70 protein-coding genes and 3 tRNA genes (2 of these 73 only partly in view) are annotated in these 51,312 nt (G+C 63.3%); 36 read left to right on the forward strand and 37 right to left on the reverse strand.

Translation table 11 applies throughout. The features are described 5' to 3' along the window. Positions 1-2,659: the 5' portion of an alpha-2-macroglobulin family protein gene (locus ABIB90_RS10075; protein WP_354160636.1), read on the reverse strand. It extends 2,546 nt beyond the left edge of the window; only the first 2,659 of its 5,205 coding nucleotides appear in the window; its start codon is at positions 2,657-2,659; its stop codon lies off the left edge, out of view. A 402-nt stretch (positions 2,660-3,061) separates the two neighbouring features. Between ABIB90_RS10075 and ABIB90_RS10080 the strand changes: the two genes are divergently transcribed. Both ABIB90_RS10080 and ABIB90_RS10085 read left to right on the forward strand, forming a co-directional pair. Beyond that, positions 3,062-3,138 (forward strand) — tRNA-Arg (locus tag ABIB90_RS10080). A 200-nt stretch (positions 3,139-3,338) separates the two neighbouring features. Further along, positions 3,339-3,581 (forward strand): hypothetical protein, encoded by a 243-nt coding sequence (locus ABIB90_RS10085; RefSeq protein WP_007591272.1) that lies wholly within the window; start codon positions 3,339-3,341, stop codon positions 3,579-3,581. A gap of 61 nt (positions 3,582-3,642) precedes the next feature. Here the strand turns inward: ABIB90_RS10085 and ABIB90_RS10090 are convergent, their stop codons facing one another. Together ABIB90_RS10090 and ABIB90_RS10095 are read right to left on the reverse strand one after the other, a co-directional pair. After that, complete coding sequence (locus tag ABIB90_RS10090) at positions 3,643-4,008, reverse strand: hypothetical protein (protein WP_354160634.1); 366 nt, start codon at positions 4,006-4,008, stop codon at positions 3,643-3,645. A 15-nt stretch (positions 4,009-4,023) separates the two neighbouring features. After that, positions 4,024-5,307 carry a hypothetical protein gene (locus ABIB90_RS10095; protein WP_354160632.1) on the reverse strand — a complete coding sequence of 428 codons (1,284 nt, stop codon included), beginning with the start codon at positions 5,305-5,307 and terminating at the stop codon, positions 4,024-4,026. Between the two features lie 140 nt (positions 5,308-5,447). Here ABIB90_RS10095 and ABIB90_RS10100 point away from each other — a divergent pair, with 140 nt between their 5' ends. Beyond that, a complete protein-coding gene (locus ABIB90_RS10100; RefSeq protein WP_354200674.1) occupies positions 5,448-5,675 on the forward strand; it encodes a DUF2171 domain-containing protein in 228 nt (75 codons plus the stop codon). Positions 5,676-5,801: 126 nt separating this feature from the next. Here ABIB90_RS10100 and ABIB90_RS10105 read toward each other — a convergent pair whose 3' ends face one another. Then, entirely contained in the window at positions 5,802-6,020 is a 219-nt protein-coding gene (locus ABIB90_RS10105) for a hypothetical protein (protein ID WP_354160630.1), read from the reverse strand. 237 nt (positions 6,021-6,257) lie between these two features. Continuing rightward, entirely contained in the window at positions 6,258-6,407 is a 150-nt protein-coding gene (locus tag ABIB90_RS10110) for a hypothetical protein (protein WP_167552267.1), read from the reverse strand. A gap of 227 nt (positions 6,408-6,634) precedes the next feature. Between ABIB90_RS10110 and ABIB90_RS10115 the strand changes: the two genes are divergently transcribed. Then, complete coding sequence (locus ABIB90_RS10115; protein ID WP_007591288.1) at positions 6,635-6,814, forward strand: hypothetical protein; 180 nt, start codon at positions 6,635-6,637, stop codon at positions 6,812-6,814. A 110-nt stretch (positions 6,815-6,924) separates the two neighbouring features. Here ABIB90_RS10115 and ABIB90_RS10120 read toward each other — a convergent pair whose 3' ends face one another. The 3 genes from ABIB90_RS10120 to ABIB90_RS10130 all read right to left on the reverse strand — a co-directional run bounded on the left by ABIB90_RS10120 (position 6,925) and on the right by ABIB90_RS10130 (position 8,434). Then, positions 6,925-7,701 (reverse strand): hypothetical protein, encoded by a 777-nt coding sequence (locus ABIB90_RS10120; protein WP_354160628.1) that lies wholly within the window; start codon positions 7,699-7,701, stop codon positions 6,925-6,927. A 184-nt stretch (positions 7,702-7,885) separates the two neighbouring features. Then, positions 7,886-8,122 carry a hypothetical protein gene (locus ABIB90_RS10125; protein WP_007591292.1) on the reverse strand — a complete coding sequence of 79 codons (237 nt, stop codon included), beginning with the start codon at positions 8,120-8,122 and terminating at the stop codon, positions 7,886-7,888. A gap of 75 nt (positions 8,123-8,197) precedes the next feature. After that, entirely contained in the window at positions 8,198-8,434 is a 237-nt protein-coding gene (locus tag ABIB90_RS10130; protein ID WP_354160626.1) for a hypothetical protein, read from the reverse strand. Positions 8,435-8,701: 267 nt separating this feature from the next. Here ABIB90_RS10130 and ABIB90_RS10135 point away from each other — a divergent pair, with 267 nt between their 5' ends. Then, complete coding sequence (locus ABIB90_RS10135) at positions 8,702-9,049, forward strand: DUF6481 family protein (protein ID WP_007591299.1); 348 nt, start codon at positions 8,702-8,704, stop codon at positions 9,047-9,049. Positions 9,050-9,172: 123 nt separating this feature from the next. Here the strand turns inward: ABIB90_RS10135 and ABIB90_RS10140 are convergent, their stop codons facing one another. Continuing rightward, positions 9,173-9,415, reverse strand: coding sequence for a pentapeptide MXKDX repeat protein (locus tag ABIB90_RS10140; RefSeq protein ID WP_007591301.1), 243 nt, complete (start codon positions 9,413-9,415; stop codon positions 9,173-9,175). Positions 9,416-9,733: 318 nt separating this feature from the next. Here ABIB90_RS10140 and ABIB90_RS10145 point away from each other — a divergent pair, with 318 nt between their 5' ends. The 3 genes from ABIB90_RS10145 to ABIB90_RS10155 are packed head-to-tail and all read left to right on the forward strand — an operon-like array spanning position 9,734 to position 12,662. Beyond that, positions 9,734-10,756 (forward strand): TRAP transporter substrate-binding protein, encoded by a 1,023-nt coding sequence (locus ABIB90_RS10145; RefSeq protein WP_007591303.1) that lies wholly within the window; start codon positions 9,734-9,736, stop codon positions 10,754-10,756. Then, positions 10,753-11,307 carry a TRAP transporter small permease gene (locus ABIB90_RS10150; RefSeq protein WP_007591315.1) on the forward strand — a complete coding sequence of 185 codons (555 nt, stop codon included), beginning with the start codon at positions 10,753-10,755 and terminating at the stop codon, positions 11,305-11,307. Before ABIB90_RS10145 ends, ABIB90_RS10150 begins: the two co-directional genes overlap by 4 nt. Beyond that, positions 11,304-12,662, forward strand: coding sequence for a TRAP transporter large permease (locus ABIB90_RS10155; protein ID WP_007591317.1), 1,359 nt, complete (start codon positions 11,304-11,306; stop codon positions 12,660-12,662). The genes ABIB90_RS10150 and ABIB90_RS10155 overlap by 4 nt, the downstream gene beginning before the upstream one ends. Before the next feature lie 119 nt (positions 12,663-12,781). Here the strand turns inward: ABIB90_RS10155 and ABIB90_RS10160 are convergent, their stop codons facing one another. Next, positions 12,782-13,474, reverse strand: a complete 693-nt coding sequence (locus ABIB90_RS10160; protein WP_354160622.1) for a GntR family transcriptional regulator — start codon at positions 13,472-13,474, stop codon at positions 12,782-12,784. Between the two features lie 204 nt (positions 13,475-13,678). Here ABIB90_RS10160 and ABIB90_RS10165 point away from each other — a divergent pair, with 204 nt between their 5' ends. The 4 genes from ABIB90_RS10165 (at position 13,679) to ABIB90_RS10180 (ending at position 17,562) form a co-directional block, all read left to right on the forward strand. Further along, a complete protein-coding gene (locus ABIB90_RS10165) occupies positions 13,679-14,287 on the forward strand; it encodes a TRAP transporter small permease (protein WP_354160955.1) in 609 nt (202 codons plus the stop codon). Next, complete coding sequence (locus ABIB90_RS10170) at positions 14,287-15,552, forward strand: TRAP transporter large permease (protein WP_007591322.1); 1,266 nt, start codon at positions 14,287-14,289, stop codon at positions 15,550-15,552. The genes ABIB90_RS10165 and ABIB90_RS10170 overlap by 1 nt, the downstream gene beginning before the upstream one ends. A 24-nt stretch (positions 15,553-15,576) precedes the next feature. Continuing rightward, positions 15,577-16,560: a TRAP transporter substrate-binding protein gene (locus tag ABIB90_RS10175; protein WP_354160620.1), complete on the forward strand. Its 984-nt coding sequence runs from the start codon at positions 15,577-15,579 to the stop codon at positions 16,558-16,560. Between the two features lie 75 nt (positions 16,561-16,635). After that, entirely contained in the window at positions 16,636-17,562 is a 927-nt protein-coding gene (locus ABIB90_RS10180) for a dihydrodipicolinate synthase family protein (RefSeq protein WP_007591326.1), read from the forward strand. A gap of 93 nt (positions 17,563-17,655) precedes the next feature. On the opposite strand, the gene ABIB90_RS10185 is transcribed toward ABIB90_RS10180, so the two are convergent. Genes ABIB90_RS10185 through ABIB90_RS10200 form a run of 4 tightly spaced genes read right to left on the reverse strand, consistent with a single transcriptional unit; the run spans position 17,656 to position 23,333 of the window. After that, complete coding sequence (locus tag ABIB90_RS10185) at positions 17,656-18,567, reverse strand: hydroxymethylglutaryl-CoA lyase (protein ID WP_354160618.1); 912 nt, start codon at positions 18,565-18,567, stop codon at positions 17,656-17,658. 1 nt (position 18,568) lies between these two features. Beyond that, entirely contained in the window at positions 18,569-20,572 is a 2,004-nt protein-coding gene (locus ABIB90_RS10190) for an acetyl/propionyl/methylcrotonyl-CoA carboxylase subunit alpha (RefSeq protein ID WP_354160616.1), read from the reverse strand. A 4-nt stretch (positions 20,573-20,576) separates the two neighbouring features. Further along, positions 20,577-22,181, reverse strand: coding sequence for a carboxyl transferase domain-containing protein (locus tag ABIB90_RS10195; RefSeq protein ID WP_354160614.1), 1,605 nt, complete (start codon positions 22,179-22,181; stop codon positions 20,577-20,579). Between the two features lie 24 nt (positions 22,182-22,205). Further along, the gene (locus ABIB90_RS10200) at positions 22,206-23,333 is read right to left on the reverse strand and encodes an isovaleryl-CoA dehydrogenase (RefSeq protein ID WP_502916958.1); all 1,128 of its coding nucleotides are present in this window, start codon (positions 23,331-23,333) and stop codon (positions 22,206-22,208) included. Positions 23,334-23,490: 157 nt separating this feature from the next. Between ABIB90_RS10200 and ABIB90_RS10205 the strand changes: the two genes are divergently transcribed. Beyond that, positions 23,491-24,519 carry an AraC family transcriptional regulator gene (locus tag ABIB90_RS10205; RefSeq protein ID WP_007591341.1) on the forward strand — a complete coding sequence of 343 codons (1,029 nt, stop codon included), beginning with the start codon at positions 23,491-23,493 and terminating at the stop codon, positions 24,517-24,519. A gap of 73 nt (positions 24,520-24,592) precedes the next feature. Here the strand turns inward: ABIB90_RS10205 and ABIB90_RS10210 are convergent, their stop codons facing one another. The 3 genes from ABIB90_RS10210 to ABIB90_RS10220 form a co-directional block, all read right to left on the reverse strand. Then, positions 24,593-24,892 carry a DUF3551 domain-containing protein gene (locus ABIB90_RS10210; RefSeq protein WP_354160610.1) on the reverse strand — a complete coding sequence of 100 codons (300 nt, stop codon included), beginning with the start codon at positions 24,890-24,892 and terminating at the stop codon, positions 24,593-24,595. 272 nt (positions 24,893-25,164) lie between these two features. Next, positions 25,165-25,650 (reverse strand): Lrp/AsnC family transcriptional regulator, encoded by a 486-nt coding sequence (locus ABIB90_RS10215; RefSeq protein ID WP_007591345.1) that lies wholly within the window; start codon positions 25,648-25,650, stop codon positions 25,165-25,167. 198 nt (positions 25,651-25,848) lie between these two features. Then, positions 25,849-26,154 (reverse strand): ETC complex I subunit, encoded by a 306-nt coding sequence (locus ABIB90_RS10220; protein ID WP_007591346.1) that lies wholly within the window; start codon positions 26,152-26,154, stop codon positions 25,849-25,851. Between the two features lie 259 nt (positions 26,155-26,413). Between ABIB90_RS10220 and ABIB90_RS10225 the strand changes: the two genes are divergently transcribed. Further along, entirely contained in the window at positions 26,414-27,583 is a 1,170-nt protein-coding gene (locus ABIB90_RS10225; RefSeq protein ID WP_007591348.1) for an OpgC domain-containing protein, read from the forward strand. 39 nt (positions 27,584-27,622) lie between these two features. On the opposite strand, the gene ABIB90_RS10230 is transcribed toward ABIB90_RS10225, so the two are convergent. Next, complete coding sequence (locus ABIB90_RS10230) at positions 27,623-27,817, reverse strand: hypothetical protein (RefSeq protein ID WP_354160607.1); 195 nt, start codon at positions 27,815-27,817, stop codon at positions 27,623-27,625. Positions 27,818-28,151: 334 nt separating this feature from the next. On the opposite strand from ABIB90_RS10230, the gene ABIB90_RS10235 reads away from it, so the two are divergent. After that, entirely contained in the window at positions 28,152-28,283 is a 132-nt protein-coding gene (locus ABIB90_RS10235) for a hypothetical protein (protein ID WP_256375792.1), read from the forward strand. Between the two features lie 344 nt (positions 28,284-28,627). Here the strand turns inward: ABIB90_RS10235 and ABIB90_RS10240 are convergent. The 4 genes from ABIB90_RS10240 to ABIB90_RS10255 all read right to left on the reverse strand — a co-directional run bounded on the left by ABIB90_RS10240 (position 28,628) and on the right by ABIB90_RS10255 (position 31,031). After that, positions 28,628-28,704: transfer RNA gene (locus tag ABIB90_RS10240), tRNA-Pro, on the reverse strand. 125 nt (positions 28,705-28,829) lie between these two features. Next, positions 28,830-29,315: a DUF192 domain-containing protein gene (locus tag ABIB90_RS10245; protein WP_007591354.1), complete on the reverse strand. Its 486-nt coding sequence runs from the start codon at positions 29,313-29,315 to the stop codon at positions 28,830-28,832. A gap of 111 nt (positions 29,316-29,426) precedes the next feature. Continuing rightward, complete coding sequence (locus ABIB90_RS10250) at positions 29,427-30,071, reverse strand: cold-shock protein (protein ID WP_354200675.1); 645 nt, start codon at positions 30,069-30,071, stop codon at positions 29,427-29,429. A 198-nt stretch (positions 30,072-30,269) separates the two neighbouring features. Then, positions 30,270-31,031 carry an SIR2 family NAD-dependent protein deacylase gene (locus tag ABIB90_RS10255; protein ID WP_354160604.1) on the reverse strand — a complete coding sequence of 254 codons (762 nt, stop codon included), beginning with the start codon at positions 31,029-31,031 and terminating at the stop codon, positions 30,270-30,272. Between the two features lie 305 nt (positions 31,032-31,336). Between ABIB90_RS10255 and ABIB90_RS10260 the strand changes: the two genes are divergently transcribed. Further along, a complete protein-coding gene (locus tag ABIB90_RS10260; protein ID WP_015686271.1) occupies positions 31,337-31,501 on the forward strand; it encodes a hypothetical protein in 165 nt (54 codons plus the stop codon). Positions 31,502-31,568: 67 nt separating this feature from the next. Here the strand turns inward: ABIB90_RS10260 and ABIB90_RS10265 are convergent, their stop codons facing one another. Beyond that, a complete protein-coding gene (locus ABIB90_RS10265) occupies positions 31,569-31,868 on the reverse strand; it encodes a hypothetical protein (RefSeq protein ID WP_035992730.1) in 300 nt (99 codons plus the stop codon). A gap of 282 nt (positions 31,869-32,150) precedes the next feature. Between ABIB90_RS10265 and ABIB90_RS10270 the strand changes: the two genes are divergently transcribed. After that, on the forward strand, positions 32,151-32,381 hold the full coding sequence (locus tag ABIB90_RS10270; RefSeq protein WP_007591360.1) for a hypothetical protein: 231 nt from the start codon (positions 32,151-32,153) through the stop codon (positions 32,379-32,381). A gap of 77 nt (positions 32,382-32,458) precedes the next feature. Further along, positions 32,459-32,584, forward strand: coding sequence for a hypothetical protein (locus ABIB90_RS10275; protein WP_007591362.1), 126 nt, complete (start codon positions 32,459-32,461; stop codon positions 32,582-32,584). Here ABIB90_RS10275 and ABIB90_RS10280 read toward each other — a convergent pair. After that, entirely contained in the window at positions 32,581-32,778 is a 198-nt protein-coding gene (locus ABIB90_RS10280; RefSeq protein WP_007591364.1) for a hypothetical protein, read from the reverse strand. The two genes, ABIB90_RS10275 and ABIB90_RS10280, sit on opposite strands and share 4 nt — an antisense overlap. A gap of 746 nt (positions 32,779-33,524) precedes the next feature. Further along, a complete protein-coding gene (locus ABIB90_RS10285) occupies positions 33,525-33,956 on the reverse strand; it encodes a hypothetical protein (RefSeq protein ID WP_354160967.1) in 432 nt (143 codons plus the stop codon). Between the two features lie 16 nt (positions 33,957-33,972). Between ABIB90_RS10285 and ABIB90_RS10290 the strand changes: the two genes are divergently transcribed. Beyond that, positions 33,973-34,200, forward strand: coding sequence for a hypothetical protein (locus tag ABIB90_RS10290; protein WP_007591369.1), 228 nt, complete (start codon positions 33,973-33,975; stop codon positions 34,198-34,200). A 215-nt stretch (positions 34,201-34,415) separates the two neighbouring features. Here ABIB90_RS10290 and ABIB90_RS10295 read toward each other — a convergent pair whose 3' ends face one another. Both ABIB90_RS10295 and ABIB90_RS10300 read right to left on the reverse strand, forming a co-directional pair. Continuing rightward, the gene (locus ABIB90_RS10295) at positions 34,416-34,592 is read right to left on the reverse strand and encodes a DUF2934 domain-containing protein (protein WP_106943511.1); all 177 of its coding nucleotides are present in this window, start codon (positions 34,590-34,592) and stop codon (positions 34,416-34,418) included. A 147-nt stretch (positions 34,593-34,739) separates the two neighbouring features. After that, positions 34,740-35,036 (reverse strand): HU family DNA-binding protein, encoded by a 297-nt coding sequence (locus ABIB90_RS10300; RefSeq protein ID WP_007591377.1) that lies wholly within the window; start codon positions 35,034-35,036, stop codon positions 34,740-34,742. Positions 35,037-35,444: 408 nt separating this feature from the next. Here ABIB90_RS10300 and ABIB90_RS10305 point away from each other — a divergent pair, with 408 nt between their 5' ends. The 6 genes from ABIB90_RS10305 to ABIB90_RS10330 all read left to right on the forward strand — a co-directional run bounded on the left by ABIB90_RS10305 (position 35,445) and on the right by ABIB90_RS10330 (position 38,719). Further along, positions 35,445-35,630 carry a hypothetical protein gene (locus ABIB90_RS10305; RefSeq protein WP_007591378.1) on the forward strand — a complete coding sequence of 62 codons (186 nt, stop codon included), beginning with the start codon at positions 35,445-35,447 and terminating at the stop codon, positions 35,628-35,630. A gap of 244 nt (positions 35,631-35,874) precedes the next feature. After that, entirely contained in the window at positions 35,875-36,177 is a 303-nt protein-coding gene (locus ABIB90_RS10310) for a hypothetical protein (protein ID WP_007591380.1), read from the forward strand. Positions 36,178-36,353: 176 nt separating this feature from the next. Next, positions 36,354-36,626, forward strand: a complete 273-nt coding sequence (locus ABIB90_RS10315; RefSeq protein ID WP_354160600.1) for a hypothetical protein — start codon at positions 36,354-36,356, stop codon at positions 36,624-36,626. Positions 36,627-36,802: 176 nt separating this feature from the next. Next, the gene (locus ABIB90_RS10320) at positions 36,803-36,979 is read left to right on the forward strand and encodes a hypothetical protein (RefSeq protein ID WP_007591393.1); all 177 of its coding nucleotides are present in this window, start codon (positions 36,803-36,805) and stop codon (positions 36,977-36,979) included. 382 nt (positions 36,980-37,361) lie between these two features. After that, the gene (locus ABIB90_RS10325) at positions 37,362-38,384 is read left to right on the forward strand and encodes an acyltransferase family protein (protein ID WP_354160598.1); all 1,023 of its coding nucleotides are present in this window, start codon (positions 37,362-37,364) and stop codon (positions 38,382-38,384) included. A 131-nt stretch (positions 38,385-38,515) separates the two neighbouring features. Further along, positions 38,516-38,719, forward strand: a complete 204-nt coding sequence (locus ABIB90_RS10330; protein ID WP_354160953.1) for a DUF3072 domain-containing protein — start codon at positions 38,516-38,518, stop codon at positions 38,717-38,719. A 27-nt stretch (positions 38,720-38,746) separates the two neighbouring features. Here the strand turns inward: ABIB90_RS10330 and ABIB90_RS10335 are convergent, their stop codons facing one another. The 5 genes from ABIB90_RS10335 to ABIB90_RS10355 form a co-directional block, all read right to left on the reverse strand. Then, entirely contained in the window at positions 38,747-39,016 is a 270-nt protein-coding gene (locus ABIB90_RS10335; protein WP_354160596.1) for a hypothetical protein, read from the reverse strand. Between the two features lie 5 nt (positions 39,017-39,021). Next, positions 39,022-39,264, reverse strand: coding sequence for a hypothetical protein (locus ABIB90_RS10340; protein WP_354160594.1), 243 nt, complete (start codon positions 39,262-39,264; stop codon positions 39,022-39,024). Between the two features lie 116 nt (positions 39,265-39,380). Then, the gene (locus ABIB90_RS10345; RefSeq protein WP_354160592.1) at positions 39,381-39,620 is read right to left on the reverse strand and encodes a hypothetical protein; all 240 of its coding nucleotides are present in this window, start codon (positions 39,618-39,620) and stop codon (positions 39,381-39,383) included. Between the two features lie 279 nt (positions 39,621-39,899). Then, on the reverse strand, positions 39,900-40,499 hold the full coding sequence (locus ABIB90_RS10350; protein WP_354160590.1) for a hypothetical protein: 600 nt from the start codon (positions 40,497-40,499) through the stop codon (positions 39,900-39,902). A gap of 207 nt (positions 40,500-40,706) precedes the next feature. Continuing rightward, positions 40,707-41,378: an REP-associated tyrosine transposase gene (locus ABIB90_RS10355; protein WP_354160588.1), complete on the reverse strand. Its 672-nt coding sequence runs from the start codon at positions 41,376-41,378 to the stop codon at positions 40,707-40,709. A 211-nt stretch (positions 41,379-41,589) separates the two neighbouring features. On the opposite strand from ABIB90_RS10355, the gene ABIB90_RS10360 reads away from it, so the two are divergent. The 4 genes from ABIB90_RS10360 to ABIB90_RS10375 all read left to right on the forward strand — a co-directional run bounded on the left by ABIB90_RS10360 (position 41,590) and on the right by ABIB90_RS10375 (position 43,823). Continuing rightward, positions 41,590-42,018, forward strand: a complete 429-nt coding sequence (locus ABIB90_RS10360; protein WP_354160586.1) for a hypothetical protein — start codon at positions 41,590-41,592, stop codon at positions 42,016-42,018. 323 nt (positions 42,019-42,341) lie between these two features. Continuing rightward, entirely contained in the window at positions 42,342-42,794 is a 453-nt protein-coding gene (locus tag ABIB90_RS10365; RefSeq protein ID WP_354160584.1) for a VOC family protein, read from the forward strand. After that, positions 42,761-42,943 carry a hypothetical protein gene (locus ABIB90_RS10370; RefSeq protein ID WP_354160582.1) on the forward strand — a complete coding sequence of 61 codons (183 nt, stop codon included), beginning with the start codon at positions 42,761-42,763 and terminating at the stop codon, positions 42,941-42,943. The genes ABIB90_RS10365 and ABIB90_RS10370 overlap by 34 nt, the downstream gene beginning before the upstream one ends. Before the next feature lie 241 nt (positions 42,944-43,184). Continuing rightward, positions 43,185-43,823, forward strand: a complete 639-nt coding sequence (locus tag ABIB90_RS10375; protein WP_354160580.1) for a glutathione S-transferase family protein — start codon at positions 43,185-43,187, stop codon at positions 43,821-43,823. A gap of 107 nt (positions 43,824-43,930) precedes the next feature. On the opposite strand, the gene ABIB90_RS10380 is transcribed toward ABIB90_RS10375, so the two are convergent. Genes ABIB90_RS10380 through ABIB90_RS10390 form a run of 3 tightly spaced genes read right to left on the reverse strand, consistent with a single transcriptional unit; the run spans position 43,931 to position 44,661 of the window. Next, positions 43,931-44,098, reverse strand: coding sequence for a hypothetical protein (locus ABIB90_RS10380; RefSeq protein WP_155809976.1), 168 nt, complete (start codon positions 44,096-44,098; stop codon positions 43,931-43,933). 5 nt (positions 44,099-44,103) lie between these two features. Continuing rightward, on the reverse strand, positions 44,104-44,349 hold the full coding sequence (locus tag ABIB90_RS10385; protein WP_354160578.1) for a hypothetical protein: 246 nt from the start codon (positions 44,347-44,349) through the stop codon (positions 44,104-44,106). Between the two features lie 57 nt (positions 44,350-44,406). Continuing rightward, positions 44,407-44,661: a PilZ domain-containing protein gene (locus tag ABIB90_RS10390; protein ID WP_007591415.1), complete on the reverse strand. Its 255-nt coding sequence runs from the start codon at positions 44,659-44,661 to the stop codon at positions 44,407-44,409. A 225-nt stretch (positions 44,662-44,886) separates the two neighbouring features. Here ABIB90_RS10390 and ABIB90_RS10395 point away from each other — a divergent pair. The 7 genes from ABIB90_RS10395 (at position 44,887) to ABIB90_RS10425 (ending at position 50,439) form a co-directional block, all read left to right on the forward strand. Then, a tRNA-Glu gene (locus ABIB90_RS10395) sits at positions 44,887-44,961 on the forward strand. Between the two features lie 103 nt (positions 44,962-45,064). After that, a complete protein-coding gene (locus ABIB90_RS10400) occupies positions 45,065-45,706 on the forward strand; it encodes a hypothetical protein (protein ID WP_354160575.1) in 642 nt (213 codons plus the stop codon). A gap of 165 nt (positions 45,707-45,871) precedes the next feature. Then, positions 45,872-46,498: a pilus assembly protein PilZ gene (locus ABIB90_RS10405; RefSeq protein WP_007591418.1), complete on the forward strand. Its 627-nt coding sequence runs from the start codon at positions 45,872-45,874 to the stop codon at positions 46,496-46,498. A gap of 104 nt (positions 46,499-46,602) precedes the next feature. After that, the gene (locus ABIB90_RS10410; RefSeq protein WP_354160573.1) at positions 46,603-46,860 is read left to right on the forward strand and encodes a hypothetical protein; all 258 of its coding nucleotides are present in this window, start codon (positions 46,603-46,605) and stop codon (positions 46,858-46,860) included. A 564-nt stretch (positions 46,861-47,424) separates the two neighbouring features. Further along, positions 47,425-48,465, forward strand: a complete 1,041-nt coding sequence (locus ABIB90_RS10415; protein WP_007591420.1) for a PrsW family glutamic-type intramembrane protease — start codon at positions 47,425-47,427, stop codon at positions 48,463-48,465. A 74-nt stretch (positions 48,466-48,539) separates the two neighbouring features. Beyond that, entirely contained in the window at positions 48,540-49,118 is a 579-nt protein-coding gene (locus ABIB90_RS10420) for an HdeD family acid-resistance protein (protein WP_354160570.1), read from the forward strand. A 235-nt stretch (positions 49,119-49,353) separates the two neighbouring features. Beyond that, entirely contained in the window at positions 49,354-50,439 is a 1,086-nt protein-coding gene (locus tag ABIB90_RS10425) for a 3-deoxy-7-phosphoheptulonate synthase (protein ID WP_354160568.1), read from the forward strand. A gap of 54 nt (positions 50,440-50,493) precedes the next feature. Here ABIB90_RS10425 and ABIB90_RS10430 read toward each other — a convergent pair whose 3' ends face one another. Both ABIB90_RS10430 and ABIB90_RS10435 read right to left on the reverse strand, forming a co-directional pair. Then, positions 50,494-50,748: a hypothetical protein gene (locus ABIB90_RS10430; RefSeq protein ID WP_007591425.1), complete on the reverse strand. Its 255-nt coding sequence runs from the start codon at positions 50,746-50,748 to the stop codon at positions 50,494-50,496. A gap of 44 nt (positions 50,749-50,792) precedes the next feature. Further along, positions 50,793-51,312, reverse strand: the final stretch of a protein-coding gene (locus ABIB90_RS10435; RefSeq protein ID WP_354160566.1) for a lysine-2,3-aminomutase-like protein. It continues 575 nt past the right edge of the window; only the last 520 of its 1,095 coding nucleotides appear in the window; its start codon lies beyond the right edge, outside the window — the gene reads right to left on this strand; the stop codon is at positions 50,793-50,795.

The raw sequence follows: 51,312 nt of genomic DNA on the forward strand, positions 1-51,312 counted from the left end.
CCGACACGGTCATCGTATCGCCCGAGGCGTATTGCGGCTTGTCGATCGAGGTCTCCAGGAGGTCCGGCGTGTCGGCGCTGCCGTCGGAATACCAGCCGACGTCGAACTGTACCGAGGTCACCGGGCCGTCGGCATCGTTCGACTTCACGTCCAGCCGGTAGCGGCCGGGCTTTGGGGTCAGCGAAATCCGCGACGGCTTGTCCGCGGCGACGGTCACGTCGCCGTCAGAGACGCGCGAGGTCGATTTGACCGGCTCGTACTCCCAGTAATTGCTCTGGCGATACCATTGGTAGCGCGACTCCATCTTCAGGAGCTCGTAGCGCAGGCCGTCGCGGCGTAGCCTCTCGCCCTCGGGCGAGACGAACACGACGTCGAACTCGGCCTTGTCGCCCTCGGCGACGTTCTTGTCGCCAAAGAGCGGCTTGATGCCGATCATGGCGGCAGCAGGCGCGACCGGCAGCACGATCTTGCGTTCAACGGCGCGGCCGCCGGTCTCGACCATGCGGACGAAGATCTGCGCCTCCTGCGGCCGCGTCGAGGCCGGCTGCTTGTCGAGCGTGACCGGGAAGGTCGCAACGCCGTTGGCGTCAGCTTCGGGCAGGTTTTCCAGCGGCGTGCGCTCGTTCGAGGTGGTCTCCTCGTCGGCGACGCCGAACTGGTAACCGGCGAAGCCCGGCCGCTCGGACGCGGGCGCGACCAGCATGTCGCCTTCGAGCGCCAGCCCCGAGGCCGGCGCGCCGTAGAGGAAATGACCGTCCGCCTTAAGCTCCACTGGAGCGTTAGCTTTGATCAGCTTGTCCTTGGCAGACAAGTCGAATTCGATCCGATCAGGGACGTAGTCCTCGACCATGAAAGTGGTCTCACCGACCGAAGAGCCCTTTGGATCGGTGAAGGCGCGCACCCGCCAGGTCCCGGTCGGGACGGCCGAGTTGAGCGGCACGGACAAGGTGCGCCCGCCGGCGCCCTGGTCGGACAGCACGGCGCGGCGATATTCGACGCCGTCGGGGCGCTCGATCACCAGGGTCATCGGCCCGCCGGTAACGGCGTTGCCCTGCCCGTCCCGCAACAGCGCGGTGAGATAGACGGTCTCGCTGGAGCGGTAGACGCCGCGCTCGGCATAGACGAAGGCGTCGGCGCCCACAGGCACGGCCCTGCCCGAAACGCCGCGGTCCGACAGGTCGAAGGCAGAGGATTTGAGGCTGAGGAAAGCATAGTCGGCCTTCTCACCGGTCACGGTGAGCATCGCCGGCGACAGGCCGCCCTCGCCGCGCGCAAGCCCCGCCTCGAACAGCAAATGGCCGCTCTCATCGGTCTTGCGGGTGGCCAGGATCTCGTTGTTGCGCGCGACCAGTCGCACCTCGGCTTTGCCGACGGGATCGGTCGAGGCCAGCGAATTCACGAAGACATGGATGCCGTCATTGCCGGAATAGGCCGTGACGCCGAGATCGGAGACGATGAACCATTGGGTGGCGAGCTGGTAGTCGTCGTCCGAGCCCGGCCCCTTGGCTGCGGCCGTCATCACATAGACGCCGGGCTGGAGCTCGCCCAGCGCCTGGTCGACCGGGAACGCCGTGGTGACGTCCTGGTTGAGCGTCATCGCGGTCGCGAGCTCGCCGGTCCAGACTTTGACGCCGCGCTCGCCACCGAGATCGCTGAGCTGGTATTTCGACAGAGTCTTCTGGAAATCGCTGTCGACCACCGTGTTGATCAGATTGCGGTCGCCGATCCGGAACACGTTGATGTTGACGGCTGGCGTGTTGACGCTGACGACGGGAATGCCGCGCTGGCCCGTCCTCGGCAGCACATAGGCGCGGCTGGTGAAGCGCACGAAGGGCTTGCGGTCGCGCACATAGACGTTGAACTCGGCCGATTTCGGCAGGCCTTCCTTCACGGTGGACGGCAGGCCGGCGCGCAGATTGATGTTGTAGCGCTCGCCGTGCTTGAGCCCATCGACGCAGAGCTGCTTGCCCTCGGCCGACAAAGCCGGCTTGTCCTGGCCCGCCAGCGCGAGGTACGGCGCGAAATCGGTGCGTTTTGCCAGCTCCTCCGAGAACTGGAAGCAGGCGCGCGGACTGGCGGAGTCCGAGTCCACGGTGTAGTCGAGCAACCGAAACCCGTGCTCGTCGCGCATCTTCTCGTACTGGCCCCGGACGTCGGCGACCTCGCGCATGTCGAGCGACAGCCGCAGTGCATCCAGCGCTGGCCGCCACAGCTTGCGTTCGGACAGCGACTTGCCGAGCACCGCGAGCGAATCGGCCTCCTCGCCCGCATTGCCGGCGCGCTGGTAGGCGATGTAGGCGGCAGTCGAGGCGCGCTCCACCAGAAACGTCTGCTCGCTCGAGCTCTTGGGCGTGATCTGGAAGATGACTTTCGCCAGGCGCAGCCAGTTGCCGGCGTCCTCCGGCGTGGTCGCCGCGATCTGGCCGAGCACCGACAGGCCGGTGCGATAGTCGTTGCGCCGGAAGGCAGCATCGGCGTCGGTGCGTAAGCTCGCGCCGCTCTTGGCGACCGGCCCCGCCTCGCCCTTGATCTGCGCCTCCAGTTTGATCGCGGAATCGGCGAGGTCGTCCCGCTTGAAGGCTTTGTCGGCGGCCTGCGCTACGCTAAGGCCGAACGCCAGCGTGGCGCAGAGTGTGACGGCGCGAACAAGACCGATCATGGATGGACTCCCGGAAATCGCGGACGAACGCCGCTTGTCGCATGAAATGCGCGGAAAGGTGACCGACTCAAGGCGATGGAACCAAAGGTGCAAACCGTCGCATTCGCCATGACAAGGCACGCCCAGAGGAGACCGATCAAGCTACCGCCGCGCACGCCGTCCTGATGGCGCAGCAATACCCGACCAGTCGTCCGGCGGCCGTGTCCCGGAAGCTGGCCAGCGTTCCCGGCGATGTGATCCATCGTCCAGTCCGCTGCCGCTCAACCCGGCACCCTGACACCCCACCGTTCCGCTTTGTCGCGGCTTCGAGGAAAACGGTTCGGTTCAGGCTTGGCGAAAGACGATATTTTTCATAATGGCATGGTAGATGAACAGCCGGCCCCAACCAGGGCGGCTCAAGACGGTCCCGTAGCTCAACTGGATAGAGCATCAGATTTCTACTCTGAGGGTTGCAGGTTCGATTCCTGCCGGGATCGCCATATTCAGTCTCATCGGACGGGGACATCGTCCGGCGCACGCTGACTCGATACACCGGCGCTCATCGTTAGCCCGGTCTACGACGCGCGCCTGCAGAATCCACCGTCCTTCACGAACGCGTGGGACGCCTCGGTCCGGGCTTTGATCCAGGCAAACGAGCCCTATCTATCCGCCGAGCGACGTACGCCCGATAAGGACTTTGATGCCACTATCCGACTTGACGAGAATGGCCATCGCATCTGCGGTGGCGGTTGTGGCAATATCGTTCCTGGCAGTTGACGCGGGAGTCGTGAACTCCGGGGTGATCACAAAGCCCATCGCGACGGCGCGGGCCTCCATCGCGGACGCGGCGGCGAGTCAGCACCAACTCGCCTTCGCCGTTCAGGCGTGGGCACGTCGCGGCCACCAGAAGCCGGCCGTGGAAGAATGCCTGGCGATCGATTGAAACAGCGCAGTTTGTCGCCGCTCGTCTCGCGGATGTATGCGCAATGTAACAATCATGTTTGTTACAGGCCATTATTCCCCCGGATGAAGATCGTCCAAATCCAGCCGAACAGTGCGCTCAAGGCGGCGACCGATGCGGCGATTGCCGCGGTCCGAGTCCACCAGATCTGCCGCTCGTGCCGTTCGATATCCGCCTCGGATTTTTGATTTTCTTTCCAGTTCAGCCATTCCTGGGCGAACCCGATCGTCATGACGGGCGCGGTTCCGATCGCAGTCGCTCCTGCGGATGCCGCGTCGGTCTGGGCTAGGCGCGCTCGGACGTTGGCTGCACCCGTCTTTTCAAGCACCGCAAGCCATTGCTGGGACTGTTCGTCTGAAACATGCCACGTGCATTCCCTGTAAGGAAACGCTTTCGGTCGCTCTGTCATGGCCTTGCACCGCACTCACTCTTCAGTGTCGCCCTGATGTCGCGCCCACCACCCGGCAATTGCCGCCGCGAGATCCTTCCACGACTCGGTCGGCAGATCCGGCACCGCCACCCGGACGCTGTACCGATCCGTAGTCGCGTCGTGAAACCACTCGGTCGCCGCGAAATCAAAACCAAAGCTGCCGGCGTGACGAATGGGGAAGCCTTTGCCGCTGAGGTCGCGGCTCATGTCTTCGGCGGCCTGCCGCGCGGTCGCCTCATCGAGGGCGCGCCTGCCGCGAAGCGTGACATAGAGGCCGTGGGTGAAATGCAGCTCGGCCGAGAGCGAACCGAGCTCGGCGGCGAAATATCGCGCCGTGTGGCGACCGTTGCGCAGGATCGCCGCGACGCGTTTTTTCGTCAGGGCCCAATAGCCCGCTGAGCCCACGAATGGCGGGAAGTGTGCCGGCAACGCCGCGCCACCGAGAAGCCGGACGGCATTGCCGGTTTCCGCCGCCAGGCTCTCGGACAGCAGCTGGCCTGCATTCAGGTCTTTCCGGCTCCAATGCACGAATACGGCAGAGCCGAGCCGGCCGTATTCCACCCCGAGCGAATCCAGCTTGTTGTGGCTTCGCACCAACACGACCGGAATGTCCCATCGCGCGGCCCATCTCAGAACGCGCCGGATGCGCCCCGATCTACCGGCGAAGCATGTCGTGTCGAAAATCAACAGATCGAGCCCCGAACCGTCGCAACACAAAGCCGCCTCGAACGCCCCGGCAGGGGCGCACGAATCCAGCAGGAGAAACCGTGGCGAGGCTGCCGCAGCGAACGCTTCGCCCAGCGGGAGTCTGGCGGTGACAAGCCGCAAATGGGGGACGAGGCTCTCGATCAGCTCCAGTGTCTCGCCGTAGGTGCCCGGCAGCACCACGACGTCTGCCTTGCCGATGATTCGTGCGGACGCGAGCAGCAGCGCGGAGATCGCGGCCATGCCGGATGCGGTATAGATCGCCTCGCTCCCGCAGCTCCGCTCGAGTTCGTAGAACGAGGGACCACGCACCTTGAGGTCCGCGCGCTGATAATCGTAGCTGAACACGAACGGACCGCTCCTGGGAGACGCCGCGTGCGACCAGGCGGTCTCCGTCGCCTTCCAGTCCTGGAGCGCATGCTCCGCGCGTAGCGCGGCGGCGAGCTGAAACTTGGAGACCACGACCTCGTCGACCGATTGCGGCCGAGCCAAATGCAGCGGGCTCCTCAGGCAATCGTTCAGCAGCCCGATTTCCCTGTGCTTTCGTTCGAGATAGGCCTCGGAGGTCTCCATGCGGATCTTGACGAAGGTGGTCTTGGCAATTGCGACGGCCTTTCAACGTTCGGCGAACGCATTGGCTCCAAACAGTCGGCCGCGCTCATCCTTGCAACGAAGACCGGTCCTCGCCGTTGACACTGCACAAGGAGAACATCATGAGCGAGATCAGAGAGCACATGAAGATCATCGGCAAGGACGGCGCACATGTCGGCACCGTCGACCGCGTCGAGGGCAACCGCATCAAGCTGACGCGGAAGGACAGCCCGGAAGGTCACAAGGACCATCATCATTACATCGACACGAAATATGTGGGTGCCGTCGAAGGCGGTGTCGTCAAGCTTTCGGTCAATGCCGACGCGGTGCCGAAGTCGGAAGCAGCCTGAGCCAGCAAGTCCCCTCGGGGACTTTTTGTTTGTTCACGGTCCTGCTCCGCTTCGTTCTCCGAAACGAATCGCGATCGGAAAATCGTCGCCCGAACGAGTCTTAACGTCGCGTTTCGACGGCTCGCGTCAGGCCTCGAGCGGCACGAGCACGGGCCGGAAGCGGTAGGCATCGATCGCGGCGTTGGACAGCAGCAATCGTCGCCTCTCGCCACCCAACATCATGCGGTCGATCCTGTTCAGGATGAACCGGGCCGCGTCCCTGCGCTCGCCGGTAAGCAGGCCGGATTGGTCGAGATACTTCCAGGCAATCTCGAAGGACTGTGCGCGCAACTCGGGATCGGTCATAGCGGCTCAACGTCGGCGGGGAACCGACGTTCCATCGGCAAGACGCCCTCCCCCGGTCGCCCTTCATGATCTTCGCGCGAAAAGAATTGAGGGGGCGCGGAACGAACCTGCGATCAGCGCGTTCGCTATCGAGTGGCGCCGATTTGCCAGCCCCGATCGGCTCTCGAGAACCCCGTGCTCGTCCCCCCGAGCACGGGGTTTTTCTTTGAATACGGATATTGTCGTAAGAGCGTGGGCTCAGTCCGTCCGCTCTTCGCGCCGGTCGCGGGCGAGTTGATGCCAGGCCAGGGCTAGCTCGATGAGACGTTGCCGGTCGGGGCCATCGGCCGCCACGGCGCGCTTCATCGCCGCCTCAGCTTCGTGCTGTGGATCGTACTTGGTACACATGAAGCAATTCTAGCCGGACGATCTGGACAAGCGCGTGGCAATTTCGTCCGTATGATTGCGGGGTTAATGCCTCCCGACACGGATTTGCGACGCGATCCAGCTCACGCATCTGTCGAACGATCCGCCCCGATTGTGGGCTTGGTGCGTACCGATCTGTGAAGTGCGTCACAGCCGGCGCCCGGCGCATCCGCTAAACAGTTCTCAGCGCTCCCAGAGAGGGAGAAGGCATGGGAGATATTCCCGTCATGACGCAAGAAGCCGCAGCCGAAATTGCCGTCCCGACGCGACGCGAAAGATCCGACCCGCTCGGCATCGCTTATCTTGCGACCATCGGCATCGTGATGCTGGCCTGGATCGCAGGCCTGGTCTGGGCCGCGATCGCGTTCTTCAGCTGGCTGGTGTCCTGACGCGCGGGCGATCCCCCTTGAATCAATTCCCGGCCAGCTGACGGCCAGCGCAAAACGAAAAGAGGCGGACTTTTCGCCCGCCTCATCGCTTCAGGTCTCGCCTGGAGTGCTCAGTAACACGCCCGGGGATCGGCCTGCACATACTGGCCGCTCGGATAGCGGTAGTAGCAGTTGCCCTGGGCCAGATAGTAGCCGGGGCGCGAAGCAGCCGTCGCGCCGGCGATCGCCCCGGTGGCACCGCCGATCACGGCGCCTGCGGCCGCGCCCGAGGCGTTGCCCGAGATCAGGCCCCCCAGCACGCCGCCGACGATAGCGCCGCCAAGCGCGCTCGCACCAGGATCCGCCGGCGGCGGCGGAGGCGGCGGTTCGTAGGCGACCGGCGGCGGGGCGTAGGCCACAGGCACGTCATCGTAATAATCCTCCGAGATGTAGGCCGGAGGCCCTTCCATGCGCTGCGGATAATAATACCGCGCGCCGCCCACATCCCACCACCAGCCGGAGCGGCCGTCGTGGACTTCGTGGCGCCAGCGTCCGCCATCCCAGGCGAGATGGCCGCGATAGGTGTGTCCGCCCCAATCGCGCGCCGGTGCGGGACCCCTGGCGTAATTGCGTCCGGGCGGCGGACCGCCGGCATTGCGCGGACCAGAACCTGCATAGCCCGGACCGCCCGCGTGAGGCTGGCCGCCGGGCTGTAGCACGGGCCGGGCAGCCTGCTGCGACGGCGGCCCCTTGCGCATGTTCTGCGGCGGCGCACCTGCGCTCGGCCCGGGCGATGGCTGGGCGGCGTCTCTCGGCGGCCGGGCGTCCTGAGCCTGCGCCGGGACGGCGAGCAATGACATGGCCGAAACCAAGGGAATGATGATCTTGATGCGACTGGACGCACTCATGCGTGCTTGCCCCCTACTCTCTCGATTGCCGTCGATGGCCGTGATGCCTGGCGCGATAGACGATTCGGCTCGCGCTGAGCTGATGCCGGCTGACATGACTGACCTGCTTTGGTCGGCCAAGTCCCGTTACAAATGATTAAGATCACGACATTTTTTCGTCCGCGCGGGCCGCTCTGGAGTGCCTCTAGCGGGCCGGCTCGATCACATTGCAGTTGCTTCGCCCGGACATCAGGCAGTCCTGCATCTTGCTCGCGGAGGTGAGATCGCGGGCGAGCCACCAGCCGACGCCGAGGATGACAATCGCGATGATCAAGCCGGCGATGGCGCCGCGGCGGTTGTCACCGGATTGAGGTTTTGGAGGGGATTTGAGCTTCGCGCCCGGTTTGGGCTTAGGCTCGGGCTTGGCTTCGGACTTGGACATGGCTGACCGATCACGGGGCGAGCGGGCTTTATCACCTCTGCGGCGTGGCGTCACATCCCGCCCAGCTTCTCCCGGTTAGCCCCGCGTCGGCCGGATCGCTTCCTTGCGCGAGGTTTCGGCGGCCGGGATCGCCTGCTGGGCCCGCGGTGCGCAGGTCGTGAGCACAAACGCAGTCTGGGTGCATTCCCAATCTGCACCCAGGACGGCACTTTCGATCGGCTGCGGGCTGGCGAAGAGCAGCGTGACACCAGCCAGGGCTGCCACCGCGACGGCGATTGCGAGCGCCTTCAGGCTCAGTCTTGAGATCGTCATGCCCGTGCTCCGCGTCTCATACCAGGCGGGACGCTAGGCGCCGCCCTGGTGCCCCTTATGAGGGGCATCACAATTCGGCAGTTTTTCGGGGCTACGAGAGATCGTCGGGGGCGGCGATTTTCGTCTACCTGATCGGCTGCGATTATAGGTGGCATCACGGCGCGCGCCGATGTACACGCATCTGCGTCGCGCGGCGCCCGCTATGCCCAGCCGACGTACCAACAGGCAGTGATGTAGGATCGAAAGCGAGGATGACAAGGTTCGCCGATGAGTGGATTTAGGGAACCAGGCTTCTCCGACCGGCAAAAGGCGGCACAGGAAGCACGCAAAAACCTTTTGAACAAATTCAAGTCGCAGCCGGGGCCGGATGATCCCGCGGTTGTGGCGAAGCGTGCGGAGCGCGAGGCCCTTGCGGCCAAGCGCGCCGAGGCAAAGGCTGCGCGCGAGACGGAAAAGGCCGAGCAGAAGCGCCTTCAAGAAGAGGCTGCCGCGCTCGAGGCCGCGCGGATCGCCCGCGAAGCCGAAGAAGCCGTCGCGAAGGCGGCCGAAGCCGAGGCCGATCAAAAGGCCAAGCGAGACGCCCGCTACGCCGCCCGCAAGGCGAAGCGCAAGTAACGTTCGCAAGTCACGTTCAATTGAATTTGGACTGAAACAATACTCCGGGGGCGGTCTACGTGACCGCCCCCGGATTTTTGGCGCGCGTCTGGCTGTCGCAAGCGCCGCCTCGACGATGGAAGATCAGTGCTTCTTCATCATCCCGTCGTCTTTCTTCATCCCGTCCTTCGACATCGTGTCCTTCTTCATGCCGTCGTCCTTGGACATGGTGTCCTTCTTCATGCCGTCCTTGGACATCGTGTCCTTTTTCATCATGCCGTCATCCTTGCCCATCTTGTCCTGGGCAAAGGCGGCCGGCGACAGCGCGAGGCCGAGCGAGAGAACGGCCGCCGAAACGCCGAGCGCGATGCGGGTACGAATGGTCATGACTGGTCTTCCCTTCGAGATGATGTTTGTCAGCGACGGACGCCGCTATCTGATCTCGACGGATTGCCACGGGGCGTTGTTACGCGACCGCTGATAAATTTCTGCGCCCCCGCCGCCCCTTCGTTGGACGGATGCAGAAACCCAGTGGTGTGCAACGCAGCATGGTCGACACTTGCCGCGGCATTCGGTCTCGAACTATCAGACTAGAGAACATTGTCTGAAAGACCGGCTAGGATGGGCCTCAGCACGGTCTCAAAGACCCGCCCAAAATCACAGCAAGCAAGAACCGTCCAAGAAACGTCCAAAGGGAATCACACCATGCTCACGCGCCGCCACTTGATCGCGACCGCCGTCGCCGCACCCGCCATTCTCCGTTTCAGCACCGGCACCGCGCATGCCGCGACCACGCTGAAGATCTCGCATCAATTCCCGGGCGGCACCGTTGACAAGGGCGATTTCCGCGACCGGCTCTGCCGCATGTTCGCCGCCGAAGTCGCCAAGCGCAGCAACGGCGACATCGCCGCCGAAATCTATCCGAACTCCTCCCTGATCAAGACCAACGCGCAGTTCTCCGCGATGCGCAAGGGCGCGCTCGACATCAGCCTCTACCCGATGCCCTACGCCGGCGGCGAATTGCCGGAAACCAATATCGGCCTGATGCCGGGCCTCGTCACCACCTACGACCAGGGCATGCGCTGGAAGAAGGAGCCGGTCGGCAAGGCGTTGACCGACTTCCTCGCCGACAAGGGCATCATCCTGCTCAGCTGGGTGTGGCAGGCCGGCGGCGTCGCCAGCCGCTCCAAGCCGATCGTGGCCCCCGAAGATGCCAAGGGTCTCAAGGTGCGCGGCGGCTCGCGCGAGATGGACATGGTGCTGCAGACCGCCGGCGCATCCGTGCTGTCGGTGCCCTCGAACGAAATCTACGCAGCGATGCAGACGGGGGCCTGCGATGCCGGCATCACCTCCTCAACCAGCCTGATCTCGTTCCGCCTCGAAGAGGTCGCGAAATCGCTGACCTCGGGCGCAGGCGCGTCCTACTGGTTCATGCTCGAGCCGCTGATGATGTCGAAGGCGATCTTCGACAAGCTGCCGAAGAACCAGCAGGACGTCCTGCTCGCGGTCGGCACCGAGCTCGAAGCCTTCGGCCGCAAGGGCGCGCAGGACGACGACGTCGAGGTCGCCAAGGTCTACGAGAAGGCCGGCGCCAAGGTCTCGGCGCTCGATGCCGCGACCGTCGGCAAGTGGCGCGACATCGCCCGCGACACCGCATGGAAAGACTACGGCGCCAAGACCGCGACCTCGGCCAACCTGCTCAAGCTCGCGACCGACGTCGCCGCATGAGCCACGGTCCGCTTCCGGATCGTGACGACCAGGCCAACGCTGCCGCAAGGACTGGCCTTGCGGCGGCGATCGATCGCGGTCTCGCCATCCTCAACAACATCATCGTCGTGTTCGCCGCGATTGCGCTGATCGCCGCCTGCGCCATCCTGAGCTACAGCGTGCTCAGCCGCGCCTTGTTCAAGGCCGCCAATTACTGGCAGGACGAGGCTGCGGTGTTCCTGCTGGTCGGCGCCACCTTCATGACCGCCGCCTACGTACAGCAGAACCGCGGTCACATCGGCATCGAGGCCTTCGTCGGCCTGCTCTCGCCGCTGGCGAACCGGATCAGGCTGTGGCTGGTCGACGCCGTGACGCTTCTGTTCTGCGCTTTCTTCGCCTGGAAGTCGTGGACGCTGGCGCATGAAGCCTATGTCGACGGCCAGGTCTCGAACTCGATGTGGTCGCCGCCGCTGGCCATCCCCTATTCGCTGATGGCGTTCGGCATGAGCCTGCTCTGCGTCCAGATCTTCGTGCAGCTTGCGCTGCCTTTCGCTGGAGCCAGGCGTTCATGAGCGTTTTCGGTATCGGCCTCGCATACGGAATTGCGACGCTGGTCGTGATGTTTTCGGGCATGCCGATTGCGTTCGCGCTCGGCGCGGTCGCGGTCGTGTTCATGGGCATCTACATGCCCGCCGCCTCTCTCGATACGGTGACGCAGAACGTCTACGAGGAAATGGCCTCGATCACGCTGCTGTCGATCCCGCTCTTCATCCTGAAGGGCGCCGCGATCGGCAAGTCTCGCGCGGGCCAGGATCTCTATTCGGCTCTGCACGCCTGGCTGCACCGCGTCCCCGGCGGCCTCGGCGTCGCCAATGTGTTTGCCTGCGCGCTGTTTGCGGCGATGGCGGGCTCCTCGCCCGCGACCTGCTCGGCAATCGGCTCGGCTGGCATCCCCGAGATGCGCAAGCGCGGCTATTCCGGTGGTTTTGCCGCGGGCATCATCGCCGCCGGCGGCACGCTCGGCATTCTGCTCCCGCCGTCGATCACCATGATCCTGTTTGCGGTCGCCGCCGAAAAATCGCTGGGACGGCTGTTCCTCGCCGGCATCGGGCCCGGCCTGCTGCTGGTCTCGCTGTTCGGCGTCTACGCCGTGATCCGCTTCCGCCAGGAATACGCCGCGGCCGAAGCGATCTACAAGAACGGCGGGCCGGAAGCTGCGATCCTCGCCCGCGACGAGTACACGCTTGCGGAACGCTTCAGCGTGCTGCCACGCGTAATCCCCTTCGTGCTGCTGCTCACCGGCGTCATGATCGCGCTCTATGGCGGCTACGCCACGCCGTCGGAGACTGCCGGCCTCGGCGGTCTCCTGGCGCTGGCGCTGATCGCGGCGATCTACAGCGTGTGGCGGCCGAGCGACCTCGCCCCGATCCTGAAATCGACGATCCGGGAATCGACCATGCTGATGATGATCATCGGCATGTCGCTGCTCTATTCCTACGTGATGAGCTATCTGCACATCTCGCAATCGGCCGCCGAATCCGTCGTCGCGATGCATCTGCCGCGCTGGGGCCTCTTGTTCGCGATCCTCGTCATGGTCGTCGTGCTCGGCTTCTTCCTGCCGCCGGTCTCGATTATTCTCATGACCGCGCCGATCATCCTGCCGCCGCTCCGTGCCGCCAATTTCGACATCATCTGGTTCGGCGTCGTCATGACCATCGTGATGGAGATGGGACTGATCCATCCACCCGTCGGGCTCAACATCTTCGTCATCCGCAACGTCGCGCCGGACATTCCCCTGCGCGAGGTGATCTGGGGCACGCTTCCTTTCGTGCTCTTGATGATGCTCGCGGTGCTGCTGCTGTGCTTTGTGCCGGGCATCTCGACCGCACTGCCGGACCTGGTGATGGGGCCGGACGGGAGCAGGTAGCGGCAATCGCAAGTGCTGTAGGGTGGGCAAAGGCGCGCAGCGCCGTGCCCACCACCTCTCTGTGCTTCCGCGAAAAGTGGTGGGCACGCTTCGCTTTGCCCACCCTACCAGCGCGTCGATTACGACTCGCGCTTCCGCCGCGACTTCGGCGCGATCGCGCCGCCACCCACCACCTGCAACAGATCCTTGCGCACGGCTTCGATGTGACGCTCCAAAAACCGGCAGGCCTCCTCGACCTTCTGCGCGCGGCAGAGCGCGATCAGATGGGCATGCTCCTTCTCCGCCGTGCCCATCGCCTTGGTGTTGGAGAGCTGAAGCCGCGTGTAGCGGTCGCTGGTCTGGAGCAGTGACAGCACGATCGCCCGGGTGCGGGGCTGCGGCGCGTGGATGTAGAGCGCCATGTGGAAGTCGGCATTGAGCTGCCCCCATTCGCTGACGTTGCGGGCCTTGATCGCCTTCTCGAAGCTTTTGTGGATGTCGTCGAGCCCTGCGAAATCCTCCGCCGTGAACCGGGGAGCCGAGTGCGCCAGCAGCCGCGGCTCCAGGATCCGGCGCAGGTCGAAGACGTCGTTGATCTCGTCCAGTGACAGCTCGGAGACGATGGCGCCCTTCTGCGGAACGATCCGCACCAGGCCTTCCGCTTCGAGCTGAAACAGCGCCTCGCGCACGGGGATACGGCTGACGCCATAGGCCTCGCCGAGCGCATCCTGGCGCAGTTGCGATCCGGCCGGATAGGTCCCGTCGAGGATTGCTTGCCGGAGCTGGTCGACGATCGCAGCCGACAGGGTGCGATGCTTCAGAGGCAGTTTCATCCGATCTTCCGTTCCTCTCCGACTCGGCCGGCCGGAACGGTCCCTGTCTTGCATGTTGAGGTCATCGCGTCCCCGCAAAAAGCGCGTGCACGCCTTCGACGCAATCCGCGATTCCATTTGACAGCCAAAATGTATAAATTATACATTCGGCCATCGCACGACAAATCTTGCGGGCAATGGGGCCTCTTCATGATCGAGCAGACGATGCCGGCCACGCGCGCGTTCAGCGTTCGACGCATGGTCGTCCGCGCCTCCTGCGCCCTGCTCGCCGTCGAGCGGATCGCATTGATGGGCCTGATGTACCTGCTCACCGCCCTGATCCTGGTCAACGTCGTCACCCGCTACTCGCATTTCCCGATCTACTGGATCGACGAATCCGCGGTCTATTGCGTGGTCTGGCTGACCTTCGTCGGCGCCTCCGCGATGACGCGGCTGCGGCTCGATTTCGCGGTGACGATGCTGACGGAACGTCTCTCGCCCCGCGCCCAGAAGATCGCGAAGGTGATCTCGACCGGCCTCGTCGTCGTGTTCGGCCTCGCCCTGATTGTCACCTGCGCGCTCTGGATGGACCCGATTGGCCTTGCCCGCGCCGGTTTCGACGGGCGCAAGCTGGCAGCCGAGACCTTCAATTTCCTCTACACGGAGCATACCCAGACGCTGAACTGGCCGACCTGGGTGCTCTATCTGACGCTGCCTATTTTCGCGGTCTCGATGACCGTGCATGGTCTCGCCAATTTGCTGGAAGATCTCGAACTGGTCCCGCGCACGCCACCGAAGGGCTTTGCGCTCTCCGAGCTCGACGGGGTCAACTGATGATCACGTCGGCAGCCTTCCTCGCGATCATGCTGGTCGGCGTGCCGATCGGTCTCTGCCTGTGTCTCGCCGGCCTGGTCTACATCGCGGCGTCCGGCAATCCGGTGCTGTTCCAGTCCTATCCGCTGCAGCTGTTCGGCGGCGTCGACAGCTACGGCCTGATCGCGATCCCGCTCTTCATCCTGATCGGCGAGATCATGAACGGCGGCGGCATCACGCGGCGCATCGTCGACATGGCGATGGCCTTCGTCGGCTCGCTCAAGGGCGGGCTCGCCTATGTCAACATCCTCGCCAACATGTTCATCTCCTCGATCCTGGGGTCAGCGACCGCACAGGTCGCGATCATGGCCCAGATCATGGTGCCGGAGATGGAGAAGAAGGGCTACGACAAGACCTTCGCGGCAGGCTTGACCGCTTATGGCGGCATGCTCGGTCCGATCATTCCGCCCTCGGTGATGTTCGTGGTCTACAGCGTGCTCGCGCAGGTCTCGGTCAGCGACATGCTGATCGCCGGCATCGTGCCCGGCGTGATCCTCACGGTGATGTTTTGTGTCGTCATTGCGCTGATGGGATACGTCTACAACTATCCGCGCGCCGACTATCAGACGCCGCGGCAGCGCGTGGCGACGATCCTGCGGACCTCGCCCACCCTGCTGATCCCGATCGTCATCGTCGGCACCATCCTCGGCGGCCTCGCTAACGCCACGGAATCCGCCGCCGTCGGCGCCGTTGCCGCAGCCCTGGTCGGAAAGTTCTGGACCAGGGAGTTCGAATTCTCGCAGTTGCCGCAGATGATGCTGCGCAGCGCGATCTATTCGGCGATCGTGCTGTTCCTGGTGGCCGCCGCGGCGGTGTTCTCCTGGGTGCTGATCTTCGGCAAGGTGCCGCAGGAAACCGCCGCCTGGATCCAGACGGCCGCCAAGGACCCGATCAGCTTCATGCTGATCTGCAATGTCATCCTGCTGGTGATCGGCACCGTCATCGACGGCATTCCCGGCCTGATCATGACGGTGCCGATCTTGCTGCCTGTTGCAACCGACGTCTATCACATCGATCCCAGGCATTTCGGCGTCGTGGTGGTGATCAACCTCGTGCTCGGCCTGTTGTCGCCGCCGGTCGGGCTCTGCTTCTTCGTCGCGGCCGCTGTCACCGGCGCCAAGCCCGGCAAGATGTTCATGGTGACGCTGCCGTTCTTCGTCATCTCCTGCGTCCTGCTGGTGCTGCTCTCGCTCTATCCGTCACTCTCGCTGATCCTGATCAAATAGGCCCGTCCAAAAGGAAGCCCGACCATGCCGCTTTCACGCCGCCGCTTTCTCGCTGCCAGCGCCGCCGCATCGGTGTTTGCGCCGTCGCTGGCGCTCGCCCAAGCCAAGGAATTCCGTCTCGGCCTGATTACGCCGAACGGCCATTCCTGGAACAAGGCTGCGCTCAAATTCGGTGAAGATCTCAAGGCGGCGACCAACGGCCGCCTGACCCTGACCGTGTTTCACTCCGGCCAGCTCGGCAACGAGCCCGCGATGATGCAACAGTTGCAGTCCGGCGCGCTCGACATGGGCTTCATCCAGGCCGCAGAGCTCGGCTCGCGCGTGCCGCACGTTGCAGCGATCAATGCGCCCTACATCGTCCGCTCGACGCCCGCAGTGGCGAAATTCGTACGGCATCCGGCGGCGGTGAAGCTGTTCGAGGTGCTGCCGCAGGAGACCGGAACGATCGGGCTCGGCTGGGGCATCACCGGCATGCGGGCGGTATTCTCCTCGAAGGACCTGACTTCGCTCGCCGACATCAAGGGCATGAAGCTGCGCATCAATCCGACCCCCGTCTATCGCGACTTCTATTCCTCGCTCGGCGCCGCGCCAACGCCGATCCCGACGCCGCAGGTGTTCGACGCGATGGCGAACGGCCAGGTCGACGGCCTCGAGGCCGATCTCGAATTCTCCTGGAACCAGCGCTTCGACAAGGTGTCGAAGGTGATCCTGCAGATGAACGCCGTCTTCATGCCGATGGCCGCAGTGGTCTCGGGCCGGGTCTGGCAGTCGCTCCCCGCCGCCGACCGCGAGCTGATCGCCAAGACCGTCAAGTCGACCCTGGACGCGCAGATCGACGAATTGGCCTCCAACGAGCCCGCGCTGATCGAGAATTTCCGCAATGCCCCGATCCCGATCCGCCAGGTGCCGGCCGGCGATACCGAAGCCGTCATTGCCGAGTTCGACAAGATCTGGCTGCCGAAGGCGCCCGTCCTCACCGAGCTGCGCAAGGTCGGCGCCACGCTCTGACCCCAACCGCCATCCCCTTCCAAGAACCCCGGCGGATCCAGCCCCCCGCCGGCCAAATCCACTCGGAGTCAAATCATGAGCCGCCGCGTTTCCTGGGAGGGCGTCTTCCCGGCCGTCACCACGCAATTCCACGACGATCTCTCGCTCGACATCGACGCGACCGCGAAGGTGATGGACGGACTGATCCGTGATGGCGTCTCCGGCCTGATCGTCTGCGGCTCGGTCGGCGAGAACACCTCGCTGGAGCGCAAGGAGAAGGTCGCTATCATGGAGACGGCGAAATCCGTTGCGGCCGGCCGCGTGCCCGTGCTGTGCGGCATCGCCGAATTCACCACGGCCTTCGCAGTCGAAACCGCGAAGGAGGCCGCGCGCGTCGGCATCGACGGCGTGATGGTGATGCCGGCCCTGGTCTATTCGTCCAAGCCGCACGAGACCGCCGCGCATTTCCGCGCCGTCGCCACCGCGACGGACCTGCCGGTGATGCTCTACAACAATCCGCCGATCTACAAGAACGACGTCACCCCCGACATCCTGGCCACGCTCGCCGACGTCGAGACCGTCGTCTGCTTCAAGGATTCCTCCGGCGACACAAGACGCTTCATCGACACCAGGAACATGGTCGGCGATCGCTTCGTGCTGTTCGCCGGCCTCGACGACGTCATCGTCGAGAGCATCGCCATGGGTGCCGTGGGGTGGGTGTCCGGCATGTCGAACGCCTTTCCGCGCGAGGGCGAGACGCTGTTTCGCCTGGCCAAGGCCGGACGCTATGCCGAGGCGATGCCGCTCTACGAATGGTTCATGCCGCTCTTGCATCTCGACGCACGCCCGGACCTCGTCCAGTGCATCAAGCTGTGCGAGCACATCATGGGCCGCGGCACCGCGCTGACCCGCCCGCCCCGCCTCGCGCTGCTGCCGCAGGAGAAGGCCGAGGTCGAGGCGATGATGGCCAAGGCGCTCAAGAGCCGGCCGCGCCTGCCCGATGTTGGGTTGAAGGCAGCCTGAGCGCACGTAGGGTGGGCAAAGCGAAGCGTGCCCACCACTGAGATCGAAATCGTGGAAAGATGGTGGGCACGGCGCTATGCGCCTTTGCCCACCCTACGAAGCTGCCCGCTTCTTCCTTGCATTCAGTGCGGACGCCACGCGGCTCACGGGCGGTTTGCCGAGCACGCGACTCATCTCGTTCGTGACAGCCAGCAGCTTCTCCATATCAACGCCGGTCCTGATTCCCATGCCCTCGAGCATGTAGACGACGTCCTCGGTCGCGACGTTGCCGGTCGCGCCCGGCGCGTAGGGGCAGCCGCCGAGGCCGCCCGCGGCGGCGTCGATGACGCGGACGCCCTCCTCCAGGCCGGCATACAGATTGGCGAGCGCCTGGCCGTAGGTGTCGTGGAAATGCATCGCGAGATTGGCGGGCGGGATGTTGGCGCTGACCGCGCGCAGCATTTCTTTCGCCTTATCAGGCGTGCCGACCCCGATGGTGTCGCCGAGCGAGATCTCGTAGCAGCCGAGCTCCCACAGCGAGGTGGCGAGATCGGCGACGGCTTTCGGCTTGATCTCGCCGTCGAAGGGGCAGCCGAGCACGCAGGAGATATAGCCGCGCACCTTGACACCATCAGCCTTGGCGCGCGCCAGCACCGGCTTGAACCGTTCGATGGACTCCGCGACCGTGCAATTGATGTTGGCCCGCGAAAAGCCTTCGGAAGCCGCGGCGAACACCGAGACGATCTTGGCGCCCGCGGCGCACGCGGCGTCATAGCCCTTTTCGTTCGGCACCAGCACGTGGAATTCGGCACCGGTCAAATGGCTGACGCCGCGCAGCACGGCATCCGAGCTCGCCATCTGCGGGATCGCCTTGGGCGAGACGAAGGCGCCGACCTCGACCGTATTGAGGCCAGCCGCGACCAGCGCCTCGATGAAGGCGATCCGGGCCTCGACGCTGACCGCCGTCTTCTCGTTCTGCAGGCCGTCGCGTGGCCCCATTTCGATGATGCGGACGGGGTCGCTCATCTCATTCTCCGGAAGGCTCGACCACGGCGAGCTCGATGCCCTCCTGGACGATGTCGCCGACCTTGCATCTGATCGACTTCAGCACGCCGGCATAGGGCGCGCGCAGCGTCTGCTCCATCTTCATCACTTCCAGCGTCAGGATCGGCGCGCCCTTCTCGAGCTTGGCCCCCTCCTCCGCCAGCACGGCGACGACGGTGCCCGGCAAGGGCGCTGCGATCTTGTCCGCGCCGGCCTGCTCCTCGGTCTCACCGCCGAACGGATCGACCCAATGCAGGTCGAAGCGGCCGTTGCGCGTGCGCAAATACAGCTCATGGCCGTCGATCACGGCCGCGACCGACGATTTGACGCCGTCGAGGGTCAGATCGAAGCCGCCGTCCCGCGGCGCAATCGCAAACGCAAGCTCGCGTTCGCCGATCACCAGTGTGGACGGGCCGCTGCCGTAGTTCAGCACAACCTTCTGCTCGGGTCCGTGGCCAACGCGGAACGTAAAGTTGCGCTGGCGGCGGCCGACCGGCATCCAGCCAAAGGTTTGCCAGGGCGAATTCGCGTCCGCCTGCGCAGCCTGCCGGTCGTTGTTGATCACAGCGGCCACCGCGGCGCAGAGCTCGAGCTCGCCGGGCGCCGGCGGTGCCTGCGTCAGGACCGCCAGCTCGCGCTCGATGAAGCCGGTGTCGATCGCGTTCGCCCTCACCTTCGGATGCGTCATCAGCGCCGACAGGAACGGGATGTTGCTGACGATGCCGCGAACGTCTGAGTCCTCAAGCCCGCGGTTCAGCCGCTCGATCGCGACATCACGCGTCGGCGCCCAGGCGATCATCTTCGCTAGCATCGCATCGTAGTACGGCGAGACGGCGTCGCCCTCGCGATAGCCAGCGTCGATGCGCAGGCCGCCGGTTTCCGCGGGCAACCGCCAGGTCGAGATCTTGCCGACCGAGGGCATGAAGTTCTTGGTCGGGTTCTCCGCGTAGACCCGAGCCTCAACCGCATGTCCGTTGAGCTTGATCTGATCTTGTTTGAGCGGCAGCGCCTCGCCGAAGGCGACCCGCAACTGCCACTCGACCAGATCGATCCCGGTGATCAGCTCGGTCACGGGATGCTCGACCTGAAGGCGCGTGTTCATCTCGATGAAGAACACGTCCTTGCCGTCGGAGACGAACTCGATGGTGCCGGCGCCGACATAGTTGACGGCTCCGGCCGCCTTTCGCGCAGCGGCGCAGACCGTCTCGCGCTGGGCCGCATTGAGCGTCGGCGACGGCGCCTCCTCGATCACCTTCTGGTGCCGCCGCTGCAACGTGCATTCGCGCTCGAACAGCGAGAGCAGATTGCCATGGCTATCGCCGATGATCTGCACCTCGATATGGCGGGGGTTATCGACGTATTTTTCGATCAGCATGCGGTCGTCGCCGAACGCGGCTTTTGCTTCCCGCTTCGCGCTGACGATTGCAGGCGCAAGTTCATCCACGGAGCGAACGATGCGCATGCCACGGCCGCCGCCGCCGGCGGACGCCTTTACCAGAATGGGGAAACCGACTTTCTCGGCCGCCTTCGCCAGCGTCGCATCGTCCTGGGCCTCGCCGTGATAGCCGGGCACCAGCGGTACGCCGGCCTTCTCCATCAGCGTCTTGGAGCCGGACTTCGAGCCCATCGCGGTCATCATCGCGGCGGTCGGGCCGACGAAGACCAGGCCGGCGTCGAAGCACGCCTGCGCAAACTCGGCGTTCTCAGATAGGAAGCCGTAGCCGGGATGGACCGCCTCCGCGCCGGTCTTTCGCGCGGCCCCGATCAGCCGCTCGACATTGAGATAGCTGTCGCGAGCGCGTGCGGGTCCGAGCAGTACGGCCTCGTCGGCGAGCGCGACATGCATCGCGTCGCGGTCGGCCTCGGAATAGACCGCGACGGTGCGCAGGCCCATGGCGCGCGCGGTGCGGATCACGCGGCAGGCGATCTCGCCGCGGTTGGCGATCAGGAGGGTGCGAAAACGGCGGTAGAGCTTTGAGCGGTCCATCGCATCACATCCTGAACAGGCCGAATTTCGTCGGCTCGATCGGCGCATTCGACGCCGCCGAGAGGCCAAGACCGAGCACAAGGCGGGTGTCGGCCGGATCGATCACGCCGTCGTCCCAAAGACGCGCGGTCGCATAATATGGATGACCCTGGCTCTCATATTGCGCGCGGATCGGCTCGCGGAATTTATCTTCGTCTTCTTTCGACCAGCTGTCGCCCTTGGCCTCGATATTGTCGCGGCGGACCTGGCTCAGCACCATCGAGGCCTGCTCGCCGCCCATCACCGAGATGCGGGCGTTCGGCCACATCCAGAGGAAGCGCGGTGAGTAGGCGCGACCGCACATGCCGTAATTGCCGGCGCCATAGGAGCCGCCGATCACGACGGTGAATTTCGGCACCGACGCCGTCGCGACCGCCGTCACCAGCTTGGCGCCGTCACGCGCGATGCCGCCGGCCTCGTATTTCTTGCCGACCATGAAGCCGGTGATGTTCTGCAAAAACACCAGCGGAATGCCGCGCTGGCAGCACAGCTCGATGAAATGCGCCCCCTTCAGCGAACTTTCACTGAAGAGAATGCCGTTATTGGCGATGATGCCGACCGGAAAACCCCAGATGTGAGCGAAGCCGCACACCAGCGTCGTGCCGTAGAGCTTCTTGAACTCGTCGAATTCGGAGCCATCAACCACGCGCGCAATGATGTCGCGCACGTCGAACGGCTTGCGCCCGTCGACGGGCACCACGCCGTAGATCTCCTCCGCCGCAAACAAGGGATCACGCGCCGGATGCATGTTGAGGTTCGGTCGCACGGATGGCTTCAGCGTGCCGACGATGCGGCGGGCAATGCCGATCGCGTGCGCGTCGTTCTGAGCGTAGTGATCGGTCACACCCGACTGCCGCGAATGCACGTCGGCGCCGCCGAGCTCTTCCGCGGTCACCACTTCACCCGTGGCCGCTTTCACCAGCGGCGGCCCGCCGAGGAAGATGGTGCCTTGATTGCGCACGATGATGCTCTCGTCCGACATCGCGGGGACATAGGCGCCGCCCGCCGTGCAGGAGCCCATCACGATCGCAATCTGCGGGATGCCTTGCGACGACATCTGCGCCTGGTTGTAGAAGATGCGGCCAAAGTGCCGCTCGTCGGGAAAGATCTCGTCCTGCAGCGGCAGGAAGGCGCCGCCGGAATCGACCATATAGACGCAGGGAAGACTGTTCTGCCGCGCCACGTCCTGCGCGCGCAGATGCTTCTTCACGGTCATGGGATAATAGGTGCCGCCCTTGATGGTGGCATCGTTGGCAACGATCACGCATTCGCGACCCGCGATGCGCCCGACCCCGGTGACAACGCTGGCCGAATGCACGTCGCCGCCATAGAGGCCATAGGCCGCGAGCGGCGACAGCTCCATGAACGCGGTGCCGGGATCGACCAAGAGGTCGACGCGCTCCCGCGCCAGCATCTTGCCGCGTGACGTGTGGCGGTTGCGCGAGACCTCGCCGCCGCCGCCGGCGACCTGGCTCAGCTTTTCGCGCAGATCCGCGACGAGGGTGCGCATGGCCTCGGAATTGCGCGCAAAGTCCGACGAAGACGTATCGATGCTGGAATGGAGCGGCATGTTGATTCCAATTGCGTGAAGGTTTTAAGCCGTCTCAGCCATCAATTCGCGGCCGATCAGCATGCGGCGGACCTCGGAAGTCCCCGCGCCGATCTCGTAGAGCTTGGCGTCGCGCCAGAGCCGTCCGACCGGAAATTCGGAGGTGTAGCCGACCCCGCCAAGCGCCTGGATCGCCTCGCCCGCCATCCACGTCGCCTTCTCCGCGGAATAGAGGATCGCAGCCGCCGCATCCTTGCGCAAGCTGCGTGCGTGATCGGCGCGGTCGCAGGCACGCCCCACCGCATAGACATAGGCGCGCGTGGCCTGCCAGGTCGCGTACATGTCGGCGAGCTTGCCCTGCATGAGCTGGAAGTCGCCGATCGGCTGGCCGAACTGCTTGCGCTCGTGCATGTAGGGCACCACCGCGTCCATGCAGGCCGCCATGATCCCGAGCGGGCCGCCGGAGAGGACCGTGCGCTCATAGTCGAGGCCGGACATCAGCACCCTGACGCCCTCGCCGACCTTGCCAAGGACGTTCTCCTCCGGCACCTCGCATTCGTCGAAGAACAGTGGATAGGTGTTGGAGCCGCGCATGCCGAGCTTGTCGAGATGCTGGCCGTGGGTGAAGCCCTTGGCCCCCTTCTCGACCAGGAAGGCGGTCATGCCGCGCGGGCCCGCTTCCGGATCGGTCTTGGCATAGACCACCAGCACGTCGGCATCGCCGCCATTGGTGATCCACATCTTCGAGCCGTTGAGCACGTAGCGGTCGCCGCGCTTGTCGGCGCGCAGTTTCATGGACACAACGTCGGAGCCGGCGCCGGGCTCGGACATCGCGAGCGCGCCGACATACTCGCCGGAGATCAACTTCGGCAGATAACGCTCGCGCTGCGCATCACTGCCGTTACGGCGGATCTGGTTGACGCAGAGATTGGAATGGGCACCGTAGGAGAGACCGACCGCGGCCGAGCCGCGCGAAATCTCCTCCATCGCGACGATATGGGCGAGATAGCCCATGTTGGAGCCGCCATATTGCTCCGGCGCGGTCATGCCGAGCAGGCCGAGGTCGCCGAGGCGCTTCCAGAGGTCCGCCGGGAACAGATTGGCTTTCTCGATATCGGCGGCACGTGGGGCAATCTCCGCCTCCACGAAGGCGCGCAGCGTGTCGCGCAGCATGCCGATATCTTCGCCCAGATCGAAATCGATGCTCGGAATATTCAAGGCGATTCCTCCGTCTTTTGGGGACCGAACCTAGCGGCATCGGGGCCCTTCTGCGGTCGAAAAGGTTGCATTTTCCGCCAAACTTGGCGAGGATTTTCCCAGAGGATTTCCGATGCCTTTTCAAGTCGCAACCGCGATCCCGCGCCGCGCCGTGACCCCAGCCGCCTTCGTCCGCGGGGTCGTTGCCGCTTACGAACGTTACGGCCGCGATCCGACCGAGGCGCTGAGCCGGGGTCAGGTAACGCCAGACCTTGTCAATTCTCCGGGTGGACGGGTCACGGCCGGCCAGTTCGAGGCGCTGGCGGGCCATGCCATGCGCGAGCTCGATGACGAGGCGCTCGGCTGGTTCTCGCGCCGGCTGCCCTTCGGCACCTACGGCATGCTGTGCCGCGCCTCGATCACCGCCCCGACGCTGGAGGTCGCGCTCAAGCGCTGGTGCCGGCACCATCGTCTGCTCACCGAGGACGTGCTGCTCGATCTCGCGGTCGGCAAGGAGACCGCAGTCGTGTCCATCCGTGAACTGCGCGACCTTGGATCTCTACGCGAATTCTGCCTGGTCACCCTGCTTCGCTATGTTCTTGGCTTTTCCTGCTGGGCCGTGGATTCCAGGATCGCGCTCCGCGCCGCGGAATTCCCGTACGCCGAGCCCGGCCATGTCTCGGTCTATCCCACCATCTTTTGCCGAAACATCCGCTTCGATGCGGACCGTGCTTCCATCACCTTCGACAAGCATTATCTGTCGCTACCGCTCACCCGTAGCGCGGCGGACCTCGACAACATGCTCAAGGGCGCGCTGCGGCTGACCGTGCTGCCCTATCGGCGCGACCGGCTGCTGGTCGAGCGCGTTCGCCGCGTGCTCCGCAATGCGCGCGGACGCAGTCTCGGAGCCGAGGATGTCGCAAGCGAGCTCGCGCTCTCCACCCGCACCATGCATCGGCGCCTGCGCGAGGAGGCGACCTCATTGCGCGATCTCAAGGAAGAGGCAAAATTCGAGCTCGCCAAGCAGGAGCTGATGCGCGGTCGCAGCCCGATCAAGCGGATCGCGGAGATCGCCGGATTCAGCAACGAAAAGAGCTTTTCCCGCGCCTTCCGCAGCTGGACCGGTACCTCGCCGCGCGAGTTCCGCGGCCGGTATCGCTGACGCGCGGGCTGTCGTGCCGTTGCGGCCTCCGAGATCCAACTCGGAGGCCGCAACATTTCGAAACCGGTCTCGATCAGTTCGAGTTGGTCTGCCCGCCCGGGCGCAGCTTGGTGCGCGAGTGCGTCTGCTTCGGCTGGAAGGCCAGCGCGTCTGTCGACGTCTTCGCGCCGCCGCTCTGCGAGCACGAGCCGCCGATGCCGCCGGCCGCCGCCCGGCAGGCCTCCATCGTCGGATAGCCGCAGCCATGCGCGGCCTGGGCGCCATTGGTGATGCAGTAGTCTTCTGCCTGGGTAGCCGGCGCGGTCATCATGAGAAACGCAGATGCAAAAAGCGTCGCAGCGGATGCGACGAACGTCTTCGAGATCGAGGTCATGTTGTCTTTTCCTGCTTCAGGGTCCCACAAAAGAGGCCTCGGCATGCGATGCAGGCTGAGGTTCACACCTCGCATGTAGGCCGGCGCCAGGAACCGGCAATCACGGCTCGGCGCATTGCAGGACTTCCCAAATCACATGTCACAGTTAGGTGAGTTACTTATCTTTTTATCCGCCTTATCCGAACTTCTATCCCGGCAAGGGAATAACCCCCGCGCCTTCAGACGTTTGGATGTCGTTGTGCGAGCTACGTTCTGGGACAGTTGCCGCCGAACTATCCTGCCGCCGCGATCTCCTGCAACGGCAGCGGCACGTCCTTCGCTACGCCCAGCACCGGGAAGCTGCGGACGTTCTTCACGTTCGGCATCGCGGCGAAATGCAGGAGCTGCTGGCGCATGCTCTCGACGCTCGGCGCCACGCATTTGAGAAGATAGTCGGTGTCGCCCGAAATCCGCCAGCACTGCTGGATGCGCGGGATCGCGGCGATCGAGCTCTCGAACGCCGCCAGCACCGGCTGGGCCTGGCTGCCGAGCTGGATCGAGACGAACGACACCACCTCGTAGCCGAGCAGCCGCTCGTCGATGACGGCGCGCACCGCCCGGATCACGCCGCGGCTGAACAGCGATTTCAACCGCCTGACGCAGTTGGGCCCGGACACCCCGACGCGCAGCGCCAGCTCATTGTTGCGAACCCGCCCGTCCTGCTGCAACTCGGAGAGTATTTTCAGATCGACGCCGTCGAGCTGGTCACGCCCGGCCATACCCCCACCTCGCCATGAGCCTGTCTTGCGCGGCAGCGAAGCACGGAGCGGAATGGCTGCCAAGGGCAGGACGATGGGAAGAACCCGCGTGGTTGCCCGGGCTTATTCCGGCCAGCCGCGGGCTTTTACGCGGGGGCTAAAAGAAGGGTGCCCGGGGCAAACCCGGGCATGGCGAGAGTCTCGACGCGTGGCCCGCCTTCAATGCGTCCAAGGCTCGCCGCGGCGGAACGAGAAATTGTCCGCATAGGCGACCGGACGGCGCACCGATTCCTTTGGCTCGATCACCTGGTAGGCGATGCCCTTGCGCTCGCAATAGGCGACCGCCTCTTCCTTGCTGTGGAAGTGCAGCGTGATCTGCTGCTTCATGTCGCCGGACGAGGTCCAGCCCATCAGCGGCTCGACCGCGCGCGGCTGCTCGGGCTCATAGTCGAGCTGCCATTCCTTGGTCTTGGACCGGCCGGATTGCATCGCGTTCTTGGCGGGCTTGAAAATGCGTGCGGTCATGGATGGTCCAGGCCTCTTGTTCGTCTTTTCGTTCGATTTCGATGCGTCACGGTAGCAGTTGGTGGAAACCGCGGGCATAGTATAGAGACATCTTTTGGGAACTGATCGGTGATTCCGGCCCCCGGGATGCCTCGCCGACGGGTATAATCATTATGCTGCATCGTGACAATTGCGTACCCGCCTTCCGCGCCGGGATCTCGCCCAGCGGCCCTGCTTCGTTGACGCCCACCTGTCCGTCCCCTCCGAAAGCTCCCGTCGCATGTCCTTCCTGAACATCAACGCCACGCTCCCCGAAAAGGGCCGTGACCTCAGGCTCGACCTGTTTCGCGGTATTGCGAACTGGGCCATCTTCCTCGACCATATCCCCGACAACGTGGTGAACTGGATCACCACCCGCAATTACGGCTTTTCCGACGCCGCCGATCTGTTCGTCTTCATCTCCGGCTACACCGCCTCCTTCGTCTATGCACGGATGATGCTCGAGCGCGGCTTCCTGGTCGGCGCCACGAGGCTGACCAAGCGGGTCTGGCAGCTCTACGTCGCCCACATCATCCTGTTCGTGATCTACATCGCCTCGATCAGCTATCTGGCGCTGCGCTTCGGCGATTCCGAGATGATCAACGAGTTCAACGTCGCGGGCCTGGTCGACAACGCCACCGAGACGCTGCGCCAGGGCCTGTTCCTGCGCTTCAAGCCGCTCAATCTCGACGTGCTGCCACTCTACATTGTGCTGATGGGGCTGTTTCCGCCGGTGCTGTGGTTCATGCTGCGCAAGCCGGACCTGACGATGGCATTGTCCATCGTGCTTTGGCTGACCGCGCGCCATTTCGGCTTGAACCTGAATGCCTATCCGGCCGGACAGTGGTACTTCAACCCGTATTGCTGGCAGGTGCTGTTCGTGTTCGGCGCCTGGTGCGCCATGGGCGGCGCGCGGCGCTCGATGGCGCTGATCAATGCGCCGGTCACGCTCTGGCTCTGTCTCGGTTACATGCTGTTTGCGCTGGTCATGACCATGGCTGGCCGTTTCCCGACCCTCGGCGGCATGTTCCCGGAATGGCTGTTCTCGGCGTTCAACCCGAACGACAAGACCAACCTTGCGCCCTACCGCTTCATCCACTTCGTCGTGATCGTGATCCTGGTGATCCGCTTCGTGCCGAAGGACTGGCCGGGCCTTGAATGGAAAGGGTTCGATCCCATCATCGTGTGCGGCCAGCAGTCGCTCGCCGTGTTCTGCGTCGGCGTGTTCCTGTCCTTCGTCGGTCATTTCGAGCTGTCGATGAGCTCGGGCTCGCTGTTCGCGCAGATCTTCGTCAGCGTCGCCGGCATCGCGATCATGACGACAGTGGCCTATTACATCTCCTGGTCGAAGAGGCAGGACAAGCCGCTGAAGCCGCCGCCGCCCAAGCCTGCCGCGGCAAAGGCCGCTTGAGGGGGCAGCGATACCGCGCCGGACGACAGCGACGCCGCTTCAGGCTGCCGCTTCGCTGTCGTACTCGGTGAATTTCTTGTAGATCCAGTCGCGGCCGTCGTGGCGGCGCCAGACCTTGCCGTAAACCAGCTGCCCGTTGATCGAGCGGCGCGGCACGAACACGGTCCAGAGATGCCAGATCTCGGTCCAGCTCGCCTGCGCACCGATGGTTCGGACGTTGCGATCGAAAGACATGATGCAGAACTCACAGGATACGAGCACTGCGACGAACTGTGATATCATGTGAGCACGAATTTCAGGCAGCCGTCGCGAGCCGGACCGATCTGATAACAGTCACGAAGACGGCCGCAACAACCGCTCGTCCTTAACCTAACCGATCAACCTTACTTCCTGTGCGCGCGCGGCAAGACCGGTTGAAAGCGGTCGCCGATTTTCCTAGACTGTGTGCGATTTGAGAATGAGCGCGTCGTTTTGAGGACGTGCGGTTATTTCCAGGCTGACGCAAATTTTTGAAAACTATTAATGGGCGGGGGCCACCACGATGAATTTGCAATGTGCATGTCTGCGCTTGGCGCTGCGTTCGACGCCGCCTGCTCTGCCCGCGAAGACGCCGGAGCAAGACCCGCGGAAGGCCGCCAACGACAATCAGCTGGCCTGGCCGTTCCTGCCGTTTCCGTTCGGCTGGTACGCGACGAACTGATGGTCGGAAAAGCGTAACGCCGCGCAAGCGGAATATCATCGCTTGGCGGCGCCCGTTAGGCATTGGGCGCTGAAATCCCCCAACACCTATATGTGCATGGCGACGACAAAAGGTTCGACAAAGTTTTACGATTTCCGCACCGCCCGATCTGCCCAATGGCTTGAAAAATCGTGCAGAAGTCGCGTTGGGCAGGGAATGAGCGCCGAGGGTTTGGAGGGCTTTGGCAGCTCCGGGCATCGGCACTGAACGCGCACCATGCTCGGCTGCTGCGCTCTCGCCTGGATCGCCTGGCGCCTCGCCGACGGGCTGTTGTTCTCTGGTGCGGTTCCGACCCACCTCCGGACTGGTCGGGGCAGCTGGATTCGAACCAACGACCTGCAGTACCCAAAACTGCCGCGCTACCAGGCTGCGCTATACCCCGAATGTCCGGCGAGCCCCGTCGATACACGCTTCCCAAAGCGCCAGCAAGCCTTCCAACGGCACCAGCAAGCTTCCCAAAAGACCTCAGGACGGGGGCAATAGCCCTGCCAATAGCCCCTTACCCGCCTACTTGCTGCCGAACAGCGGGTGGCCGACGCGGTCGCCGGCGCGGATGCCATATTTCTGCGCCGTCCCTGCCACCACCTCCAGAACAGCCCGCGCGGGCCCCCTGGATGAGATGATTTTTGTCGACATCGGCTCGGTATTTTCGGCGATGCGCAGGATTCGGCCATCGGCGCGAATGAAGATCATGTCGAGCGAGACATAGGTGTTCTTCATCCACATCGACACCTCCTGCTCAGGATTGAAGTCGAACAGCATGCCTTTGCCGTCCGCCAGTTCCTTGCGGTACATCAGGCCGGTCTGCTTCTCCTCCTCGGTCGTCGCGATCTCGACCGAGAACACCTGCACGCCGTTTTTGGTGACGATCTCGAGCGGCTGGAAACTGGCGGCGCGGACGGGGGCGCTCGCGACGGCACAGCCGGCGATGACGAGGATGGCGGCGAGCCAGCCCTTCGCAACGGCGAAGACGGCCTTTCGATCGAAATTCATGGATGGCTCTCGAGGCGTGGGACTGGACCAGTCCTTACGTGGCGATCGCCGGAAAAGCCAGAGGCGCGCCGGTCAGCCAGCGCGCCTCTGCTCACGATCGCTGGAATGGAATTAGTGGGACGAGACCGGCGATCCCGTCTCGGGATGGATCTCTGCCGCCATCATGCCCTTGGAGCCGGGCCCGAAGCGGACCAGCACATACTGGCCGGGCCGCAACTCGGTCATGCCGAAGCGGCGCAGCGTCTCCATGTGCACGAAGATGTCGGGCGTGCCCTCGCCGCAGGTCAGGAAGCCGAAACCGCGCAGCCGGTTGAACCATTTGACCTGGGCCCGCTCCAGCCCGCTGGTCGCCGTCACCGTGACATGGGTGCGCGGCGGCAGCATCTGCGCCGGATGGATCGCAGTCGACTCGTCCATCGAGACGACGCGGAACGCCTGGTAGCCCTTGGCCCGCTGGATGCACTCGACGACGATGCGGGCGCCCTCGTAGGCGGTCTGGAAGCCATCGCGCCTAAGCACGGTAACGTGCAGGAGCACGTCGGGCCAGCCATTGTCGGGAACGATGAAGCCGTAGCCCTTCGAGGCGTCGAACCATTTGATGACGCCGTGAACCTCGACGAGGTTGGCGCTGCTCTCACCAAGTCCGGTGAATGGACTGAGAGCGCTGTCGCGACCGCCACCGCCACCGCCACCGCCGTGTTCACCCACCGCGGGAACTCCGACCTTCTTGGACTCAAATCCGTCGGACGACCCCATAACCCCGGACCCCACACATGCCATGCAACCCGCCTGAATGGCGGCGCCGAATCACGCGTCTTTAGAGAATCTTCTCAACTCGACGCGACGCGAATCTTTCGACTCAAAAGATAACACTCCCGGTTGCGACGCATAGACAAAAAAGAGATTCGCCGGAACCTATGAACAGCTTGCACAGCCGCGAATCAAATTGCTGCCTCAATTACCGACAAAGGGCCCGAGCGTTTCGCCGATGTCGTGGCGGATCACGAGATCGGCGACGTCGTCCTGCTCGGTGGACTCGCGATTGATGATTACCAGGCGTGCACCTGCTTCCTTCGCCATCATCGGAAAGCCCGCGGCCGGCCATACCACCAGCGAGGAACCGATCGCGATGAAGAGGTCGCAGTCTTGCGACAGCGCGGTGGCGCGCTGCATTTCATCCTCGGGCATCGTCTGGCCGAAGGAGATCGTGGCGGTCTTCACCGGCTCGTCGCACACGGGACAGTTGGGCGCGGCGCCCTCCTCGTCGAAGCGGCGCTTCACCCAATCAAGCGGATAGGCCTGCCCGCATCCGATGCAGCGCGCATACGTGGTGTTGCCGTGAAGTTCAATGACGTGGTCGCTCGCGACGCCGGAGGCCTGGTGCAGATTGTCGATGTTCTGGGTGATGATCGCGAGAACCTTGCCGGCGCGGTAGAGTGAGGCGAGCGCGCGATGGCCGCGGCCGGGCCTGGCCGCCGCAAAGACCTCCTCCATCGCGAAGCGCCGGCGCCAGGATTCGTCGCGCGCCTCCTGGCTGGCGACGAACTCGTCGAACGGGATCGGGCGGTTGCGCGTCCAAATTCCGCCCGGCGAGCGGAAGTCGGGGATGCCGCATTCGGTCGAGATGCCGGCGCCGGTGAACGGCACGATCCGTTTGGCTTCGGCGATCATGTCGCCGAGACGCTCGACGCCGCTGCGAAGATCCGATGCAATCAACGCGGCCTCCCGTTTTGCTTTGCCGATTGGTTTGGCCGATTGGTTCTGCTGATCGGTTGGTGATTTGTTTTTGCGCTAGCTGCAACATGCGCAAGCGACAAGATTATTGACGCTGTTATCCACTGCCGCGCAAGGCACGGTCGGCAATTTTTTCCGACCCTCGCTTATCACAATCCTGCAATGCCTCCTCCCCATTGACGCCCCAATCAGAAGCGCCAATGCATGTGTTGACGCGACTCAACGTGATTGCGGCGGCAGTGCTTGAGTTCAGTAGGACACATACTCACGTGCAGAGGGGATTTGACATGACCGAGGACGAACAACGCAAAATCCGCGAACGCGAAGAGATCGCCGCCCGTGTCGCCGCCTTCCGTGCCACGCAGGAAAAATTCAAGCGCGAACGTGAAGAATATTTCGTGTCGACGCTCGACAACGCGCGCAAGGTGGAACGGCCCTCGCTCTGGCCGTAACGACACCAGATCACCGAGCATGAAAAAAGCCCGGAGCATTGCTCCGGGCTTTTCATTTGTTCAGGCGTTACCAGTGACGGTAATAATGGTGGCGGCGGTAGTACGGTCCATCGCCGTAATAGGCGTACGGACCGGGGCCGTAAGCATAGGCCGGGCCGCCATAGTAGCCATAACCCGGGCCGTAGCCGTAGCCATAGCCGTAAGGATGCGACGCGGCGACGGCGCCCGCGGTGATGGCGCCGGCGGCGAGGCCGAATGCGAGGCCCGGACCGATACCGCGGCCGCGCGCCTCGGCGGGCGCAGGCGCCGCAACCGCGGTCAGGCCGACGGCTGCAACGGTAGCCAGAACTGCCAGTGTCTTCCTCATCATGAATCTCCTCCTTCGTATCTCGGATGGACAACGCCGGCGCGTTGCGATGGTTGCGCGCAAGCTTGTGGAACCGAGCTCGGAATAAATCCGGCCACGCATGGAACAGGCGCGCGTTCCGCGAATTGTTTGTGCAAGTGCGGATGCCTCTGCCATCCGGTTGAGGCAACAGCACGAAGACCCCGTCAGCATCACCAATGCTGGCGGGGTTTTCAGTTTCACGGACAGCAAATTGGCAACGCAGCCCAATTGCTGCCAGCGGGGAGCGCCTAGGAGGCTAAAGTGCCGATATCCACGCTGCTGGCCCGTATCCGGAGGCTCGTTCCCAAATCCGGCGATCAGCATTACGACGAGATCGTCCGCAGTTTCGGTGTCGGCACGCTGCGCCCGCCATCGACGCCGATGAGCGACGGCGAACTGGCGCGGGCTATTGCCGAGTTCCTTAAGGAGCAGCCGTCGAGCGAGTCCGTAGGCGTCCTCGGCCGGCGGCTCGACCCCACCACCCCGCTTTGAGGCGCGGCGCCTTCTTGTCCGGGAACATGCGCTTCGCGCGCACGTTGGCGTAGCCTTCAGGGAGAAAAGAGGCCGACATGCCCGTTTGGCTCGAAGTCCTGCTCAACCTGTCCGGCTATGCCGGCTTCGTGGCGCTCGCCTCGCGGGGCACCGCCTGCCCAGGCAATTGCGCCGACCATCAGATCTCCGGCGAGGACCGTTAATTCGTGTGCGGTGGCTGGCCCGCCGTCCGCATCAGCCTGTCGGCTTTGACCGCGACACGCGTCTCCTCGAGCTGTGGCCGCAGCGAGACGCTGATCACCACGAAAGCCAGACAGAAGAGCGTGCCGACGATGGCAACGCGCCGATAGGTGTGGCGGTCGCCCTGATAAAAGCTCGGTTCTGAAAAAGGTGTCATAAATTCGTTCTTGGCAAAATTGCTTGTTGGCAAAGTCGTTTCCAGACGTCGCCAGACACACCTATCCCAAGCAGCGGCAAGCGCAACGCGATCGCGCTTTTAACCTAACCGAATAGGGTTATCGGCTTCGCGGCAAGCTTCCGTTAGGAGTTCGCGAAGCGTCTCCAGAAGTCGGCGAGCCGCCTCAAGCCGCGCGAAAGCCGAGGCTGCGGAGCTTCTGGCGATCCGCCATCCGGCATTGTTCCAGCTTCGCCCGCCTTTCGTTCTCGAAGAACGAATCGGAATCGCAGAAATCGACGCTAAGCAAGTCTCAACATTTCGTTTGCACACAAACGAGCGCAGTCGCCAACGATCGCGCACTCACATCGCGTCTTCGGATTTCGACCGCGGCGACACCTGCGGCACCGACGGCCTGCCTTTGCGCAAGCGCGGATGCCGATCATACCAAAACACTTTCGCGATCTCGGCGAACATCTCAAGAAACCAGCACGCATCCATGTCGTGTCTCCCTCGCCTCATCTCATCTCGTAGCGAGGACACGCGGGAGGGACCGTGCGAAGCATCACGCTGGCTTGGTTAGGAAGCGCGTGTCCCGCATCGACACAGAAGGCACGGCTTGTTCTGCATCCGATTCCATTTCGTTCGCAAGGAACGAATCGGAGTCGAGAAATCAGCGCAAAACGATTCCTAACGATCGGTGAAGGTGGGGAAGATGGCCCGTTATCATCAACGTAGTGCGACGCTCATCACGCCGCTCGCTTCGCCGTGTCCTTCCCCGACAGATCCTTCTCCGAAAAGCATTCCAGGATCTGGATGCGGAGTTCTTCCGCGGCCGGGCCGTCGAGTTTCCTGAGTTGATTCCAGAGCCTGATCACTTCGCGTTGTTTCTCGACAGTCATGGACACCTCCAAATCAATGTCGCTGCCAAACCAAAAGAGATGCCCCACTAGAACAAAATAAGAACAAAAAGTCCAGCCCTCCCCCCGAAATTCATTGGGCACATCGCCTCGAGCCTTCCGCGCGCCGGCGCGGTTGCTTTTTGGGTTTTCAACCTTAAGTTCGAGAACGCGGCCGGCGGCCAGGCGCTGAAATCCCATTGCCGCCAGCCAAGAAGACCCCGCGCGAAAGCGCGGGGTTTTTCTTTTGGGGAACGCGCCATCGCCCTCCCCGTTAGTCATTCCGGAGCGAGGGACCGTGACCAGAAAATTCTACGCCGTCGAGGTGGTGCGTCAGATCGAGGAGACCGTGGAGATCATGGTCGAAGCGCCGGACCGGACCGCCGCACATGATGCAGCGCTCGCGCACCTGAAGGCGCGCGGCTCCGAATATCAGTGGCTCAATCCCAAATGCGATCTCGTCGTCTGGCGCGAGCGCCAGGTCGATACGCCGGCAATCATCGACGTGTCCGTGTCGCCGGACTAGCGGCCGGAACGAATTTTCCCGGTCTGCGTTGTCAGGTCGAATTCAGTGGTGCTGGCGGCGCGTCGCGACGCGGCCGGCCAGCTTGAAGAACCCCGGTCCCTAAGCCCGGGGTTTTTCTTTGAGAGCGGTGGCCCGAACAGCAAAGCAGCCACCCGGGCGTTACGCCGGGTGGCTGCTTTGAGAACTGTCGACGCTCGCCTCTTAGACCAGCGCAGTCAGACCGGCAGATTGTCGGTCATGCCGGGCGGCACTTCGCCTTGCTTGGTCCGCTCGGCGAGAAGCTCCTTTTCGGCCTCGTACCAGAAGGTGTCCATCGTGCCCGCAGGCTCGCCGGCCTCCTTCCAGAGGTGATAGGCCCGATTTCGAATCTCTACTTCGCTGAGACCGGTCATGTGATTTCTCCCTCTCGGAAGCAAAGCCTGACGATCGCCCAGAGTTCCTTATTGGTTCAGCACAAGCAAGCGGTCATTGCAGCGCTCCGCGGCAGCACTCCGCGAAAAGGAGCCGCCGCAACGAAAATGCGAACCCTTAGCGAGCCCTTAGACGGAGTCCTTGGCCACCTTCAGCGGCGAGGCCTTCACCGACTTGCTCGCCGGTTTCGCCGCGAACTGCATCGGCTCCTTGGTGAAGGGATTGACGCCCATGCGGGCTTCTGTCGCCGGCTTGTTCACCACCGACATCTTCACGAAGCCGGGAATGACGAACTCGCCGGACTCGTTGAGCTCCTTGTAGCCAACGGTCGCCATGTACTCGATGACCGACTTCACGTCGTTCTTCGACAGCTGCGTGCCCTCGGCAATTGCATCAATCAACTGAGTCTTGGTCATCTTCGCCATGTCTGAATTTCCTTCTGTGCGCGCGAGCAGGCTTTGCTCAGGACGCGGTCCAACCGCGCAACGCGCTTCTGATTCATGCCAACTTTCATGAAGTGACGGGGCTTAGAACCCATCGACGCCCAAAACGCAAGCAGGGGTTCTGCGGGGGGCCGGACGCCGTGGGAAAGATGCCGCAGCCTTCGCCGTTTTCGCGTTGAACCATTTTCTCCCGGAGGCGTCTAACTCTTTGAAGTCCCCAAGCTTCACCCCCATCAGAGAGCCCCGCTTCCCCCAGGCGGGGCTTTCGCCTTTTCGGGGACCTGGCCGCGCAAAGCCGATCAGGCTGGCCCCCGAGGTCTGCGCCCGGGCCACGCCGGTGACCGTCACAAGGCAGGTTCTCTTTTCCGGCCATCTCCTGCATAATGCGGCATGGCAAAAACAAAAGTGACCTTCAAAACCGTCCGCATTGCAGACAACGACTGGAAAATCCTGGCGGATTACCCGGACAGCGAACAGCGCGAAATCAAGGGCTTCACCAGCAAGGCAGACGCCGACGACTGGATCAACGGCGACCGCAAGATCGCGTGGCTCCGCTCCCAGGGATACGCCAAGTAAAGCGCGCATAAGTCACGCGTGTATCGCGTGACGCCCGTATGGGTACGAGGCGCGCTTCGTCCCTCCCCGCTCCAGATGTCCTTCCCGTGCCGGCGCATCGCCGAGCAGGCGGCAACGCCCGCGCGTCTATCGGCCTGACGGGGGCGCCTGGTCGATAAACCTGTGGCTGGGCATAGGCCGTTGAGACTTCAGTAACCTAACGCCTCCAAGCTCCTCTCAGTATCGTTGCGTTGGAGTACCCACAGTGCTGGATTTTAACGAGCTGCGTGAACTCGCGGCCGATGTTCGCGTGTTCGTCGAAATTGCCGAAGACAAGGCCGAAGCGCTTCGCGCCGTCATCACGGCTTATGACGTGGTGCTCGCGATCTTCCCGTCCGGAGAGGGCATGGGCCTCCACGTCATCAAGGGCGGCGAGATCCTGGACCAGATTGCAAAATCACGAACCCATGCGAGCTACAGCCACACGGCCATCGCGGTTCCCGATCTGGAGCATGCGGAAGTGCTCAAGCACCTGACGGGCCCGACCGACCAGCGGCTTGCGGCGTAGGGCGTTTTCAAGTTCGCGCGAAGAAAACGCGTCACAACAATCTGGAGCGGTTCTGAGTCAATCAGAACCGAAAGTATCCTCGTTGCAGACGAGAATTTTTGCACTCCGGAACACCTTGTTTTAGGAACACGGTTTCTGCGCTCCCGTTGGCCCACACAACCAACCAGGAGTTTGAGATGAAGAAGCTCATCATTGCGACCGCCGCCCTCGGCCTCATGTGCGGCTCCGCCTTTGCGCAGAACCAGACCGGCCCCGCCGCGCAGACCGACAACATTCAGAAGCCCGGTATGACCAACACGGACAAGGGCACGATGAGGAGCGGCACCACCGGCATGAGCCATGACGGCATGAGCAAGGGCGGAATGGTGAGGCCCGACGCCTCCGGCCAAGGCGGCTCCGGCCCCGGCAGCGACCAGGGCGGCACCAGGACCCGCAGCAACATGAAGTAAGCCGGTTTCCTGTACGGCTTGCTTCCCGGCCGCGTCGCTTCCCACAAGGCGGCGCGGCCATTTCATGACGCGGATCTTTTTGGAACCTGTCGCGAATGCACGCCTCACAATCGTGCGCGCACCGGAACGGTCAGGTCTCGCCGCGAGTTGCCCCATCTCCAGCAAGGGAGATCGTCATGAGCGTTGAAGGTAAAGTGAAGGAAGGCGCCGGATTCATCAAAGAGGAGATGAACGAACACGGCAAATCCCGCGAGAGCCAGAAGAAGGCTCAGGAAGGTCGTGACTTGCGCAACGAAGGCCGGATCGAAGACGGCAAGCCGCCAAAGACGACCAAGCCCGGCACCGGTCACTAGGGCGTTTCGCGCGAAGTGAATATCGGTTCGCGATAATTCCCTGGCCAGATTTTCGAGAACCGCCTCCGGCAATCGGGGGCGGTTTTTCGATTCACGCGCCGTCGCGTGCGGAGTATCGCATATGAACAAACATGTGGCTGGAAGCTCGACTGCGGCCATCCTTCGAGACGCCCGCCTGCGGCAGGCCCTCAGGACGAGGGATGAGTATGCGCCAGCATTTCAACGCGGATGGATGCAGCTGAGCCTCATCCTGAGGAGGCCGCGAAGCGGTCGCCTCGAAGGATGGGGCGCTCGCTCCAGCAGCCTTTCTATCGCATCAGCGCAACTGTTCCTTAATGGGTTTCTCGCCTAGATTGCGTATCAATAAGCGTGGCGGGGCTTTGTGCGGATCTTCGCGGGTGTACAGGCGATGCGCGGGGTCGCTGCGCTGTCGGTGGTCTGTGGACACGCAATCAGTGCGCGACCCGATATGGTCGGGCCGGAGCTCGCCGAGGGCGCGCTGACGATTCTCGCGAGCGGCGTCGACATCTTCTTCGTGATCTCCGGCTTCATCATCGCGACCACGGCGACGGCACAACACAACCCGCTGGATTTCGCTTTCAGACGGGCCCTCCGAATTTTTCCGCTCTATTGGCTGGTGTTGCTGGCGGCGTTTGTCAGCTCTTCCTGGATCGCGCTTGCGCCGGGCGACCGCCCCGCTCTCGACCTCGGAACCATCTTCGCATGGACATATCCGAATTGGTACCTCGGGCCGGCGTGGTCGCTGGCTTTCGAACTGCACTTCTATGTCGCCGTCGCGGTCGTCTTGGCGATCAAGCCGGACCGGCTGTTCGAGATCTTGTTCGCCGGATTCGGCCTGGTCATTCTTGCTCTCGTCTTCGGCCTTGAGTTCGGGATCTACTTTCATCCGCTGGTGCTGGAATTCGGTGCCGGCGTTGTCATCGCCTATCTCCAGAGAAGCGGACGATTGCGCTTTTCGCGCCACTTCCCAGCCGTTTCCGCGGGCCTGTTCGTGGCCGGCTGGTACTGGATTTTCGTGCACGGCGCGATCGACGCACAGTTCGCGCGCGTCCTGACCTATGGCGTAGGTGCGGGATTGCTGATCCATGCTGTGATCGCTGCCGAGACCGAAGGACGATCCTTCTCACCGGTCCTGCAATGGCTCGGCAAGATTTCGTACGCGCTGTATATCGTCCATTATCTGGTGGTGAAATGGATCGCCAGCTTTGACGGACTGTGGCGTCTGTCGATCGTCGGGACAATCATCGCCGGCATCCTGCTCTCCATCGGTCTCGCCGCCGCCTTGCACGTCGCCGTTGAGACACCGATCCTCGATTGGGGACGCAAGGCAAGTCGCAAGATAAGTGTGATGCGCAGACGCCGATCGCTGCCGGCCGTTCCTTGATCACTCCCGACGCTGAATCCGGGCAAGTGCGACCCTTGCTGCGTCATGAGCGAGTCACGAACAAATAAGGAACAAAAGGCGTCAGCCGGCATTGAACCTGAAAAGGAGAGATCGCCGTGACTGACAACAAGATGGCTGACAACACCGCGGACAACACCCAAAAGGATCCGAAGGATTGGGTCTCCGGCGACGACCCGATGACCGGTGCCCAGGAATCTTACCTCAAGACCCTCGCCGAGCAGGCCCACAAGGAGCTGCCCAAGAAGGATCTGACCAAGGCAGAGGCCTCAGAGCTAATCGATACGATGCGGCAGAAGGCCGGGCTCGAGAAGTAAATATCTGGCATCACCGTCATTGTCAGGTCACTTCGGCGAACCGCGAATTGCCAGCTTGAAGACCGTAAGGACGACGAAGGCGGGCGCCCCGTAAACGATGGCATTCACGGCCCAAGTGATGGCGACGCCCAGGAAAACGGAACTGCCGACAGCTCCCCAGAAAAGGTAAGCTGCGGATATGCCCGGCATCTCCCATGCCATCACGGCGATGGAGTAGTCGGTGAGCTGCTCCATGACGAGCAGCACCGTCGAAACGAGCGCCCCGATTGCCAAGGCGACGATGAGAACGGATTTCATGGTCTTCAAAGGCCCAACAGCCCAATCAGTATCGGAATCATGAAAAAGGCTGCCAGGCCGAGGAGACCTCCTACGGCAACCTTCACCCAACGCCGTTGGATCCTCGGCTCGAGCCATGTCGCCAGTTTGACCCAGAGCGCATACGCCCATCCAGCAACAATCGAGCGGATCAGTGCGAACAGAAGCTCGCCTAGAATATTGGCCATGGCGGTTAGTCGCGTCATCTCCGCGAGGAGTTCATCTGCCAACGGCTAAACAAGCCTGTCCACCCGTGAGTGAGGTGGCCAAATTCCGCGGTTTTGGATCACCGTTCTGAGGGCCCGGTTAGCGCTGTGGAGGTGCTTCGCGTGAAGGGGCTCGTCTTCTAGCGCTTGATCTTCTGCGCACTCCCGCTCTTGCACATAGCAAGACTATTCCAGCGGCGCGCAGTGGCATCGGCACCGTCACCGTTGAAACCGCCCTTCGCTTCCTCGGCTTTGCAGCAGGCTTGCGAGAAGCCAGCCTGCAGGCAGAGCGTCATGCTGCCCGCAGCCCTTGCCGTGTCCGGAGCCGCACACCACGGCGCCACGAGTGAAGCAACCAAAAGTGCCGTTCTAAAACGCATTGAATCCCCCAAGGTCGGACCGGGCGAGCAAAGAGGCCTCGCGCTCAGGTAATGCACAATCTTTGGGCGCGCCAAATTGAGCCGATTGTCACCGCAGTCTCCTCAAGCTCGCGTCTCCTCGCGTCCTTCGCCGCTTAGTCCTCATGTTGCGGAGCAAGGAAAGAGATTTAGAATCGCTTACGATTCTTGATGCCATGCGCCCGCCTCCGTGAAAGGCAGCCTAGCTTTTGCAAGCTGCCGTTCAATAGAGGTTCGAGGGCATGACAGGCGCTAGCGCTCCTACTTTGGCGGCGCTGCTACAGCCATGTCGTACCCAGCTGTATCTCCATAGGAGCCACTCGGTCCGAATTCCACTGGCCCCCAAACAGGGATCTTGGCACTACCACTGATCTTTTTCACTAGCGATATTTTATAGTGGCAGCCTACTGAGCCAGCCTTGTTTTCGAGCGCGTAGGCAAAGGTTGCGTATTTTTGCTCGCCGATACAATGATAGACGCCAACGCCTTCCGGAATAATCCGCTTCTTGAATCCTGTACATACAGCGTAGTTGTCGGGGTGAAGGTTAAACGTAATTCCATCAGAGCTGGTCTCGTTCAGCTCTTCTCTTGTCAGATCCCCCGAGAGGCCGATATCGAATATCGGAATTTTGAATCCCGCACCGAAAATACCGTTATTGGTCTGGCTGTCCTTCCAAGTGACAGCCATCTTTTTGTCGAGCGGCAGGTTCGCAGCTTGCAATTTCCTGCCGATCTTTCCTGCCTCACAACGCAGGGAATTGATCATGATGTCATCAGGAACGCCCTTGCCATTCTGCGCGAACACCGAACTGGCAAACGCAACCGAAAGCCCTCCTGAGAGTACCAAAATCCTCAAACCCATTGCCCCCTCCAATCAAAAAGAAGCACAATTTAGCGACACAGCCAACGGTTGTACAGAAGGTTTTAGACGTTCTTTTGAAGCAAATGCCTCTCGCTTCTGCTTCAGCGCCTTCATCTCCTCCCACATCCGACGAGGTACCGAGCCTCCAAAGCCTCTTGTATTACGGTGACAGTGTATTACGGTGACAGTGCACTCAAATAGCTGAGCTCATCCGTCCTCTGCCGCGGATGGCTTCGGCCCGCGCTTGGCTGGCTTGAGCACCCGCCCGGTCTGGCGCTCGACTCGGGCCATAAAGCGGTCGTCGCCGAGCGGGCGGCCGATGCTCTCCGCCGACCGCAGCGCGCCGAACAGATCCGCCTCCGGCTCGGCTGCCAGTAAATCGGCAAAGTTCGGGAAGCGATCGCGGACCGGCGCGAGCGCGGTGAGGCCATCGTCCCGCCCGCGCAAATGGGCGCGCGCACTCGACCACCGCCAATCCTGCGCCCGCTTCACCAGGCGCGCGCGCACAGGGTTGAGCGAGACATAGCGCAGCGCGGCCGCAAGATGATGCTCGTCCATCGCGACGGCGCCAAACCGGCCCTGCCAGAAATGGCCGGTGCGCTTGCGACGCGCCTGAACGGTGCCGGCATAGCTTCGATGCACGCGGGCCATCGCGCGGCGCAGACCGTCAGGATCGGACGGCACCAGCACCAGATGGACGTGGTTCGGCATCAGGCACCAGGCCCACACCTCGACATCGGCCGCCTGGCAATTCGCCGCGAGCAGATCGCGATAGAGCGCATAGTCGGCGTCGTCGAAGAACGTGCGCGCCCGGCCATTGCCGCGCTGGGTGACATGGTGGGGGTGACCGGGGATGACGACACGAGCAAGACGAGCCATGCCGCAATATGTGCTGAAAATCGCGCTACGTCAATTTAGTGCACTGTCACCGTAATTCCAAGGGAAATTCTCGCACAGCGATGATTTCTGGCATGACTGGAGACCGTATAGCCGCCAAACCCAAGAAATCTTAGCTTTTGCAACTCTGACTAAGTCGGCTAAAATCGGAAAGAGAGATAGCCCTCTTTGAAACCTGTAAGACTGCTCCAAAATGACTCGCTGGGAAGCTCTTGTTCGCTTCGACGACGAAATCCGAGATGCTGCGACGAAGCTCATGCCATTTGGCTCATTTTGGGTCGATAGACTCGGGCAGGCATTTTTTGCGTTGAACGAAGATCGAGCATATCTTGCCAACATCGTCAGCCGTTTGGTTGAAGAGGCCGCGTTTGAAGCGCGCGAAGCCGAAGAGGCAGCAGCGCTTAGTTGGCTAGCTGCCGTCACGCCGCTGCCCGACGGCCACGAGATCAGTAAGGATTGCCTCGCCGTTCTGATCGAACTGCGAGCTCGAGGCTACCAAATCGAGAGGCAGAGTATTGACATTGCGATTAGTCGCAGGGGCAGAGGCACGTCGTACGTTCGCTCGAACGACGAAATTCTTCGGCTCGGAGGCATTTTGCTCCGTGTGCCTCGAAACGGATGATCTGCTTGTTCTTTTTTCCCGGCGCCGTCCTTAACCGCCCTTTGAAGCTGGATGGCCTCTCGGACGTGCGCTCGCGTAGAACGCGTCGTCATACCGGCGTGGGGCTGCCATAGTGCATTGAATTTATTCGCCACCGTCGTCCTGCTAGCTGCGCTGGCTTCGGTTCACGCTCGGCTTGTTTTTACTTCAGAAACCGTTCCGCCCCTCACGCAGCCGTGCACCCGCCGGTGGCTTTGGCCCTGCCCCTCCCTCCACTTTCCTGCTATCCCCTCCCCGCCGTTCCGGCCCAAAGCAAAACCCCATCCGCCCAGGGAGCAACAACCATGCGATACCTCCACACCATGCTGCGCGTGCGCAATCTCGATGTCGCGTTGAAGTTTTACCAGGATGCGCTGGGGCTGAAGGAGGTGCGGCGGATCGAGAACGACAAGGGGCGTTTCACGCTGGTGTTCCTATGCTCGTCGGACGATCTCGAGGCGCTCAAGAAGCAGCCCTCGAGCCGCGGCGCGCCGCTGGTCGAGCTCACCTGGAATTGGGACGAGGAAAAATACGGCGAGGATCGCTTCTTCGGCCATCTCGCCTATGAGGTCGACGACATCTACGCCACCTGCGAGAAGCTGATGAAGGCCGGCGTCACCATCAACCGTCCGCCGCGCGACGGCAACATGGCCTTCGTCCGCTCGCCGGATCTGCACTCGATCGAGATCTTGCAGAAGGGCGACCCAAAGCCGCCGCAGGAGCCGTGGTCGTCGATGCCCAACACCGGCCATTGGTAGGCTCGCCGCTGGAACAAGCCCGTGCCGCCAGCGTTCTCTCTTCGACAATGCAATTGGAGGAGGACGCGATGGGACGCGGAATTTTGTTATGGATGCTCGGTGTGCCGATCCCGGTGATCATCTTGTTGTGGCTGTTCTTCGGCCGCTGATCGCCTGACCAGCTTGACCTTGCAATGAAAGCTCCGCCTCAGGCGGAGCTTTTTGCGTGCGGACCTTTTTGCATGAGAGGATCGGCGCAATCGCGCGTCGCTCGCCGCAGTGGATTCCGCTATCACCCGCGCTTGTCGGATGGAGCGCACGCGTCATCCGGGATTGATGCTGCCGAAGCACCCCGGATTGCGCTTCGCTCCATCCGGGCTACGACACCAAGAAAACCCCGGGGAGGATGATGTGCCGGACCAAAAGCTGACGATCTGGGGCCGCGCCAATTCGGTCAACGTGCAGAAAGTGCTGTGGTGCCTCACCGAGCTCGGCCTGGCTTACGAGCGCATCGACGCCGGCATGGCTTTCGGCAAGACCCGCGAGGCCGACTATCTCGCGATGAACCCCAATGCGCGGATCCCGACGCTGGTCGAGGGCGACTTCACGCTGTGGGAATCCAATTCGATCATGCGCTATCTCTGCCTTGCGCACGGGCGCTGCACGCAAATCTATCCCGAGGCGCCGAAGCTGCGCGCCAGCGTCGACCGCTGGCTCGACTGGACGCTGTCGATGGTGCAGCCGGTCGACCGTCCGGTGTTCTGGGGCCTCGTGCGCACGCCGCCCGCCGAGCGCGACATGATCCAGCTGCAGAAGAATGCCGATGCCGCCGCCGAGGTCTGGGCCATCGCCGACCGCCTGCTCTCCACGCGCCCGTTCATGGACGGCGATGCGTTCACGCTCGCCGACATCGCAGTTGGCGCCTATGCGCGGCGCTGGCTCGGCGTCGAAGGCATCACCCGGCCCGCGCAGCCGCATCTGACGCGCTGGCTCGCCGAACTCGGCAAACGGCCCGGTTTTGCGCAATTTGTGGCACCGCCGATGTCGTGAGCGGTGACGCGGCTTAAACTCCGTTGAGAGCACGATGAATCGGCACTTCGCCGCGCGCCGCCGGGAGGTGGCGGCTACTGTGCATGGGGTTGTTTTCGCGTTTTTTGTTAAGGCCAGCCGCGCTCGAACAGCAGCACGCAGAAAATCAGCACGAGCGTCACGGCCGCGGTGGCCAGCCGCGCGGTCCAACTCAGGCCGCGGCCGATCCACCACAGCAGCGCGCAATACATCACGAACGGGACGATGATCTCGGGCCGCATGATATCCGGCGGCATGAACGTCAGCGCCTGACCGTGGTCTCGATGCTGATCGAGCCGCCGATCTTCACGCAAGTGCCGGTGCTCTCGACCAGATGGAAGCCGCGGCCATAGGCGGCGCAGGAGCCCGCTTTCGCGCTCCCGCCGGCACCCTTGAGCGGCAAGGCCTTGCCGGCCTGTGGACGCTCCGCAGGCGGCAGACGCAAGGCTTCCGCCGCGGCCGCGGACATGGTCAGCAACGAGATCAGGATGAGGAGCGGCGCACGCATGCGGGCCGTTCTAGCCCGGACAGGCGCCGCGCGCCATCGGGGTCGATTCCCCGGGGATCAGATGAACTTGATGCCGGCCGATTTGCCGCGGCGCCACACCACCTGACAGCTCCGCCCGGTCCGCGCATCGCGTGCGAATGCCATCCGGATCACGCCCGGGAGCTGGCTCGCATCCTCGTCCAGCGTGATCTTGGCGCCCGTGGCGGAGATGTCCTGGACCAGGCATTGCCGCGCCGCGAACCCGCCGTCGAGTGTGATCCAGGCATGCTGCGACAGCGACTTGCGGGCTGCGCGCTTCTTGGGCGGTGGCATCGGCTCAAATTCTCCCAGTCCAGCGCTAGCTCAGGGAACCTAAGAAACCGTTGAATTCGCCCCCGACCGATCCGGGGTGGGAGGCTATCCACCGGTGCCAAAAGACCGTTCCCGAACGGCTTGCCCAGGGCGCCAAAGGCCATTATAGGTTCGCCCGCTGCAGCCGCAGGGCATGACTCGGGCGGCCAGCGGCCGTGCCGCGAAAAGCGGCGGGGCCCTGGGTTTGCTCCCTTCGTCTATCGGTTAGGACGCCACCCTTTCACGGTGGAGAGAGCGGTTCGATTCCGCTAGGGAGCGCCATCATCCGGCCGTTTGGATGACGCGGCGAAATCTGCCGCCCCGCATGAACCTGCCTGCCCCTCGCCTCCGACCAATGTCCTGACGGAACCGGATATGCAGGCCCATGGCGCAGCAGAAATCTCCCTCGGACGACCAGGCCGGGATTGCCTCGCCGGCGCCGCCGCCATGGATCCACCGCACGGCAGCCTACGCGCCGGAACGCCGCGCCAGAATGCTGGAGCACATGGCGCGCGCCAGATCGCTGCCTCGGGCCACGGCTGCGCCGTCGCATACGGCCGGCACGAACATTCTCGGTGACGCGTACGGCTACGCCGTGCTGTTCGGCATCATCGCGCTCCTGTTTCAATCGCGCGTTCCGCTCTACCTCGGCGCCTTCCTCTTCTTCAGCGATGGCGAGCGCATCGAACTCGCGCTTGGAAAGATCGGCATCCGCCTCGAGCCCGGCACGATCGGGCCCGACATCATCAAGGGCTTCGTGTCCCTGTTCGGATGGTTCGCGCTGCTGGCATCGTTGAAAGCGTCCGTCCCCGCGTCGCTCTCGACATGGATGCTGCCGGACGCATCATGGTCCTTCCTCGCCGGAATCGCTCTTTTGTTCGCCGTCATCGAAGCAGTCGCAACGCGCGCGATGCAGCATGCATTGCCGTGGTTCGGATTTGAGAGGAGACCGAGCAGCCTGGCCTGCGCGACGATCAAGCTCATCATGGCCATTGGCGTGCTGGCTCTGCTGGTGCTCCTCGGATGACGCGATCGTGAGGTCGCAGGCCTGATAATCGCGGCGCTATGCCGCCCGTTCCGATCGGCATGTTTACCAAAAATTTACCCCTGCTCGTGAGCGCCGGTATCATTTGCTTAGAATTTGATTGCTACCGTGGAACTACGGAAACCCTCCGAACCACGATTGGCGCCCATGTCCGTCGCAGAATTCCTCAGACAGCGTGCCGTGCAAGTCACCGTGAGTGGCAGCTACTCGCTGCCGCGTTGGTACGATTGCGAGGGCAAGCTCCGGACCTTCGCCTGCCGCACCAGCCGCGTCTCGCCGTTCCGCATGATGGTCGACGTTCCCGTGGTCGGCAAAGTCGGCGAGCGCGTGACCTCCTACTTCCAGGACTTTGGCGAATTCCAATGCACCATCAGCGCGACGCTGAAATCGGGCTTCCTGATGGAGCTCGACATGACGCGAGCCCGGCGCGCCTGGATGTCGGAAAAGCTGACCTGGCTCGAGAAGAAGCAGAAGGACGCCAGTGTCCAGGAGCTGCGGAATGACGCGCGCTTCGTTCCGCAGGTCGCGCACACCTTCCTGACGCTCGCCGACGGCAACACCCATGCCTGCTTCATCATCGACGTCTCCACGGCCGGAGTCGCCATATCCTGCGAATACGATCCGCCAGTGGGAACTCCGCTTGCGGTCGGCGCTTGTGTCGGGCGCGTGATTCGCAAATTCGAAAACGGCTTTGCTGTCAAATTCGCGGAAAAGCAGTCGCGGGACGACGTCGTCCGGCTGATCGTCCGCTCGCCCATGCTGCAATCGGCCTGATCCGCCGGCCTCGCCGCCCTATCGCAGCCCTATTTCGAGATAAGCTTTTGAAGGTCCGCGCCTCGTGCCGGGCATCATTTGCAGACTTGCGATCGGGGGACCGAATGGCAGTCGACAAGATCACGGTCGATAAGATCACCTGGGACAAGGTCGGCCGGGTCACCGAGCCGGGTCGCTACATGTACACCTTCGGCTGGCTCACCATCACCGCCGGCGATCTCGATATCTGGAAGCAATACCCGCAGGCAGCGTTCACGCTGATGGTGCAGCAATCCGAGCGGGACGCGTCCATCGGCGAGGAATTCCATCTCGGCGCCTTCGACGTGGCGCCCGACGCACCGCCGCCGTTCACCACGCATTGAGTCAAAGCGGGCTTGGGAGCGGCAGCCCTGCACGTGGTGCAGGCCGGGGAAGGAACGCGGTGGCATAGCGGTTGCTTTATCAATGCCATGACTCACATCCCCGCCGTCGACCAGGCCTTCCTGCTGTTGATCATCGTGCTCTGCCTTGGCACGTGCCTTATCCGCGCCTTCTGGGAGGTGGAGCAACTCCGGGCCCGCCGGACCGCGCCGCCATCCCGCGCGACCAGGCGTGACTAGGCCGTCGGCCGGACGTGCGTAGCCCGGACGGGGCAATCCCGGCTCTGGACTTGCCGCGGCGACACGTTCATCGTGAATCGAAGAAACCTGCACATTGCCTTGATCTGACTTACCAATCGCGATCCGATGACAGGCGCGCGACCGTTGTCAGGGATGACGAGGTGATTCTGTCATGCGATTGATTGCGCTCCATATTCTACACCTCGGCGACCGTCCTGATGAACGTAGGCTGTCACGCTTGTTAAGCGACGCGACAGCGAGCGCATGACACAAGGTCGCATCGGACAATGTGGATAAGCAGCTCAAGGGAACCTATTTTCGGCGCCGATGTACCTGATTGAAGCGTTACCCACCGTCATCGGAACGGCCGCCATCGCCCCGGCGCTGCTGATGCTGTGGCTTGTCATCGCCGCCGAGGAACGCCCGGGACCGCCGGCCCAGGTCTGGACCGCGTTCCTGCTCGGCGCGGCCAGCATTTCGCTGCTGGGCCTGGCCCGCGCCCCTTTCGCCAAAATGGTCGCGGCCCCGGACAACCCGTGGGCGGCGCTGGCCATGCATTCGATCTTCGGCGTCGCGCTGCCGGAGGAAGCGGTCAAGGTGATCGCCATCGTGCTGGTCGCCTCGACCAAGCGGCGGACATTCGCCAATCCGATGGACACCGTGGTCTATGGCGCCGCGGTCGGCCTGGGCTTCGCTGCCTACGAGAACCTCGCCTATCTCGTCCAGCACGCCGAGATGTGGCGCTCGCTGGCCGCCTTGCGCAGCGTGCTGACCGTGCCGTTCCACGGCGCACTCGGCATCATCGCCGGCGCCTATCTGACCATCGCGCGCGCCGGCACGGCGCTGGGTGCGAACCGCCATCATCGCGACTGGGCCCGTCTCTCCAGCCGGCTGCTGATCTTCGCAGGCCCGCTCGCCCTGCATTCGGCGTTCGACTTCCCGCTGCTCACACTCCAGCGCATGCCGGATCTCGATCCGACGCTGCGGATGTGGTTGGGCGGCGCGAGCCTGCTGATCGGCTTCAGCTCGATCGCCTTCGCCATCCGCCTGGTGCGGCGCGTCGCGCGCCATCACGCGCCCCGGACCGAGGTCGCGCGCGAGCGCCTCAGCCAGCTCCGCCGGATGTGGGCGCTGCTGCTCGCGGGCGGCGGCGTCGGCTTTCTCGGGCTCGCCTTCGTGCTGACCTCGATCCATCACTGGCTCATCAACCCCGAGCGCAATCTGACCCTGGCCCTGATCCCGATCGGCCTGGTCTCGATCCTGCTCGGCCTCGCACTTCTGATCGTCACGACCGCGATCTATGTTCTCGGGCGCAACCGCATCCGCACCAGCGGCGAAGGTTTTTCGTCGGCGCACGGCGGCGGCTGAGCCGCGGGATGGCAAGCGCGGTGTGCACGTACTAGACTGGATCGAGCACACACCTGTCGACCCGGAGCCCGCCCATGACATCGCCTGAGGATTTTTCCCGGCTGCAATCCGCCATGAGCCGGACGGTCAAGGCACATTGGAAGGCCTTCCTGTTCGAAGGCATCCTGCTTGCAGTGCTCGGCGTTGCCGCGTTGATCCTGCCGCCGCTCGCAAGCCTTGCGATTGCGATCTTCCTCGGCTGGATGTTCCTGATCAGCGGCATCGGCGGATTGATCGCCACCTATTGGGCGCGCAGCACGCCGGGCTTCTGGTGGTCGCTGATCTCGGCCGCGCTCGCGGTGCTCGCAGGCATGCTGCTGCTGGCGCGACCGGTGCAGGCCGTGCTGACGCTGACCATCGTGCTCGGCGCCTATTTCCTCGCCGAGGGCATCGCCACCATCATGTACGCGCTGGAGCATCGCCGCGAGCCGGGCGGCCGCTGGTCGTGGCTCCTGATCTCGGGCCTCGTCGACATCGCGATCTCGTTCATGGTGATCACGGGATTGCCGAGCTCGGCCGAATGGGCGATCGGCATCCTCGTCGGGATCAACTTGCTGTTCGGTGGCGCCACGCTGATCGGCATGGCGCTGGCGGCGCGCAAAAGCAACAGTTGAGGCGCCCCGTGACCCTCACCTCGCTTAGGGGGTGACAACCCGCCGATCGCGCGCTATATGACTGGCCATGATCACCGTCACCACCAGCTTTTATTGGTATTTTAGCTACGACAGCTCGCTGGCGGTGGGAGGATCACGCTCAATCTGACAAATTGCAGCATCTAGTCCGAACAGCCGCCAGACCTGGCGGCTTTTTTATTGGCCGGCAGGGTCTCAAAATGACAAGGAGCCCGCCGTGCTGAGCACGACCGACGATCTTCGTATCCGCGAACTGAAAGAACTGAGCACGCCTGAAGAGGTGATGCGGGAAGTCCCGCGTACGCTCACCGCGACGCGCGTGGTGATGGCGGCACGCAACGCCATCCACGCGATCCTCAATGGCCAGGACGACCGGCTTCTGGTCGTGGTCGGCCCCTGCTCGGTGCATGATCCCAGGGCCGCGCTCGAATACGCCGAGCGCCTCGCGAGCTTGCGCGAAGAGCTTGCCGATCAACTTGAAATCGTGATGCGGGTCTATTTCGAGAAGCCACGCACCACGGTCGGCTGGAAGGGCCTGATCAACGATCCTGATCTGGACGGCAGCTTCGACATCAACAAGGGCCTGCGGCTGGCGCGCAACGTGCTCTCGGCCGTGAATAATCTCGGCCTGCCCGCCGGCACCGAATTCCTCGACATGACGACGCCGCAATACATTGCGGACCTCGTGTCCTGGGCCGCGATCGGCGCGCGCACGACCGAAAGCCAGATCCATCGCGAGCTGGCCTCGGGGCTGTCCTGCCCTGTGGGGTTCAAGAACGGCACCGACGGCAATGTGCGCATCGCGGCGGACGCGGTGAAGTCGGCCTCGAATTCGCATCATTTCATGGCGGTGACCAAGCTCGGCCGCTCGGCGATCGCCTCAACCGCGGGCAACGAGGATTGTCACATCATCCTGCGCGGCGGCAGCACGCCGAATTACGATGCGGCAAGCGTCGCAGCGGCCTGCAACGATCTGGCGAAAGCGAGCGTCGCACCGCTCGTGATGGTCGATGCGAGCCACGCCAATTCGAGCAAGAAGCCGGAAAACCAGCCGCTCGTGACAGCCGACATCGCCGGCCAGATTTCCGGCGGCGAGAACCGCATCATGGGGGTGATGGTCGAGAGCAATCTCGTCGCCGGACGCCAGGACGTTGTGGCGGGGAAGCCGCTCACCTATGGCCAGAGCATCACGGACGGATGCATCGACTGGGCGACCACGGCAACCGTGCTCAAGCAGCTCGCTGACGCGGTCGAGATCCGGCGCAACACCAAACGCGCAGGGCTGCACGAGCGCTCCGCCTGACCGAACGATCGCGGGCGGGGTGAGGCTGTCGCACCCTGCCCGCTGCTCCGGCGCCTAGCAGCCGCGGCAGATGCTCTTGATCTTCTTGTCGAGCGCCTGATTTTCCTTGCTGAGGGGATCGTTCGGGTCGCTCAGGTTCTTCTCGCTGGGCACGTCGCCGACGCGCGGCTGGCGATGGCCCACGGGTGCCTGCGGCAGCGATCCGGACGCCGCGCCGCCCGATGTCGATCCCTTCGTGCCGCCGGTCTGCGCGACCGCCGCGCCGCCGAGCAAGACCGCGAGCGATACTGCCACCATGATCTTCTTCATGTCTCTCCCTCCATTCCTCGAGCCAGAATCTCCATCACGACCAATCAGGTCTCGGGCGGATAGAGGTGAACGTCGCCGCAATAATCCACGATACGATAGCGCGTTTCCGATGCCGCATCACCCGCATCAGGTGCGGTATTTTGCATCGGCAACACGTAATTCGGTCCCACCGGCGACTTGCCGGCGCCGCCGGGAATGTCGATGACATAGTCGGGCTGACACAGTCCCGACACCCGTCCGCGCAGCTGCCGCATCAAATCCTGCCCCTCGGCGAGCGTCGTTCGCAGATGCGCCGTGCCGGGCGCGAGATCGCCGTGATGCAGATAATAGGGCTTGATCCGGCATTCGACGAAAGCTCGCATCAAATCCGACAGAGCGGTCGGGTTGTCATTGACGCCGCGCAAAAGCACGGACTGGCTTACCATGGGAATTCCGGCATCGACCAGCCGCGCGCAGGCGGCACGCGCGGGCCCCGTCAGTTCGCGCGCATGGTTGGCATGCAGCGCCACCCAGGTGGTGGCGCCTTCGACCTTGAGCGCCCCGACCATCTCCTCGCTGATGCGC

Source organism: Bradyrhizobium sp. JR4.1 (genome assembly GCF_040548605.1).
Lineage (GTDB): Bacteria > Pseudomonadota > Alphaproteobacteria > Rhizobiales > Xanthobacteraceae > Bradyrhizobium > Bradyrhizobium canariense.

Excerpts from the sequence above, each read along its gene's own strand:
- ABIB90_RS10085 (WP_007591272.1), top strand. The coding sequence starts at position 3,339 with ATGCCACTATCCGACTTGACGAGAATGGCCATCGCATCTGCGGTGGCG.
- ABIB90_RS10090 (WP_354160634.1), bottom strand. The coding sequence starts at position 4,008 with ATGACAGAGCGACCGAAAGCGTTTCCTTACAGGGAATGCACGTGGCAT.
- ABIB90_RS10095 (WP_354160632.1), bottom strand. The coding sequence starts at position 5,307 with ATGGAGACCTCCGAGGCCTATCTCGAACGAAAGCACAGGGAAATCGGG.
- ABIB90_RS10100 (WP_354200674.1), top strand. The coding sequence starts at position 5,448 with ATGAGCGAGATCAGAGAGCACATGAAGATCATCGGCAAGGACGGCGCA.
- ABIB90_RS10105 (WP_354160630.1), bottom strand. The coding sequence starts at position 6,020 with ATGACCGATCCCGAGTTGCGCGCACAGTCCTTCGAGATTGCCTGGAAG.
- ABIB90_RS10110 (WP_167552267.1), bottom strand. The coding sequence starts at position 6,407 with ATGTGTACCAAGTACGATCCACAGCACGAAGCTGAGGCGGCGATGAAG.
- ABIB90_RS10115 (WP_007591288.1), top strand. The coding sequence starts at position 6,635 with ATGGGAGATATTCCCGTCATGACGCAAGAAGCCGCAGCCGAAATTGCC.
- ABIB90_RS10120 (WP_354160628.1), bottom strand. The coding sequence starts at position 7,701 with ATGAGTGCGTCCAGTCGCATCAAGATCATCATTCCCTTGGTTTCGGCC.
- ABIB90_RS10125 (WP_007591292.1), bottom strand. The coding sequence starts at position 8,122 with ATGTCCAAGTCCGAAGCCAAGCCCGAGCCTAAGCCCAAACCGGGCGCG.
- ABIB90_RS10130 (WP_354160626.1), bottom strand. The coding sequence starts at position 8,434 with ATGACGATCTCAAGACTGAGCCTGAAGGCGCTCGCAATCGCCGTCGCG.
- ABIB90_RS10135 (WP_007591299.1), top strand. The coding sequence starts at position 8,702 with ATGAGTGGATTTAGGGAACCAGGCTTCTCCGACCGGCAAAAGGCGGCA.
- ABIB90_RS10140 (WP_007591301.1), bottom strand. The coding sequence starts at position 9,415 with ATGACCATTCGTACCCGCATCGCGCTCGGCGTTTCGGCGGCCGTTCTC.
- ABIB90_RS10145 (WP_007591303.1), top strand. The coding sequence starts at position 9,734 with ATGCTCACGCGCCGCCACTTGATCGCGACCGCCGTCGCCGCACCCGCC.
- ABIB90_RS10150 (WP_007591315.1), top strand. The coding sequence starts at position 10,753 with ATGAGCCACGGTCCGCTTCCGGATCGTGACGACCAGGCCAACGCTGCC.
- ABIB90_RS10155 (WP_007591317.1), top strand. The coding sequence starts at position 11,304 with ATGAGCGTTTTCGGTATCGGCCTCGCATACGGAATTGCGACGCTGGTC.
- ABIB90_RS10160 (WP_354160622.1), bottom strand. The coding sequence starts at position 13,474 with ATGAAACTGCCTCTGAAGCATCGCACCCTGTCGGCTGCGATCGTCGAC.
- ABIB90_RS10165 (WP_354160955.1), top strand. The coding sequence starts at position 13,679 with ATGCCGGCCACGCGCGCGTTCAGCGTTCGACGCATGGTCGTCCGCGCC.
- ABIB90_RS10170 (WP_007591322.1), top strand. The coding sequence starts at position 14,287 with ATGATCACGTCGGCAGCCTTCCTCGCGATCATGCTGGTCGGCGTGCCG.
- ABIB90_RS10175 (WP_354160620.1), top strand. The coding sequence starts at position 15,577 with ATGCCGCTTTCACGCCGCCGCTTTCTCGCTGCCAGCGCCGCCGCATCG.
- ABIB90_RS10180 (WP_007591326.1), top strand. The coding sequence starts at position 16,636 with ATGAGCCGCCGCGTTTCCTGGGAGGGCGTCTTCCCGGCCGTCACCACG.
- ABIB90_RS10185 (WP_354160618.1), bottom strand. The coding sequence starts at position 18,567 with ATGAGCGACCCCGTCCGCATCATCGAAATGGGGCCACGCGACGGCCTG.
- ABIB90_RS10190 (WP_354160616.1), bottom strand. The coding sequence starts at position 20,572 with ATGGACCGCTCAAAGCTCTACCGCCGTTTTCGCACCCTCCTGATCGCC.
- ABIB90_RS10195 (WP_354160614.1), bottom strand. The coding sequence starts at position 22,181 with ATGCCGCTCCATTCCAGCATCGATACGTCTTCGTCGGACTTTGCGCGC.
- ABIB90_RS10200 (WP_502916958.1), bottom strand. The coding sequence starts at position 23,333 with ATGCTGCGCGACACGCTGCGCGCCTTCGTGGAGGCGGAGATTGCCCCA.
- ABIB90_RS10205 (WP_007591341.1), top strand. The coding sequence starts at position 23,491 with ATGCCTTTTCAAGTCGCAACCGCGATCCCGCGCCGCGCCGTGACCCCA.
- ABIB90_RS10210 (WP_354160610.1), bottom strand. The coding sequence starts at position 24,892 with ATGACCTCGATCTCGAAGACGTTCGTCGCATCCGCTGCGACGCTTTTT.
- ABIB90_RS10215 (WP_007591345.1), bottom strand. The coding sequence starts at position 25,650 with ATGGCCGGGCGTGACCAGCTCGACGGCGTCGATCTGAAAATACTCTCC.
- ABIB90_RS10220 (WP_007591346.1), bottom strand. The coding sequence starts at position 26,154 with ATGACCGCACGCATTTTCAAGCCCGCCAAGAACGCGATGCAATCCGGC.
- ABIB90_RS10225 (WP_007591348.1), top strand. The coding sequence starts at position 26,414 with ATGTCCTTCCTGAACATCAACGCCACGCTCCCCGAAAAGGGCCGTGAC.
- ABIB90_RS10230 (WP_354160607.1), bottom strand. The coding sequence starts at position 27,817 with ATGTCTTTCGATCGCAACGTCCGAACCATCGGTGCGCAGGCGAGCTGG.
- ABIB90_RS10245 (WP_007591354.1), bottom strand. The coding sequence starts at position 29,315 with ATGAATTTCGATCGAAAGGCCGTCTTCGCCGTTGCGAAGGGCTGGCTC.
- ABIB90_RS10250 (WP_354200675.1), bottom strand. The coding sequence starts at position 30,071 with ATGGGGTCGTCCGACGGATTTGAGTCCAAGAAGGTCGGAGTTCCCGCG.
- ABIB90_RS10260 (WP_015686271.1), top strand. The coding sequence starts at position 31,337 with ATGACCGAGGACGAACAACGCAAAATCCGCGAACGCGAAGAGATCGCC.
- ABIB90_RS10265 (WP_035992730.1), bottom strand. The coding sequence starts at position 31,868 with ATGAGGAAGACACTGGCAGTTCTGGCTACCGTTGCAGCCGTCGGCCTG.
- ABIB90_RS10275 (WP_007591362.1), top strand. The coding sequence starts at position 32,459 with ATGCCCGTTTGGCTCGAAGTCCTGCTCAACCTGTCCGGCTATGCCGGC.
- ABIB90_RS10280 (WP_007591364.1), bottom strand. The coding sequence starts at position 32,778 with ATGACACCTTTTTCAGAACCGAGCTTTTATCAGGGCGACCGCCACACC.
- ABIB90_RS10285 (WP_354160967.1), bottom strand. The coding sequence starts at position 33,956 with ATGACTAACGGGGAGGGCGATGGCGCGTTCCCCAAAAGAAAAACCCCG.
- ABIB90_RS10295 (WP_106943511.1), bottom strand. The coding sequence starts at position 34,592 with ATGACCGGTCTCAGCGAAGTAGAGATTCGAAATCGGGCCTATCACCTC.
- ABIB90_RS10300 (WP_007591377.1), bottom strand. The coding sequence starts at position 35,036 with ATGGCGAAGATGACCAAGACTCAGTTGATTGATGCAATTGCCGAGGGC.
- ABIB90_RS10305 (WP_007591378.1), top strand. The coding sequence starts at position 35,445 with ATGGCAAAAACAAAAGTGACCTTCAAAACCGTCCGCATTGCAGACAAC.
- ABIB90_RS10315 (WP_354160600.1), top strand. The coding sequence starts at position 36,354 with ATGAAGAAGCTCATCATTGCGACCGCCGCCCTCGGCCTCATGTGCGGC.
- ABIB90_RS10320 (WP_007591393.1), top strand. The coding sequence starts at position 36,803 with ATGAGCGTTGAAGGTAAAGTGAAGGAAGGCGCCGGATTCATCAAAGAG.
- ABIB90_RS10330 (WP_354160953.1), top strand. The coding sequence starts at position 38,516 with ATGGCTGACAACACCGCGGACAACACCCAAAAGGATCCGAAGGATTGG.
- ABIB90_RS10335 (WP_354160596.1), bottom strand. The coding sequence starts at position 39,016 with ATGAAATCCGTTCTCATCGTCGCCTTGGCAATCGGGGCGCTCGTTTCG.
- ABIB90_RS10345 (WP_354160592.1), bottom strand. The coding sequence starts at position 39,620 with ATGCGTTTTAGAACGGCACTTTTGGTTGCTTCACTCGTGGCGCCGTGG.
- ABIB90_RS10350 (WP_354160590.1), bottom strand. The coding sequence starts at position 40,499 with ATGGGTTTGAGGATTTTGGTACTCTCAGGAGGGCTTTCGGTTGCGTTT.
- ABIB90_RS10355 (WP_354160588.1), bottom strand. The coding sequence starts at position 41,378 with ATGGCTCGTCTTGCTCGTGTCGTCATCCCCGGTCACCCCCACCATGTC.
- ABIB90_RS10360 (WP_354160586.1), top strand. The coding sequence starts at position 41,590 with ATGACTCGCTGGGAAGCTCTTGTTCGCTTCGACGACGAAATCCGAGAT.
- ABIB90_RS10365 (WP_354160584.1), top strand. The coding sequence starts at position 42,342 with ATGCGATACCTCCACACCATGCTGCGCGTGCGCAATCTCGATGTCGCG.
- ABIB90_RS10380 (WP_155809976.1), bottom strand. The coding sequence starts at position 44,098 with ATGCCGCCGGATATCATGCGGCCCGAGATCATCGTCCCGTTCGTGATG.
- ABIB90_RS10385 (WP_354160578.1), bottom strand. The coding sequence starts at position 44,349 with ATGCGTGCGCCGCTCCTCATCCTGATCTCGTTGCTGACCATGTCCGCG.
- ABIB90_RS10390 (WP_007591415.1), bottom strand. The coding sequence starts at position 44,661 with ATGCCACCGCCCAAGAAGCGCGCAGCCCGCAAGTCGCTGTCGCAGCAT.
- ABIB90_RS10400 (WP_354160575.1), top strand. The coding sequence starts at position 45,065 with ATGGCGCAGCAGAAATCTCCCTCGGACGACCAGGCCGGGATTGCCTCG.
- ABIB90_RS10405 (WP_007591418.1), top strand. The coding sequence starts at position 45,872 with ATGTCCGTCGCAGAATTCCTCAGACAGCGTGCCGTGCAAGTCACCGTG.
- ABIB90_RS10410 (WP_354160573.1), top strand. The coding sequence starts at position 46,603 with ATGGCAGTCGACAAGATCACGGTCGATAAGATCACCTGGGACAAGGTC.
- ABIB90_RS10415 (WP_007591420.1), top strand. The coding sequence starts at position 47,425 with ATGTACCTGATTGAAGCGTTACCCACCGTCATCGGAACGGCCGCCATC.
- ABIB90_RS10420 (WP_354160570.1), top strand. The coding sequence starts at position 48,540 with ATGACATCGCCTGAGGATTTTTCCCGGCTGCAATCCGCCATGAGCCGG.
- ABIB90_RS10430 (WP_007591425.1), bottom strand. The coding sequence starts at position 50,748 with ATGAAGAAGATCATGGTGGCAGTATCGCTCGCGGTCTTGCTCGGCGGC.